At 42.8% G+C, this 57,671-nt stretch carries 44 protein-coding genes, 1 tRNA gene and 2 pseudogenes (2 of these 47 only partly in view); 30 read left to right on the top strand and 17 right to left on the bottom strand.

Annotated features, from left to right (window positions below):
- Nucleotides 1-84 (bottom strand): annotated as a pseudogene (locus tag BDD43_RS29495) (response regulator); its annotated part reaches 198 nt to the left of the window's first position; the annotation flags it as partial.
- A 255-nt stretch (nucleotides 85-339) separates the two neighbouring features.
- On the opposite strand from BDD43_RS29495, the gene BDD43_RS29490 reads away from it, so the two are divergent.
- From BDD43_RS29490 to BDD43_RS29425, 14 genes are all read left to right on the top strand, one after another.
- Complete coding sequence (locus BDD43_RS29490; RefSeq protein ID WP_121201795.1) at nucleotides 340-1,842, top strand: DUF5018 domain-containing protein; 1,503 nt, start codon at nucleotides 340-342, stop codon at nucleotides 1,840-1,842.
- Between the two features lie 9 nt (nucleotides 1,843-1,851).
- Nucleotides 1,852-2,892, top strand: coding sequence for a CsgG/HfaB family protein (locus tag BDD43_RS29485; protein WP_121201794.1), 1,041 nt, complete (start codon nucleotides 1,852-1,854; stop codon nucleotides 2,890-2,892).
- Nucleotides 2,893-2,900: 8 nt separating this feature from the next.
- Nucleotides 2,901-3,461 carry an outer membrane beta-barrel protein gene (locus BDD43_RS29480; RefSeq protein ID WP_121201793.1) on the top strand — a complete coding sequence of 187 codons (561 nt, stop codon included), beginning with the start codon at nucleotides 2,901-2,903 and terminating at the stop codon, nucleotides 3,459-3,461.
- Between the two features lie 96 nt (nucleotides 3,462-3,557).
- Nucleotides 3,558-4,130, top strand: a complete 573-nt coding sequence (locus tag BDD43_RS29475; protein WP_147425767.1) for a hypothetical protein — start codon at nucleotides 3,558-3,560, stop codon at nucleotides 4,128-4,130.
- A gap of 65 nt (nucleotides 4,131-4,195) precedes the next feature.
- Nucleotides 4,196-4,393: a hypothetical protein gene (locus tag BDD43_RS29470; RefSeq protein WP_121201791.1), complete on the top strand. Its 198-nt coding sequence runs from the start codon at nucleotides 4,196-4,198 to the stop codon at nucleotides 4,391-4,393.
- 152 nt (nucleotides 4,394-4,545) lie between these two features.
- A complete protein-coding gene (locus BDD43_RS29465) occupies nucleotides 4,546-5,403 on the top strand; it encodes a hypothetical protein (RefSeq protein ID WP_147425766.1) in 858 nt (285 codons plus the stop codon).
- A gap of 17 nt (nucleotides 5,404-5,420) precedes the next feature.
- Entirely contained in the window at nucleotides 5,421-6,305 is an 885-nt protein-coding gene (locus BDD43_RS29460) for a hypothetical protein (protein ID WP_147425765.1), read from the top strand.
- A gap of 11 nt (nucleotides 6,306-6,316) precedes the next feature.
- Complete coding sequence (locus tag BDD43_RS29455; protein ID WP_121201788.1) at nucleotides 6,317-7,564, top strand: delta-60 repeat domain-containing protein; 1,248 nt, start codon at nucleotides 6,317-6,319, stop codon at nucleotides 7,562-7,564.
- A gap of 834 nt (nucleotides 7,565-8,398) precedes the next feature.
- Nucleotides 8,399-8,737 (top strand): zinc ribbon domain-containing protein YjdM, encoded by a 339-nt coding sequence (locus BDD43_RS29450; RefSeq protein ID WP_121201787.1) that lies wholly within the window; start codon nucleotides 8,399-8,401, stop codon nucleotides 8,735-8,737.
- A 538-nt stretch (nucleotides 8,738-9,275) separates the two neighbouring features.
- Nucleotides 9,276-9,857 carry a Crp/Fnr family transcriptional regulator gene (locus tag BDD43_RS29445; protein ID WP_121201786.1) on the top strand — a complete coding sequence of 194 codons (582 nt, stop codon included), beginning with the start codon at nucleotides 9,276-9,278 and terminating at the stop codon, nucleotides 9,855-9,857.
- A 75-nt stretch (nucleotides 9,858-9,932) separates the two neighbouring features.
- Nucleotides 9,933-10,823, top strand: a complete 891-nt coding sequence (locus BDD43_RS29440; protein ID WP_121201785.1) for an SDR family oxidoreductase — start codon at nucleotides 9,933-9,935, stop codon at nucleotides 10,821-10,823.
- A gap of 300 nt (nucleotides 10,824-11,123) precedes the next feature.
- Nucleotides 11,124-12,344, top strand: a complete 1,221-nt coding sequence (locus BDD43_RS29435) for an alpha/beta hydrolase (RefSeq protein ID WP_121201784.1) — start codon at nucleotides 11,124-11,126, stop codon at nucleotides 12,342-12,344.
- 624 nt (nucleotides 12,345-12,968) lie between these two features.
- Nucleotides 12,969-13,541, top strand: a complete 573-nt coding sequence (locus BDD43_RS29430) for an RNA polymerase sigma-70 factor (protein ID WP_121201783.1) — start codon at nucleotides 12,969-12,971, stop codon at nucleotides 13,539-13,541.
- A gap of 146 nt (nucleotides 13,542-13,687) precedes the next feature.
- Nucleotides 13,688-14,728, top strand: a complete 1,041-nt coding sequence (locus BDD43_RS29425) for a FecR family protein (RefSeq protein ID WP_121201782.1) — start codon at nucleotides 13,688-13,690, stop codon at nucleotides 14,726-14,728.
- 262 nt (nucleotides 14,729-14,990) lie between these two features.
- Here the strand turns inward: BDD43_RS29425 and BDD43_RS29420 are convergent, their stop codons facing one another.
- Nucleotides 14,991-16,118: an ISAs1 family transposase gene (locus BDD43_RS29420; protein ID WP_121196770.1), complete on the bottom strand. Its 1,128-nt coding sequence runs from the start codon at nucleotides 16,116-16,118 to the stop codon at nucleotides 14,991-14,993.
- A gap of 167 nt (nucleotides 16,119-16,285) precedes the next feature.
- Here BDD43_RS29420 and BDD43_RS29415 point away from each other — a divergent pair, with 167 nt between their 5' ends.
- From BDD43_RS29415 to BDD43_RS29390, 8 genes are read left to right on the top strand one after another with little or no spacing between them, the layout of a single operon-like run.
- A complete protein-coding gene (locus BDD43_RS29415) occupies nucleotides 16,286-19,555 on the top strand; it encodes a SusC/RagA family TonB-linked outer membrane protein (protein WP_121202165.1) in 3,270 nt (1,089 codons plus the stop codon).
- 11 nt (nucleotides 19,556-19,566) lie between these two features.
- The gene (locus BDD43_RS30725; protein ID WP_246001830.1) at nucleotides 19,567-20,136 is read left to right on the top strand and encodes a RagB/SusD family nutrient uptake outer membrane protein; all 570 of its coding nucleotides are present in this window, start codon (nucleotides 19,567-19,569) and stop codon (nucleotides 20,134-20,136) included.
- The gene (locus tag BDD43_RS29410; protein WP_246001827.1) at nucleotides 20,084-21,202 is read left to right on the top strand and encodes a RagB/SusD family nutrient uptake outer membrane protein; all 1,119 of its coding nucleotides are present in this window, start codon (nucleotides 20,084-20,086) and stop codon (nucleotides 21,200-21,202) included. The genes BDD43_RS30725 and BDD43_RS29410 overlap by 53 nt, the downstream gene beginning before the upstream one ends.
- A 53-nt stretch (nucleotides 21,203-21,255) precedes the next feature.
- Nucleotides 21,256-23,232 carry a glycoside hydrolase family 127 protein gene (locus BDD43_RS29405; protein ID WP_121201781.1) on the top strand — a complete coding sequence of 659 codons (1,977 nt, stop codon included), beginning with the start codon at nucleotides 21,256-21,258 and terminating at the stop codon, nucleotides 23,230-23,232.
- Nucleotides 23,232-25,070 carry a GDSL-type esterase/lipase family protein gene (locus tag BDD43_RS29400; RefSeq protein WP_121201780.1) on the top strand — a complete coding sequence of 613 codons (1,839 nt, stop codon included), beginning with the start codon at nucleotides 23,232-23,234 and terminating at the stop codon, nucleotides 25,068-25,070. Before BDD43_RS29405 ends, BDD43_RS29400 begins: the two co-directional genes overlap by 1 nt.
- Entirely contained in the window at nucleotides 25,070-25,450 is a 381-nt protein-coding gene (locus BDD43_RS29395; RefSeq protein ID WP_121201779.1) for an SxtJ family membrane protein, read from the top strand. Before BDD43_RS29400 ends, BDD43_RS29395 begins: the two co-directional genes overlap by 1 nt.
- 9 nt (nucleotides 25,451-25,459) lie before the next feature.
- Nucleotides 25,460-25,609, top strand: a complete 150-nt coding sequence (locus BDD43_RS30720; protein ID WP_262707441.1) for a DUF5989 family protein — start codon at nucleotides 25,460-25,462, stop codon at nucleotides 25,607-25,609.
- Nucleotides 25,610-25,616: 7 nt separating this feature from the next.
- Nucleotides 25,617-27,401, top strand: coding sequence for a carbamoyltransferase family protein (locus BDD43_RS29390; RefSeq protein ID WP_121201778.1), 1,785 nt, complete (start codon nucleotides 25,617-25,619; stop codon nucleotides 27,399-27,401).
- 195 nt (nucleotides 27,402-27,596) lie between these two features.
- Here the strand turns inward: BDD43_RS29390 and BDD43_RS29385 are convergent, their stop codons facing one another.
- The 6 genes and pseudogenes from BDD43_RS29385 to BDD43_RS29360 form a co-directional block, all read right to left on the bottom strand.
- Nucleotides 27,597-28,175, bottom strand: a complete 579-nt coding sequence (locus tag BDD43_RS29385) for a Crp/Fnr family transcriptional regulator (protein WP_121201777.1) — start codon at nucleotides 28,173-28,175, stop codon at nucleotides 27,597-27,599.
- Nucleotides 28,176-28,275: 100 nt separating this feature from the next.
- Nucleotides 28,276-28,578, bottom strand: coding sequence for an NIPSNAP family protein (locus BDD43_RS29380; protein ID WP_121201776.1), 303 nt, complete (start codon nucleotides 28,576-28,578; stop codon nucleotides 28,276-28,278).
- A 12-nt stretch (nucleotides 28,579-28,590) separates the two neighbouring features.
- Nucleotides 28,591-28,989, bottom strand: a complete 399-nt coding sequence (locus BDD43_RS29375; RefSeq protein ID WP_121201775.1) for a DUF4267 domain-containing protein — start codon at nucleotides 28,987-28,989, stop codon at nucleotides 28,591-28,593.
- A gap of 248 nt (nucleotides 28,990-29,237) precedes the next feature.
- Nucleotides 29,238-32,441: pseudogene (locus BDD43_RS29370) on the bottom strand (efflux RND transporter permease subunit).
- A gap of 4 nt (nucleotides 32,442-32,445) precedes the next feature.
- Nucleotides 32,446-33,549 (bottom strand): efflux RND transporter periplasmic adaptor subunit, encoded by a 1,104-nt coding sequence (locus BDD43_RS29365; RefSeq protein WP_121201774.1) that lies wholly within the window; start codon nucleotides 33,547-33,549, stop codon nucleotides 32,446-32,448.
- Nucleotides 33,546-34,895, bottom strand: a complete 1,350-nt coding sequence (locus BDD43_RS29360; protein ID WP_121201773.1) for a TolC family protein — start codon at nucleotides 34,893-34,895, stop codon at nucleotides 33,546-33,548. The genes BDD43_RS29365 and BDD43_RS29360 overlap by 4 nt, the downstream gene beginning before the upstream one ends.
- 430 nt (nucleotides 34,896-35,325) lie before the next feature.
- Here BDD43_RS29360 and BDD43_RS29355 point away from each other — a divergent pair, with 430 nt between their 5' ends.
- The 7 genes from BDD43_RS29355 to BDD43_RS29325 all read left to right on the top strand — a co-directional run bounded on the left by BDD43_RS29355 (nucleotide 35,326) and on the right by BDD43_RS29325 (nucleotide 45,712).
- Nucleotides 35,326-36,000, top strand: coding sequence for a glycoside hydrolase family 2 TIM barrel-domain containing protein (locus BDD43_RS29355; protein WP_121201772.1), 675 nt, complete (start codon nucleotides 35,326-35,328; stop codon nucleotides 35,998-36,000).
- Nucleotides 35,997-36,635: a hypothetical protein gene (locus tag BDD43_RS29350; protein WP_121201771.1), complete on the top strand. Its 639-nt coding sequence runs from the start codon at nucleotides 35,997-35,999 to the stop codon at nucleotides 36,633-36,635. Before BDD43_RS29355 ends, BDD43_RS29350 begins: the two co-directional genes overlap by 4 nt.
- Nucleotides 36,632-39,349, top strand: coding sequence for a glycosyltransferase family 2 protein (locus BDD43_RS29345; protein ID WP_121201770.1), 2,718 nt, complete (start codon nucleotides 36,632-36,634; stop codon nucleotides 39,347-39,349). The genes BDD43_RS29350 and BDD43_RS29345 overlap by 4 nt, the downstream gene beginning before the upstream one ends.
- Before the next feature lie 60 nt (nucleotides 39,350-39,409).
- The gene (locus tag BDD43_RS29340; RefSeq protein ID WP_121201769.1) at nucleotides 39,410-40,408 is read left to right on the top strand and encodes a glycoside hydrolase 5 family protein; all 999 of its coding nucleotides are present in this window, start codon (nucleotides 39,410-39,412) and stop codon (nucleotides 40,406-40,408) included.
- A 59-nt stretch (nucleotides 40,409-40,467) separates the two neighbouring features.
- Nucleotides 40,468-43,167: an alpha-L-rhamnosidase gene (locus BDD43_RS29335; RefSeq protein ID WP_211339750.1), complete on the top strand. Its 2,700-nt coding sequence runs from the start codon at nucleotides 40,468-40,470 to the stop codon at nucleotides 43,165-43,167.
- 179 nt (nucleotides 43,168-43,346) lie between these two features.
- Nucleotides 43,347-44,249, top strand: a complete 903-nt coding sequence (locus BDD43_RS29330; RefSeq protein ID WP_121201768.1) for a lysophospholipid acyltransferase family protein — start codon at nucleotides 43,347-43,349, stop codon at nucleotides 44,247-44,249.
- Between the two features lie 176 nt (nucleotides 44,250-44,425).
- The gene (locus BDD43_RS29325) at nucleotides 44,426-45,712 is read left to right on the top strand and encodes a DUF3472 domain-containing protein (protein WP_162847196.1); all 1,287 of its coding nucleotides are present in this window, start codon (nucleotides 44,426-44,428) and stop codon (nucleotides 45,710-45,712) included.
- A gap of 16 nt (nucleotides 45,713-45,728) precedes the next feature.
- On the opposite strand, the gene BDD43_RS29320 is transcribed toward BDD43_RS29325, so the two are convergent.
- On the bottom strand, nucleotides 45,729-48,722 hold the full coding sequence (locus tag BDD43_RS29320; protein WP_246001825.1) for a glycoside hydrolase domain-containing protein: 2,994 nt from the start codon (nucleotides 48,720-48,722) through the stop codon (nucleotides 45,729-45,731).
- 392 nt (nucleotides 48,723-49,114) lie between these two features.
- On the opposite strand from BDD43_RS29320, the gene BDD43_RS29315 reads away from it, so the two are divergent.
- Nucleotides 49,115-49,630, top strand: a complete 516-nt coding sequence (locus BDD43_RS29315) for a DUF4251 domain-containing protein (RefSeq protein WP_121201766.1) — start codon at nucleotides 49,115-49,117, stop codon at nucleotides 49,628-49,630.
- A gap of 70 nt (nucleotides 49,631-49,700) precedes the next feature.
- Here BDD43_RS29315 and BDD43_RS29310 read toward each other — a convergent pair whose 3' ends face one another.
- From BDD43_RS29310 to BDD43_RS29275, 8 genes are all read right to left on the bottom strand, one after another.
- Nucleotides 49,701-50,507, bottom strand: a complete 807-nt coding sequence (locus BDD43_RS29310; RefSeq protein WP_121201765.1) for a DUF4249 family protein — start codon at nucleotides 50,505-50,507, stop codon at nucleotides 49,701-49,703.
- A complete protein-coding gene (locus tag BDD43_RS29305; RefSeq protein WP_121201764.1) occupies nucleotides 50,498-53,299 on the bottom strand; it encodes a TonB-dependent receptor in 2,802 nt (933 codons plus the stop codon). Before BDD43_RS29305 ends, BDD43_RS29310 begins: the two co-directional genes overlap by 10 nt.
- Nucleotides 53,300-53,547: 248 nt before the next feature.
- Nucleotides 53,548-53,958, bottom strand: a complete 411-nt coding sequence (locus BDD43_RS29300) for an SRPBCC family protein (protein ID WP_121201763.1) — start codon at nucleotides 53,956-53,958, stop codon at nucleotides 53,548-53,550.
- 140 nt (nucleotides 53,959-54,098) lie between these two features.
- Nucleotides 54,099-54,299 (bottom strand): hypothetical protein, encoded by a 201-nt coding sequence (locus BDD43_RS29295; RefSeq protein ID WP_121201762.1) that lies wholly within the window; start codon nucleotides 54,297-54,299, stop codon nucleotides 54,099-54,101.
- 29 nt (nucleotides 54,300-54,328) lie between these two features.
- Nucleotides 54,329-54,889, bottom strand: coding sequence for a thermonuclease family protein (locus BDD43_RS29290; protein ID WP_162847195.1), 561 nt, complete (start codon nucleotides 54,887-54,889; stop codon nucleotides 54,329-54,331).
- Between the two features lie 219 nt (nucleotides 54,890-55,108).
- Nucleotides 55,109-55,183, bottom strand: a tRNA-Glu gene (locus BDD43_RS29285).
- A 197-nt stretch (nucleotides 55,184-55,380) separates the two neighbouring features.
- On the bottom strand, nucleotides 55,381-56,721 hold the full coding sequence (locus tag BDD43_RS29280; protein ID WP_121201760.1) for a sensor histidine kinase: 1,341 nt from the start codon (nucleotides 56,719-56,721) through the stop codon (nucleotides 55,381-55,383).
- A protein-coding gene (locus tag BDD43_RS29275) for a sigma-54-dependent transcriptional regulator (RefSeq protein ID WP_121201759.1) crosses the window boundary here: on the bottom strand, nucleotides 56,711-57,671 show its 3' portion. Its footprint extends 398 nt past the window's final position; the window shows 961 of its 1,359 coding nt (coding positions 399-1,359); the start codon falls outside the window, past its right edge — the gene reads right to left on this strand; the stop codon is at nucleotides 56,711-56,713. The genes BDD43_RS29280 and BDD43_RS29275 overlap by 11 nt, the downstream gene beginning before the upstream one ends.

Genomic DNA, 57,671 nt, shown 5'->3' with positions numbered 1-57,671 from the left:
TTTATCTACGCCGTTCATCTTGCCATGGAGATTGATGTCCATGATAATTATATCGGCGACGCCGGGGTGGAGTTTATCCAGAGTTCCCTGGCCTGAGCGATTCGGCTATGAGCTTTTCGTCTTAGACGATCAATATCTTCAAATTTTCCATCAATTCAAATTTCGTTAACTCCTATTTCGTCCGGATACCCTTCCATTCCGTTCGGAGCATGAAAACGCGCGTCAGGAAACCTCTTTTTTTTAGCTTTTGGCTTTGTCTTAATTTTAAAATACCATTGAAATTCATGGTTTAGCTTTTTTCAAATAAAAGGATTTTTTTAATAGATAAATCAAGTGGAAATGAAAAATAAATTTTTACTGTTCGCTGTATTCATACTTGCTGTCGGCATTCTCATCTGGGGCTGTAGCAGCAAATCGAATGATGCACAGCCGACTAAAAGTTCGGCTAAGACGATCACGTCATTCGTTCTGGCAGGGTTCAGTCCGGCAGTCACCGGAGTTGTCGATGAGGTTACGCACCGCATCACTTTGACGATTCCGGCAAGCGTCGATTTAACCGTTTTAACGCCAACAGTCAAGGTAGCCGAAAAAGCAACTGTTTCCCCGGCCAGCGGGGCCGTACAGAACTTTAGCGGCACGGTGACTTATACCGTAACGGCAGAGGACGGAAGTACACAAGCCTATACGGTGAGTGTGCAGGTAGCCCAGGCGATGACCCAAACGATCGACTGTAGCAATGTACCAGCGGTATTGCAGGACCTTGGGGCCGGAGTGGACTATATCATTAAATGTAATATTACCCTCAGCGGTAGCCAGGTGTTGACTATAAAGCCCGGAGTAACGATTCTGTTCGACGGTGCTGCTACCGGTATAACGGTAACCGGCAGATCGGCTTTGAACATGGTCGGTACGGCTGCCAAACCGATCATTCTTCAAGGAAAAACAAATACTCAGGGCTCCTGGACCGGCATTCAGATGGATTCGCCAAACAATCTGAACCAATGGGAATATGTGACCGTTCAGAACGCGGGCGGCGGACAATACCCCGCCGGGCTGCTGATCGCAGATGACGCTTACTTTCTGCACAATACACAGGTATCCATCAAGAACTGCACGTTTAGCAATAACAAAGGTTACGGGATCTGGGATTCGGATAATGGATTTTCTTACACCCGGACAGTTTTCGCTGCTTTCCAGAACAATACGTTCACCGGAAATTCGGATGCCGCGCTCAATATCACCATGGATGCGATCGGCAAACTGGATGCAGCCAGCCACTACGCGGGTAACGGACAGGCCTATATAGAGTTGCACGCCGTGAACGGCCTGAACGCGAATTCGACGGTGCAGAAGCTTGAGCTGCCCTACCTGGTGGTGGGGAGTATCGAACTGCACCAAAAAATGACTATCAGCCCGGGCGTGACCTTCCAGTTCTATACGGATGCTGGCTTTAACCTGGACAACCAGTACCGAGGCAGTGGTACACTGATCGCCAGCGGGACAGCATCCGCGCCGATCCGTTTCGTCGGCTATAAATCGGGTAATGGCATCTGGCTAGGATTATCGCTCGGCAATAATGATCCGGCCAATATCCTGGACTACTGCGTGGTGGATGGCGGAGGCTCGCATATCCCTAATGCCAGTACGGCCTGCATCGGCGATACCAAAGGTGGTATTAACTTTTATCCGTCCTGTAGTTCGTGGGCGACCGCACCCAGGGCTACCAATTGTACGGTGACGAATAGTGGTGGTTATGGGATCATCTATAAAAAGGGGGTGACACCCAATTTCGCGGGCAACAGTTATTCCGGCAACCTGCTGGCCAATCAACAAGGTTTATAATCAAAGCATATGAAACAATTACGGATACTCTTATTCTTCCTGATCACCGCTCCAGCCGCTTTCGCGCAAACCAAAGAGGGGATCTCTTTCGAACAAATCAAAACGCAGTGCGCCTCCATGTCGCTGGATAAACGTGCCCGGGTAAGCGTCACCCGCTTCAATGTGACCACGCGGACCGACGACCAGACCGTGCAACAGAACGCGAATGCCAATAACAGACTTAAAGCTTTATCAACCATATTTGGTGGCGGCGCGCCAGCACAGCGGGCGGATGCGATCCCGCCTATCCTTGGCGACAACCTGGCCGCGCGGCTCACCGATGCATTGCAAAGTATTAGTTGTTTCCGGGTGTTGGAAACCTTGGCCAATAACAAGGACCTGACTAATGAAATTGATGCTTCAGATAGTAAGTACAGCAGTAAGAAAGCACCCAAAGCCGGAAGGCAGCTCGGGCCGCAGATCGTGGCGACGGGGGAAGTGACCGAATACAGCATGCAAAGTAAAGGCGTGAACATCGCCGGGGTTGGCGCGGGCAAAAAGATCGTTAAGATGGGTTTCATTTTAAAACTGATCAATGCGGAAACCCGCGATGTGATCTTCTCCCGGCAGATCCGCGCGCAGTCAAAAGCCTCGGGCAATGTTTCGGTGCTGGGCCTGGTGTCTACCGCCAACAGCGATCCAGCTATAGCCGCCGTGGTTGATGACGGCATCCTACAGGCAGTTGGCTTAATGGTACATGTCCGAGACTCGCTCAACATCACCGTAGATAATGTGCCGGGCAACCAAACTAAAGACCCTAAGGGGGAACGGGAAGTAGAAATATCGCTGGTTGGCGCAAATTTCACCAGCTTCAACGCTGTGGCGGCCATCATTGCCCATTTGCCGGGATACAAGTCGATGGAGAAAGGGCTGTCCTCCGGAACGGGCAATTACACTGTTTCCCACACAGGTGATGCCGACAGCTTTTTAGCGGCCCTGAGCGATAAACTGGGCACGAAATACGAGGTCACGGGCTATACCAATGATAAGATCGAACTTAAAGTCAAATAATTATACACATGAAAAAAAACCTATTTATCCTTTTCGCATTTCTTTTAATGGGCGCTACCCAAGTTCTGGCACAAAAAACGACCAATGCTTACAGCAGCAGCGACAATTTATTAAATGTCGGTATCGGGCTCGGCAGCCCTTTTTTCGGCAGCGGTTATTCGTCCTCATTTCCGGTCAATCCGACAATCTCCTATGAACATGGCGTAACAGATGAGATCAGCATCGGCGGGCAGTTATCCTATGCCAGCTCGAAGTTCAACTATGCCTATTTCGGCTCGGCTTACAGTTTTAAAGAGAACGCGACCTATATCGGTGCCCGCGGCTCCTACCATTTGAACGACATACTCGACCTCGACAGCAAATTCGATGTCTATGGCGGGGCCAGCCTAGGCTATGTGATCGTCAGCGTCAGCGACAATACCGGTTACAGCGGTTCGGCAGCCAGCGCGGTAGGTTTCGGCGCTTTCGCAGGCGGCAAATATTTTTTCAGCCCTAAGGCCGGCGTATATGCCGAACTGGGCTATCAGAGCCTGTCCTTTTTAAATGTAGGACTGGCCTTTAAATTCTAAGACCCGAACCTTTGCCGGCAAGGGCCGCTTCCTTGATTGGAAGTGGCTTTTCGGCGTTTGAACCAAGAATTATTCACTATTAAAAAAAGTAATATTATGGGACATCATGACAAACACATCGCCCACACGGTGGTCGATCTCTACAAGGAAGTAGACCTTTTCGGCAGCAGCGCTAAAGCGCGCGAACTTTCAGACGTTGTTAAACAACATGCCCTGGCTGGCCTAGCCATCGCGATGATCCCCATCCCGGGGGCAGACCTGGCGGGTCTGGCAGTTAACACCTGGACGATGTACGTCCGCATCAACAAGGTCCTGGGGATATCTTTTGCCGAAAACGCCCTGAAATCCATCGCCAGCGGTGTGATCGGCAATATCGTGTCGACCTTACCTGCCCTTGCCCTGGGTTTGGCAGCCGAGGGCCTGTTCAAATTCATTCCTGGCATCGGTACCATTGGCGGCATGGCCATCGGCGCGGCAGTGAATGTCGGCGTGATGTATGCAGCGGGTAAAGTCTACATCAAATCCCTGGAGAAATTACTGAACAACGGCCAACCCCTGACCGAAGATAACATCGCCACGGCAGCGAAGGATACCGCTAAAGAAAAAGGATTCGTCTCGGAGGTGTACAAGGAAGGGAAAGCGTTTGGGAAAGCAAACGCCAAAACTTGAGGCATGGGCCGAAGTTGGCTACGCCTCGGCTATCTGAATTTGGGATTAACTTTTAAATTTTAACGATGAACAAGATACGAAACCTCAATAGATGGATTTGGACTAAATTGCTGCATTCGGGAGGCTATCATCATTTCAGGACTTATAATACCCCGTTTGGCACATTTTGGACATTGCGCTGGGGCTATTGGTCAGCCGGATTTACCCAGTTTTTTTCGATGGGCAAACTTTATATAACAAGGCGAAAACGTTTTAAAATTTAATTGACACGATGAAACATTTATACCGATTGCTTTACGGGCAATTCTTCCAAAATCTAAACGGAATAAAATTATTTGCCGAACGCTGCATCAATCGATATGTGAGCAAGGCGGCGGTAAAAAAGGCCAATATCTTGACAACGTATGTAAAAGTATTGAAAGAAGAGAGGGCAAAACGAAAAGATGAATATGCGGAATGTTCCAGCCTTGACAGGATGGATGACGGCAGTTTCGCATTGAAACGGTCAAAATCGCGCGCCAGAATGATCGTGGTATATGTTGCCATTATTTTTGAAATCTTCCTTAATTATATTTCAACATTAATTTTCATTCAGGGAGAAGGTTTGTTGTATTTTTTGGTACGCTGGGGAATAGCAATCATATTGGCCGTTGCCGCGATGCTTGTTACCGATGCCCTTCTTTTTAACCTTTTACCGAGTGAAAGTGTTCGCATCAAGGGGGGACTTTCAAAGATAGAAGATGATGCGTATTTCGAAAAAACAGAAAAAACCAAAAGATTGATAAGTCTTATCCTCCTTCCAATTTTATTGGTTGCGGTGGAAATTGCCATTTTGGGTGTAGCAAAAAAACGCGCAGAAGATTTGGAAAGCAACGGGATAGACATCCTTTTTTACGGTTTTATTCTTCTTTCGATGTCCTTGCCCATTATTGCGGGATATTTCAAATGGCATTCGGAACAACATGGAAAACTATATAAAAATACCGAGCGGTTTCATGAAGCAAAGAAAATGTATCATGTTCTTAACCTGAGTATTACTGCAACAATGAAAGACATTAAAAACGTTGTTGAAAATAGCTCCCGTAAAGCGTGGGATGTTTTTGTGCGATTTAAGTTATACAAGGAAAATTATAACCGCAAGAATAATATCCCAATAGAGAATATAGAAACGCATTATTGCCGCAACTCCGAAATGTTTTTTGCAGAAGCCTTAAATCGTTTCGGGGACGAGGTGAAGCTTATTTTAAAAGAATTACAGGAAAACCAGAAGTAACCGCATCAATTTAAATCATGGTCAATCAACGTTTAATGATTAGGAAGCTTCAAGGAAGTTCCCTAACCCTAATATCGCACTATCTACCTATCGTTTTAGTTAGCTGTATATTATGCAGCGGATGCAGCCTAAGTGAAAAGAAACGGCGGGTTATTACCGTTTTGCTGGATTATTCTGCAAGCTCTTCTGAAAAAGTATTAGACAATTACATCAACGTGGTTGATAAAGATATATTCGCTTCTATGGGGCCCAATGATTGTTTAACGGTCATGCCGATCGACCAGGCTTCGGTTCGCGAGCCAGTTAAACTGGTTTATGAAGATTTAACGGGTATCAAATTCAACAGGAAAAATGATGGCTTTGCGCATGCACAGGACAGCATTCAGACAAGGATTGCAGCCTATATTAAAAATAAACAACCTGTTATTGAAAGCACCTTGCGCGATCAGCGCATCAAACGAAGGGACTATTTATACTACACCGATATTTTAGGCGCGTTAAGACAGACGGATAACATGCTGGAAGTTACGCCTCAGATTAGCCAATGGGAGGAATGCAAGAATTTTGTGATTGGACGCACGCATTATACATCAGAAAACGTGATCGTTATTCTTAGCGACATGATACAGGACACGCCCGAATGCTCATTTAATTCAAGGGCTGCATTAAATTATCGGCAGGCCGGTAAATATTTACAGGAATTAAAATCATCCAACAAGATGCCCGATTTAAAAAAATGTAAAGTTTTTATTATCGGTGCCACCGGAAGAAATGCCGTACAGATAGATAATATCCGTTCATTCTGGCAAACTTATTTTCAAATGAGCAATGCCGATTTACAAGCCTATGGCTATAACGTTGAGGATAAATTGACAAAATATTTAGCATCAAACGACAATTAATTTAAAACAACATGAAGCACATCATATATTTGAGAAATTATATTTTAATAACAACATTAACTTTTATTTGCTTCGGATGCGGTAAAAAAGACAATCCCGATCCGTCAAACAGTAATAGTAATAACAATCCATCTACTACGCAGCCTCTTGTTATCGATAACAGTTTTTCGTCTATTAGCGGAAGCTGCTTTGCTGCAGCCTTACAGCCCGATGGAAAACTCGTTATTGCAGGCGGCTTTGGTTCGGCAGGCAATTATCCTTATAAGGTTTATCGCCTCAATCAGAATGGCGGAATAGATAATAGTTTTAATATCGATGTTGATAAAACCTGGGTAATCAATAATTTTTCGGCAATGGCTATCTTAAATGATGGCAAAATCATGTTGGGTGGCGATTTTACAATTAACGGTACAAGAAAAATCCTTGTACGCCTTACAGCCACGGGTGCATTAGACAATGGCTTCACCTCGCCGAACTTTAACAAAATCAGTAATATTCTACCGACTATTAGAAAAATTATTGTGGTAGGCTCCGATAGGGTATTAATTGAAGGGCAGTTTAATACGCTTATTACTGCAGGCACGGATTACAATCATTTAATCAAGATTACCTATAATGGCCTGCTTGACCCGTCTTTTCGTTTGAATGTTTTGACCACAAGTTTTCTTAATGATCTTTTGCCGCTTAGTGATGGGAAATTTTATGTTACTGGCACGTTTTATTGGGGTAGCGGTGTAACGGCAAGGCAATATATAGCAAAGCTAAACACGGATGGCAGCGTAGATGCTTCATTTAATTTCAAGGAAACACTTACAGGCAGGCTTGGCCCCGCAATCGGTTCTATCAATACCGTTGCTTTGCAATCGGATGGGAAAATTGTTATAGGCGGCGATTTTATCGGCATAGTAAATTCTGCGATAAGGGATGGGGCTTATAACTATATTCAAGTTGCACGGCTGAATACGGATGGCTCCATCGATTTCAATTTCAGCACATCGGAATTTTACAACTCGGCGATTAACAGTATCGCGATTTTACCTGATAATCGAATATTGGCAGGCAGGGGATTTAATTTAAATGGTTCCGGCGACGGTTATGCCAGATTATATAGCAACAATGGCGTTATTGATAAGACATTTAATCTTGGTTTTCCGAATAGCGGCGTAACACAAGTTATTAAACAAAGTGACGATAAATATATTCTCACCGGCTCCTTTACCGATCCGGCAGGGCGTGCAGTTATCAGAATAACCAAATAGTTTTACGATTAAATAAACCATCCCCTTAATATCTAATGCCAGTAGACCAAGCGATTGCCTGGGCTACTCTATGTTGAGTGGTTACCTTTTCCGTTTTCGTTGCTCACTTTTCTGTCGGATGGTCTATTGCATGGCGATAATTTTTTGCAGTTCTTTTTGCTTTTTTTCGGGAATCATTTTATCCTTTTTCATTTTCGTCTCCAGGTATTACCCACCTTGTATTTCCAAAATCAATCTCCGTCCAAACGGTTTGAATTAATTCAATGGTACGAATAACTGTGAGAAGAAAACCTGAATTGCTAAATGCATCTACCTGAACATTTTGTCTTTTGTTGGTTTAGAGTTTGTAATATTAATTATCCAAAATGTACATTTAAGCGTGGAGTCTATCAGGTTTTGATCGGTAAATTCTCTGCGGACATTCAATTATCCAAAAATATAAGTCTATCAAATTCTTTTTTTTAACACTGATTTATGGATGCGTATAATATTGCAAGTCTCGGAAGAAGCTTTGCAATATTATACGGCAATGGTTAAAGGTTCTCTGGCGGTTACAAAAAGAAAATTCATTTATCGAAATATCTGATTTTATAAAATAGACCAAAAAATTTATAAGTCTAAACTGCTATTAGGCGCAAATCAGACAGGAAATGGTTCGAGATTTGTAAAGTCGCCACCACAGATTAAAAAAAGGCTTTTTTCTAACGAAAAGGCCTTTTTTAGTTAAATCTGGTCCCTTTTCGGGATCAAGCAGAATTAAAATAGCCCGCAGTGCTTATTCAATTTTTTCAGGAATTAAGATTTATTACCTTTGCGCCTCAATAAATTATTACCATGACTGAACTTGCACCATGCCCCATCTGCCAATCGCCTTATACTTATGAACTTGAAGACTTGCTGGTTTGCCCGGAATGCGGGCATGAATGGAAAGCTGCGGAAGAGACGAAAGTTGAGGAAGGTTTTGTTGTAAAAGACAGCAACGGCAATATCCTGGTGGACGGCGATACGGTAGTGACGATCAAAAACCTGCCGGTAAAGGGAACCTCCCAATCCATCAAAGCTGGCACCAAGGTCAAAAATATCCGTTTGGTGGACAGCGATCACAATATCGACTGTAAGATCGAGGGTTTTGGCGCGATGGCGCTCAAATCCGAATTCGTTAAAAAAGCCTGATACCCATTCTGTAAATTGGATCGCTCAACGCTCTGCAATTCAGTACAAAAAGCGGCTTTTACCTATCAGAATCAGCGCGCGTTACAATCTTTTTTGTGTCGTTTTGCCTGTGCCAATGGCGGGCTGCATGACAATCACAAGCTTTAAATATTGTGGGCCTTGTAGTTTCTCATGGTCGGCTATTGTTTAAATATTAGAGGATAAAAGTGAATCCTGAAAACTATAAATCCAAATCCGCTATTAAACGCAAATCAGACAAGAAATAGCTCGAAATTTGTACAGTAGCCACCACGAAATTTCGGTATTACCGAACATTACTGAAGAGAACCCAGCTATTTTTATAGGTGGGTTCTCTTTTTTAGAAGCGTTTCGTTGATTCTACGAAATTTCAGAATAAATTTGGCCTATCTTGATGCTATATAACTATATATAAGTTAATCGCATCGTTATCTATTGGAACATTCAATCTCATCGTTGAGTAATAAAGATTACATTTGAATATCTCAATCGGAAGTTTCATAGTAAAAATATATTGCGAATGTTTGAAGTTTTGTTTTCACATCTTTTGAAAAAAATTTTACTAACCGAAGAGGAAAAGGAAATCATCAACACATTTTTTATCCCTAAAAAACTAAGAAAAAGGCAATACCTGCTTCAGGCAGGAGACGTTTGCAAATACTTATGCTTTGTAGAAAAAGGGTTGCTACGGTCGTATAATGTAGATGACAAAGGCGAAGAACATATGAATATGTTTGCTTGGGAAGGTTGGTGGACTTCGGACATGTATAGCTTTTTTACAGGTGAAAAGGCTATTATTAATATCGATGCATTAGAAGAATCTGAACTTTTAATAATCACACAGCAGGCTTTTGAAGAAATGACCTTGAAAGTTCCCAAGATGGATCGGTACTTTCGTATTCTTTTTCAAAATAGCCTTTTTACTAAAGAGCGCAGACTAATTAGTTCCACCACACACACCGCGGAAGAAAAATACATCAATCTTGTAGAAAGCAACCCGGCACTGGTTAAAAGGGTGCCTCAAAACCTCATCGCTTCCTATCTCGGCCTTGCGCCGGAAACTCTCAGCCGCATCAAGAAAAATATTGCACAGCGTAAGTAATGGCTTGATCTGGATCAAGTGTATTTTCTGATTTAGATCAAGTGCCGTAAGTTTGGTAACCGGTAATTTTGTACTATGTCAAATACAAAAGTTCCCAAAATACTCATCACCGGAGCCACCGGGCAGGTCGGCAGTAAGACTATAGATTTCCTGTTATCCAATACAGATATAGAAATTGTTGCGGCAGTACGCTCACCGGAAAAGGCCGCTCCTTTTACTGAAAAAGGAATAGCAACCGTGATACTTGATTTTGATGATGAAAGCACACACTTACCAGCATTAAAAGGTATTGATCGTATACTAATTGTTACCGGATACACCGTTGATATGCTAAGACAAAGTAAAGCAATATTAGATAGCGCAAAAAGAGCAGGTGTTCAACACGTAGTTCACTTAGGTGCTTGTGGCCGTGACGATACTACCGTTGCCCATTGGGCCTGGCACCAATTGATCGAAAGATATATTGAATGGGCTGGATTCTCTTATACTCATTTACGTCCGGAAACTTTCATGCAAAACATATTAAGTTACGGCGGTAAAAAGGCAATCGAAAATGGTATAATACATGCGTATGTTGAAGGCGCCCGCCTGAGTTGGGTGGATGTTGAAGATGTTGCACAGGTAGCTGCTTTAGCTTTATCACATCCAGAAATCCACGCAGGTAAAATCTATCGTTTAGGCTATGATGCTGTAACATTTAATGAAATGGCCGCTTTAATGACCAGCATTGTTGGCAAACCATTTCGTTATGAACCACTTTCTCCCGATGTGTTTTTACAAAATATGATAAACGCCGGTGCGGAAATGGCCTACATGGGTTGTGTATACGACCACTGGAAACGATATGCAGCAGGAACAATCCCCGGTGCTGACGATACGTTTGATAATTTTCCCGAAATTACAGGGAAACAACCTGTAAAGCTTGCTGATTTTATCAAAAAACATAAAGCAGAATTCGATTATTAATGGTTAACGATAAGAGTTACGATACCCGACGATTGAAGTTAACTCAATAGTAGACCAAAAAACTTATAGGTCTAAATCTGCTATTAAACGCAAATCAGACAGGAAATTGTTCGAGATTTGTACAGTAGCCACCACATTAACAGAAGCCTCTTAGAGATAATCTAATGGGTTTTTTGTTGCCCCTAACTTTCCTGTCCTTTCAAAGTGCGTGCAAATTGTTTGCAAACTTTACAGCAACTGAACCGGGTTAATGATCCAGAAAAACCTTATTATTGAAGTTAATTCACCATTCCAAATCATATGAAATCCAGGTCCCTAAAAAAGCATTTTATATTCGTGTTTTTTATTGTACCTCTACTTTTTTCATTTAAAGCAAATGCTCAAAAGGCAGAACCAATTAAGTCTGATCAGGGGGAAGTGGTAACGATGCATTCCAATATTCTTAACGAAGATCGAAAAATACTGATTTACACACCGAAGGATTCTGCCAATTCAGAGAGAAAATATCCGGTGATCTATATTCTGGATGCTGACAATCATTTCGCCCAAATGGTAGAATATTCGAAATATCTCAGTCGGCAGGATGTGAATGTTATTCCGCCACTGATTGTGGTAGGGATAACAAATACCGACCGCTACCGCGATCTTACTCCATCTCACAGCAATGCTGATTATTCTGGAAAACCAGATACCACTGCTAATTCCCGGTATAAGAACAGCGGAGGAAATGAGCATTTTTTTCAATTTATTCAGAAAGAGCTAATGCCTTATGTCAATTCAAATTACAAAACTCAACCTTACCGCATTTTTGCGGGACACTCACTCGGAGCACTGACAACCATCAACTGCCTGATTAATTATCCGGAAATGTTCGAGGCATACATTGCCGTGAGCCCATCCTTCTGGTGGGATCACAAATTCCTTCTGAAGCTCGCGGATGGTAAATTGAAAGCGGGATCAACTTTATCGAAGACGCTTTTTTTTAGCGATGGCAATGAAGATTCTTCCTCACCTGAATCACCGTTTCATACCGCTGTTTTAGAGTTTGATTCCTTACTCAAAAAGCGAAACATTAAAGGATTAGATTTCGAATATAAGCCCTATCCGAGTGAGAGCCATATGACTGTTCCTATTAAGTCATACTATGACGGACTTCGATTTATCTACAAGCAATGGCAGCTTCCTCCGGTAAGTGATGAAGAGGTCAATGCGGAGATCATTATGAGACATTATAGCGGATTATCGCAAAAGTTTGGGTATCTGATTTTGCCCGACGAAGTATATTTCAACGACTGGGCACAATGGTTAGTAAGAAATCCTGCGACGCTAAACAACGGCATTAAGCTACTGGAAATGAATACAATTAATTACCCGCTTTCTTCAAGAGCTTTTGCGGCTTTGGGCGCTGCTTATGCTATGAAAAGAGAAAAACAAAAAGCTATTGCTTCGTACAAAAAAGCCAACGAGTTGAATCCCACGTCAAATGAAATTAAATTGCGTTTGTTAGAGTTGCAGAAATAATATATTAAGCGGTCTATCAGTTTCAAAAAGTAGTATTATAAATCGGCCACAGTACAATTTGAACCAAATAGTTTTTCAGAACAAACCCGCGATTAAACGTGCATATTCCGGGAGGCTTGACCAGACTATTCTGTGCGCTTTGGAGTACTGAGTTGTATACGCAATTAAGGCAATTAATATGGTCAAAGTTTTCCGGAATCAAACCGTTGATGCGACTATTTTAATGGCCGGAGTTAAAAGGAATAAAAACCAGTTATACCGGCAGAAATGCGTGGCTTATACCTACCGGCCTTCATAGCAGGTGATTGTGGCTGAACCCGAACTTTGTTTGGGTACGCGGACCGTCTTTATCATCGCCAATTTATCTCCAGGCAAAGTTAGCCTCGGATTGTTCACATGGTAAGGCATTCATATCAAGTATTTTTTAATTAGTGTGTAAAACACAATTATTTTTTAATTTCAGTATCGCGATTTAAAAATATGCTTATATTGCCACTGTTATAACCTAAGTAATAGTAGTACTAAAGTAGTCATGTTTGGAGTTGTTGCCTTTAATTCAACTATTATAGTTTGGGGTTACAATAGTTTAGCTATGGCGGTATGTGTTGCTAATTATCGTAAAGAATGAAGAAGTTTTGTGACCTTACGGATGTAGAATTGATCGATCTTTTCGAACAGGATAATATCAGCGCGTTTGAAGAGATCTACAACCGGTACTGGCTTAAACTTTATGCTGCCGCTTATAAACGCCTTAAAGAAAGAGAAACAGCCAAAGAGATTGTGCAGGATTTTTTTACCAGCCTTTGGATTAACCGGCAGCAGGTTAAAATAGTTTCATCGCTGCAGGGGTATTTGTTTACTTCTATTAGGTACCTGGTACTCAACTATAAACGGGCCGAGGCAGTACGTAACTCTTACAGTGAGATTTTGTTAATGGTTAACAATAGTTTTGATAACTCTACCGAAGAAAATTATTACTATAAAGAACTGCTTGAACGTGTTGAGGCCGAGGTTACCCATTTACCACCTAAGTGCCGTAATGTTTTTGAACTAAGTCGTAACCAGTATAAAACCAATAAAGAGATAGCCCTGCTTTTAGGCATTTCTGAAAAAACGGTAGAGAACCACCTTACCAAAGCATTGCGGTTTTTAAAGGTACACCTTAATATCCTTATGTTGTTTTTCCTTTTTAGGTAATCAAATCCCCCACCTAAAAAAATACGCCGGTACGTATTCCATTATTTTTTTCGAAAATATTTTAAACAAGAGTAGGGGACGCGCCTTAGTCAGGTTACATATTATTATATAACCAATATTAACTCTTGTCCAAAACAAGTTCCTGAATGAAAAAAAAATTACCTGCCGAGCTATTGGAAAAATTTTTTGCAGGCAACTGTGATGAGCACGAAAAGGATATGATCCTTTCCTGGTATGAGTCGTTTGAACTTGACCGGGACTATGTTAATGAGCTTTCGGCCCGCGAACAGGAACTTTTTAAATTGCTGATGTGGCAAACTATCAGCAGTAACATTAACGCAGCAGAAAGCGATGGAGTAGTAACAATTACCAGTAATGCAACAAGCCGCTTAAAAACCATATTGTACTGGCTCTCGGGCGTTGCCGCGATTTTGATAGCGGTGTTTTTTATCAAACTAAAACCTCAGCATATCAATAAAACGCTGCAAGCCACAAACACGCAGCAGGTTTTTAGCAATACCACCAAGGCAATTAAAGATATTGTTTTATCAGATGGTAGCCGGGTTTGGGTAAGTCCCGGATCGGCCTTAACTTATACCAAAACATTTGAAAAACACAGCCGCAAGGTTTCACTAACCGGCGAGGCATTTTTTGAGGTAACCAAAGATCATTCACGCCCCTTCTCTATTTCGACAGGTAATGTAATTACCAAAGTATGGGGTACAAGTTTCAGAATCCGTGCTTACGCGGCCGATAAAATTACTCGTGTAGATGTAGTTACCGGTAAAGTTTCGGTATCTGTAGCCGGGCAGCAAACTAAACCAGGTACAAGTAACATGCTTGCCGCCGGCGAAGGGGTTATGCTGTTACCCAACCAGGAAGCCGTTTATGATAAAGCTGCCGATGACCTTAAAAAGAATATGGAGATCAAAGATGCCTCATTGGGAATTTGGAAAAAAGCCAGCCTTTCGTTTAACAATACGCCAATAAGTGAAGTATTTAAAGCGCTAAATAAAAGCTTTAATGTAAACATTAGCTCAAAGGACGAGAGCATTAACACCGATTTTTTGAAAGCCGACTTTACCAACGAAAACCTGCCCGCCATTATGGAGATGCTTAAAAAAACGCTCAATGCAAACTACAGCGTAAATGGTAGCAACTTTGTGATGGAGAGCAATAAACAATAACCAATTATATAGTTCAATAACCAATAAAACCTAAAGCAGCCCACATGGAAAAAACAATTATTAATTAACCCCATCCCAAATTTCCTGAAAAAATTATAGGAGTGCTGGAGACACCCCTATAGTTTTTAAATCCCCGGTATGTAACGCCTGAAAAGGTGAACCGGAAAACCTATGTCTCAATTTTTTCAAAAAGAAACACTTAAATGTATGAAAATTTATTTACAAAACCACTTTGACTGGTGTAAAATTCAGGGCCGACGCATTAGGAATTTGTTTTAGCGATTAATTGTAATGAAAGAAGAAATTTATGGTTCCACCCGGCCATTTTTCTTTTTGCTTTCAGGCTGGCCTTACTGGTTTTGTCGGCTTTTAGGATATTTAGGGCTATCTTTCTGACTACGGCAAGGTTTTGGGCGGTCTGTTTGTTCCGTGTGGTATTGTAATCTTCGCCAAATCCGACATCCAACTGCCAGTGCAATTGGTTCTCAATGCCCCAATGTGCGCGGATGGCTTGGTTAAAATAGGCAGCATCAGCACGGAGGCTGGAGATATAGTAGCGGTCTTGTATGGAGTGGCTGTCACCTATTATCCTTTCCGAGGTTATTTTGATGATGGTCTTTATTCCCTTCCAATTTTCCTTTTCGTCAACCCAGTTAAGTTCATGAATGACTTTGCAGTCTCTGATCTCCGCCCGCCCGTGGCCCTTATCCAGGTGCTGGCTGTAACTGTCTTCTTTAAAGTTGAACTGATTGATTACCTGTTCATAAAGTGTTTCCTGGTTCTGTTTCAAAGCAAGGATATAATCGCCCTGGCTTTCGACAATCTGTTCAGCAATCGCTTTCTGTGTACCCATTGCGTCGATGCTTACTACCGCCCCTTTGATGTTCAATAGCGATAACAATGCTGGGATCGCCGTAATCTCATTGCTCTTGTCATCCACTTTTTGTTGCCCCAGTACCAACTGGTTACGACCCGACCAGGCGCTTACCAAATGCAAGGCCCCCAACCCCTGGTGTTTGCAGGCGCTGTTACAGATGCTCTTTCCATCGATAGCGATCAACTCCTTTTCGCCAGACAGGCCCGACTCCTCAAGACCCCGGCTAAGTTCCGCTGTCCAGGCACGAAAACACTGTTCAAAAAGCGCCGAATCGATCAGCATAAAAACCCGGTTGATCGTGTCATGACTGGGTATGCCGTTTTCAAGAGGCAGCAACTGCTTTAAAAAATCTTCTTTCTCCTTCCCGAATTCTTCCATCTCGTACCAGCTTTCTGCACCACATAGAACGGCCAATACCGACAAAATGATAACTTCCAGTAAATTGTGTTTCTTATTATTACCTGTACGAGGATCAGGTATCCATCTAAAATGATTGTGAAGTGAAGTCGTCATATGCTTTTACAAAGAAAAAACGCTAACCCGACTCTAATCCTCCCGAAACCACAAAAGTTATACCTACGTTTCCAACACTTTGTTCATAACCATATCAACTTTTAACTATTCTTATGCGTCAGCCCTGGTGTAAAATTATGAGGATCACTTTTAGTCAAATTATAATCATGCTTGTGTTTACAGGCATTTCCTTTGCAAATACCAGCAAAGGGCAGGGCCTGCTTGATAAGCGGGTTGATTATAATATTCAAAATACAAGTCTTACCAACGCTATACAACAGTTGGAAAAAGTAACCAACCTGAAGTTTGTATACCGTAAAAACCTTGTAGAAAATGAATTTGGCCTTTCTATAGACGCCAAACAGGAAAAGCTGGGCGCCGTGCTTAGCAAGCTATTAACGCCAAGAGGCATTACGTTTGATATTATTGGCGATCAGATAGTTTTGGCAAAGGCTGTAACCGCCGCAAAACAACCCGATGCAGCGAATACCGATGAGCCCGAAAATGCATCACTGGCAGTTACCAAAACTATAACAGGTAAAGTAACTGACGATCATGACCAGCCTTTGCCCGGTGTTAGCGTAAGCATAAAGGGTACCACCATGGGTACCCAAACCGATGCTAACGGTAAATACACCTTGAATATTCCGGATAACGAAATCGAAAAAGCTATCCTTATATTTTCTTTTATAGGTTTTAACTCGCAGGAAATACCTGCCGGTGGTCGTAGTGTAATCAACGTGCGCCTGGTGGCATCGCAAAGTTCGCTTAATGAGGTTATTGTTATTGGTTACGGTAGCCAGCGTAAAGGCGACGTTACCAGTTCGGTAGCTACCGTTAAGGCCGAAAATTTTGTAAAAGGCCCGGTGTTAGATGCCGGCCAGTTATTACAGGGTAAGGTGGCCGGTCTTTCGGTATCTGCCCCAAGCGGCGATCCTACATCAGGCTCGGTAATCCTGTTAAGGGGTAACACCACATTATTGGGTGCCAACTCTGATCCTTTGGTATTGGTTGATGGCGTACCCGGAAGTTTAAAAACGGTTGTGCCAGAAGATATTGAAACCATTGATGTGCTGAAGGATGGATCGGCAGCGGCCATTTACGGTGTGCGCGGTACCAATGGCGTAATCATCGTTACCACCAAACGCGCCAGCAGCAATTTTACCAACGCGGTTGATTACAGCGGTTACGTAAGTACCCAAACCCTTGCCCGTGAACCTAAATTGTTTACCGCGGCCGACTACCGCGCCCAGATAGCGGCTGGTACCAGGGATAAATCATACGATTTAGGTAGCTCAACAGATTGGCTTAAAGCGATTTCAAACAACCTGCCGATAACTACCGTTCACACACTTACTTTAAGAGGTGGTAACAGCAAAACCAATTATTTGGCTTCGGTTAATTACCGCTCATTGAATGGGATTTTCCAGAAATCAGATAACCGTACCTTCTCTGGCCGGGTTGATATCAACCATTATATGTTTGATGATAAATTGAAAATCAACTTTGGTTTATTACAACAGGATAACGCCTTTACCCAAACGCAGGATGGTGGGAGTTTTAATGGCTACACCTATCGCCAGGCCATACTGCAAAACCCAACCGCGCCTATTAAAAATGCCGATGGTACTTATTTTGAGCAACCAAGCATTTTTAATTACCAAAACCCGGTATCGATGATTTATAACAGCGACGGCAAAACATCAAACACAACATCAAAATATAACTCAACCATTACCCTTACGCCATTTGATGGCCTTAAGCTATCGGCACTGGGTTCATACACGCGCTTTAACCAAACAGCAGGCTATTCAGAAAATAAGCAGAACATCTCTAATATCCGTGATCACTTGAATGGTTACCCAGGTGTTGGTTCAACACAATCTATAGACCGGTTGCTGGAGTTAACTGCCGAATACAAAAAAACAATGGGAGATCATAGCTTTTCAGTTTTGGGCGGCTATAGCTATCAGGATAATGATACGTTTTCGTTTTTTGAGCAAAACCATGATTTTCCAACCGATATATTCAGCTATAACAACATCGGCTTAGGCCGCGCCGCTGCCAATGGGTTGGGTGTTGAAAGCAGTTCAAGATCAGAAACTAATCTCATTAGCTTTTTTGGCCGTGCTACCTATAATTATAAAGATAGGTATCTGTTACTGGCCAGCGTACGCCGTGAAGCTGCCAGCCAGCTTTATGGAGCAAAAGAACCCTGGGGCACCTTCCCGGCTATACAGGTGGGCTGGCGGATCACCAAAGAATCGTTTATGAAGGGGCAGCATGTTTTTGATGATTTAAAGCTGCGTGCAGGCTATGGCGTTACCGGTAACCAGCCGGCACAAGGCTTTTTGGGTGTAGGTTTGTTGGGCTATGGTAACTACGTGTTATCAAACGGCCAATGGGTACAAACACTAGGGCCATCGCAAAATCCAAACCCAAACCTGCGTTGGGAAGAAAAACATGAAACCGACCTGGGCTTGGACTATAGCTTGCTTAAAGGGATGATTACCGGCTCGGTTGATCTTTATAACCGTAAAATAGAAGGTTTGTTATATGATTATGCGGTGCCAAGTCCGCCAAATCTATACCCATCTACCAGGGCAAATGTGGGTACCATGCAAAATAAAGGTATCGAGTTTTTATTGAACATAACCCCTATACGCAAAGCAGATTTTCAATGGACAACCAGCTTCAATTTTTCAACCAATTCCAACAAGCTCATCAGCTTATCAAACGAAACCTATCAAACAACTAGTAATTACTTTACAACAGGTGGCACCGGCGAGCCTATTCAAACCTTTACCAATATTGTTACCGTAGGTAAAAATATTGGCGATTTTTATGGCTTTAAAGTTACCGGTGTGTCGGCAGACGGACAATGGATCTATGAAGATCGGAACGGCAACTCAGTAGCTTATAAAGATTTTACCCACTCATTTGAAGATAAAAAGGTATTAGGTAATGGTTTGCCGAAATACTACGCCGGCTGGAACAACAGTATCCGTTATAAAGATTGGGATTTTGGTGTAACCATGCGCGGTGCTTTTGGCTACCAGATTCTTAATTTTCAGCGGATGTACTATGAAAACACCTCTGTACAATATTATAACCGCCTAAAATCTGCCAATGATAAGGTGTTTGGTACTGCGGTGCTTAATAAAACCATGCCGCTTGAGTTTAATAGCTATTATATTGAAAATGGCGATTTCTGGAAAATTGACAACATCAACCTGGGCTATACCTTCAACAGTTTAAAATCAAAGTATATCCACGCGCCACGCGTTTATGTATCTACGCTTAACACATTTGTAATAACCGGTTACAAAGGGATTGACCCTGAGGTGAGCCGCAGCGGATTGGATCCCGGTAATGATAACCGTGACAAGTATCCAACCACCAGGACATTTACATTGGGCTTAAGCGCAAACTTTTAATCATTAAAACCATGAAAAAGATACATTATATATTAAGCAGCGCAGTAGTTTTAACCGCTGTTGCTATTACATTTTCCTGCACCAAATTAAAAGATAAGGATTACTCCACTATTGTAGCCAGCAACTTTACGCCGGGTTCCGAAGATCTGGCCTCGTTACTTGGCGCAGGGTATACGTATTGGCGCCCGTTGGAGCTTGGGCGTAGTGCCAACTCTGTTTTCAGAACAAACGAAATCTCGGCCGATGAGCTGGTAATTCCCGAACGCCCTAATGGTTGGGTAGATGGTGGCATTTATCGCCGGGTTCATGAACATAAATGGACATCTGATGAGGATAACTGCTACCAGATATGGAACAACGCCTATGCTGGTATTACTACTTGCAACCGGGTTATTTACCAGATAGAGAATGGCCTTATCCCTATTACAACAGGTAAAGATGCCGCCCTGGCCGAATTGAAGGTTTTGCGTGCATCGTTTTATTACCCCCTTTGTGATTTTTTTGGCAGCGTGCCCATTATCACTAAGTTTGATTTACCTGCCGGGTATTTGCCAACACAGAGGCCGGCTGGAGGTTTATAATTTTATCGTATCAGAAATTACTACCAATTTGCCGCTGTTAAGCAAGGCCAATGATCAAACAACCTATGGTAAGTTTAACCAATGGGCTGCGCATGCATTGTTAGCTAAAGTTTACCTTAATGCAGGTGTTTATACAGGTACTGCCGCATGGGATAAATGTATCACCGAGTGCGACGCCATTATTAACTCGGGCGTTGGTTTTGGTTTGGAAGCTAGCCAGAGCTCGGTTTTCGCTACCGAAAATCAAAATTCAAAGGAGATCATTTTCGCTATTCCTTTTGACGAAAAGTTTACTGCCGATGGTGCCAACGCTTTTGCTTTACACATGGAAAGCCTTGAGCCAGAGAACCAGGCCACCTATAACTTTCAATACTCGCCCTGGGGTGGTATTTGCGCAATACCGCAATTTATCAACACGTTTGATTCCGACGATAGCAGGCTAAAAAACAACTGGATACAGGGGCAGCAATACACCCTGGCCGGTGTGCCTATCAATGGCTCATTGGGGGCTTATACCGGTAAACCGCTCAACTACATTAATGTAGTGCCCGGTGTTGATTCAACCGAAGAGGTACACGGTTTCAGGCTTGGTAAATTTGAGTACAAGCAAGGTGCTTTGTTAGGCCTAAGTAATGATTTTCCGCTGTTTAGGTATGCCGATGTATTGATGATGAAGGCCGAGAGTATGTTACGATCTGGCGATGCCAATGGCGCGGCCCTGTTAGTTACCCAGGTTAGGCAGCGTAACTTTACGGCCAACCCTGCAAAAGCTACCGTTACCGGTGTCGATTTGCAAAAAGGCAGTACCTATGATTACGGGCTGAGAAACCACCTTAATACCACGCACGAGGGTGGAGCCGATATTCAATACGGCAGGTTTTTAGATGAACTGGCTTGGGAGTTTAATACCGAAGGCCGCCGCAGGCAGGATTTGATCCGCTTTGGGGTTTATACCCAAAAATCATGGCTGTCGCACTCGCCAAACGGCAATTACCGCACTTTGCTGCCGTTACCAAGGCAAGAAGTTGTTAAAAATACCAACCTTAAACAAAATACCGGTTATTAATAAATTGAATGCACAGGGCCTAAAATGCCCTGTGCTGTTTTAATATTGAAAAGATGAAGAGAATATTAATTGTTTTATCGTTTTACTGTGGTGTGGCTTATGCGCAAAACAAGGATTATCCTATAAAACCGGTATCGTTTACCAATGTAAAGCTCGACGACCATTTTTGGTCGCCACGCATTGAAACTAACCGTACCGTTACCATACCGGCATCATTTGCCCGTTGCGAAAACACCGGCCGGGTAAAAAACTTTGAAATGGCCGCCGCCAGGAGTGGTAGCTTTTGCACCAAGTTCCCTTTTGATGATACCGATATTTATAAAACTATTGAGGGCGCATCCTATTCCATGGCCGTTTATCCCGATGCCAGGCTAAACGCTTATGTCGATTCGCTGATCACCATTGTGGGTAAAGCCCAGGAACCAGATGGTTATTTATATACCGCCCGCACCATTGATCCCTTGCATCCGCACCCATGGTCGGGGCCGGAGCGTTGGGTTAAAGAGAACGAGCTTAGCCATGAGCTATACAATTCGGGCCATATGTTTGAGGCTGCTGCGGCGCATTACCTGGCCACCAATAAGCGTAATTTTTTAGATATAGCTTTGCGCAATGCTGATTTGTTGGTTAAAACCTTTGGGCCGGGTAAAAGACATGTTGCGCCCGGGCACGAAATTGTAGAAATGGGCCTGGTACGCCTGTACCGTATTACCGGGAAAACGGAATACCTAAACCTGGCTAAGTTTTTCATTGACGAACGCGGCCACCGTGCCTATGATAAAACCAGTGCCGACGAATGGAAAAACGGGATGTACTGGCAGGATAACCTGCCGGTTGTTGACCAGAACGATGCCGAAGGTCATGCTGTACGCGCCATGTACCTATACTCGGGCATGGCCGATGTAGCCGCCTTAACTGGCGATAAGGAGTACCTTACCGCTATTGATAAGATATGGAACAACATGGTGAGCAAGAAAATTTATGTTCAGGGCGGAATTGGGGCCGTACCGGGAGGTGAGCGTTTTGGGGCTGATTATGAACTGCCCAACACCACGGCTTACAACGAAACCTGTGCAGCCATTGGCGATGTATACTGGAACCAGCGCATGTTTTTGCTGCATGGCGAGGCTAAATATATTGATGTACTTGAAAAAGTGTTATACAACGGCCTCATTTCGGGTGTTGGGCTTGATGGGCAATCGTTTTTTTACACCAATGCCATGCAGGTAACCAATGGTTTTACGCACCCGGCTTTAGAGGCCGCCCGTTCGGGCTGGTTTGAATGTTCATGCTGCCCAACCAATATGGCGCGCTTCCTGCCATCGTTATCAGGCTATATTTATGCCCAAAAAGATAACAACGTTTTTGTAAACCTGTTTATAGCAGGCACGGCGTCGCTTGAAGTTGGAGGCAAAAAAGTAAACATAGTACAACGTAACAATTACCCCTGGAATGGTGCGCTTGCATTTGTTGTCTCGCCACAGGCACCCGCTACTTTTACCATGCGTGTAAGGCTACCGGGTTGGGCAAGGGCCCAGGCTATTCCATCAAATCTGTATTCGTTTCAAAACAAAGCCGCCGCTCACATCAGCATAAAATTAAACGGCCAGCCAATAAGCTATAAAATTGAAAATGGTTATGCAATAATAAACAGGCAATGGAAAAAAGGTGATAACATTCAAATGGATTTGCCCATGCAGGTAAAAAAAGTAATTGCCAATACAGCATTAGCAGATGATAAAGGCAAAACAGCTTTACAGCGTGGCCCAATTATGTATTGTGCCGAGTGGGCAGATAATAAAGCTGGTGTAAGCACCATCGAGATTCCGGCGAATGCTACTTTTAAACCTGTAACCGAAGCCGGCCTGTTAAACGGCGTAACGGTTTTAAAAGGAGAGGTGTTGAGTAAAGGCGTTAATGGCGCGGCCGCTAAAAAGGTTGAGCTTACCGCTATCCCTTATTACTCATGGGCCAATAGGGGTAAAGGCGAAATGACGGTTTGGTTCCCCGAAGTAAACAGCAGTAAATAATGCAGAACGGGAAGATCTCTGGTAAAAAACTAAAATGGTTCAGGGCGGTTGCTTTCGGCCTTCCCCTTGTTATTTTAGTTTTTGCCGAGCTTTTTTTACGCCTGTTTAATTACGGGCATAATACCAGCTTGTTTATCCGCTACCCCGATAGTCCCGATTATTGGGTGATCAATAAATACGCATCCGAGCGGTATTTTACCGATACGGCTAATGCAACAAAAGGCAGTATCGAGCCCTTCAAAGTAATAAAAGCTAAAAACACCTTCCGGATTTTTGTTTTGGGCGAATCAACCACCGCCGGTTATCCTTACCTGCATAATGGTTCATTTCACCGCTGGTTGCAATACCGGCTTATGCATACTTACCCTGGGCTACAGTTTGAAGTTATTAATGTTTCGCTAACGGCTGTGAACTCTTATACCGTGCTTGATTTTGGCAAGCAGGTGGTGCAATACCAGCCCGACGCGGTGTTGGTATACACAGGACACAACGAGTATTACGGGGCTTTAGGAATAGGGTCAACCAGCCATATAGCCAATAACCGCTTGCTGGTAAAAACAGTGCTTGCGTTAAAAACACTACGTTTAGTACAGCTGATTAATAACACGATGCGTAGTTTTAAGCCGGCATCCGCGGATGTTGATCAGCGTAATAACCTGATGGAACGTATGGCCAGCCAACAGGAAATAGGCTATCAATCTAACGCGTACAAAGCCGGTATTGATCAGTTTAAAAACAATATGGATGAGCTGTGCAATTTTATGCAGCAGCAAAAGGTGCCCGTTTTTTTAAGCACGCTGGTTAGCAATCAAAAAGATTTGAAACCATTTATTAGCGAACCTAGTAAATTGGCAGTTTCTGCCGATAACCAGTTCGCACAGGCAACGGCATCTTATCTTGCTGGAAATTATGCAGCCGCCAAACAACATTATATTAAGGCCAAAGAGCTTGATTTGTTGCGTTTTAGGGCGCCCGAGGCCATGAACCAGACTATCATCGGCCTTGCCGAAAAATACAATAATGTTCATTTGGTTAACGCGCTTGAGGTTTTTGAACAATATTCGCCTCACGGCATTTTAGGAAGCGAAACTTTGCTGGAGCATGTGCACCCTAATTTATACGGATATGCCTTGCTTTCTGAAGCTTTTTACCAGTCGATCAAAGAATCGCGCCTGATAAAAGCACATGCAGAAAAGGAAATGGGCCTTGCCGAACTAATTAACAAAATGCCGGTAACCAAAGTTGATTCGCTTTACGGTGCATATACCATAATGATGCTGCAAGCAGGCTGGCCGTTCAATAAACCTATACCTGCCGGGTTTAAACGCGGCAACAGTATTGATGAGCAACTTGCAGGGGCATTATCGGTAAACCGCATAAGCTGGCTGGATGCCATGAGCCAGCTTTTTAAATACAGCATGCAGGTAAATGATAAAAAAACAGCCCTCAAGGTGGTAGAGGCAATAATGCTCGAAAAGCCTAAAAAAACCATCTACCTTATTTATGCCGGTCGTTTAAGTTTTGAATTAGGCGATACTGCCAATTCGGTTTATTATTTTAAAAAGGCCTATGAACTGGAGCCATCATTCACCAATATTCAAAATATTTACCTGGTATATTTAAAAAGTGATATGCCTGCCAATGCCATACCCTATATTGATATGGCTTTACAGCAAAACCCGGCATACGCGGGGCTTAGCAATATGCGGGCTATGGTTTTAGATATCATCAGGCTAAAAAAGGCAACATCGCAAACCCCGGATAAGGCGGCCTACGACAGAATAGCAGCAAACTACCATGCTATAGGTGCCGATGAAGCCGCGTTAAAATATAACTAATGGAACAAAAAGTTCTAAATAGAAAATTTGGACTAATAACAGGTATAGCTTGCCTCTTTATCTCCATATATCGAGAGCTGGTGCACCATCGTTTTTCATTGGTGCTTGCTGCTGTAGGGGTGTTGCTTGTGCTTGTTGCTTTGATAGTGCCAACAATATTAAAGCCATTAAGAGTATGTTGGACTAAATTGGGTGATGCTTTGGGGTTGATTAATACAACAATTATTTTGTTAGTGGTGTTTTATTTAGTGATATGCCCCATCGGACTTATTATGCGGTTGCTTGGCAAACAAGCGCTGGAGTTAAAACTAAAACCCAATGGTTCTTATTGGAGGCCCACAAAGCCGGCTCCAAACAGCTCCCTGGAGCAGCAATTTTAAATAGATGATATGGAAATTATAGGCGAGTTTTTGATGTTTCTATGGTCGGGAAAAAGGCTTTGGCTTTGGCCTTTGTTTATTTTTTTATTTATCCTGAGTCTCTTTTTGTTTTTAGCCCAGGGATCGGCGTTGGCTCCTTTCATCTACAGTTTATTTTAAGCCGGGTATGTACACGCTTGGCATCTCGGCATATTTTCATGACAGCGCAGCCTGCCTTTTAAAAGATGATTATATTGTAGCTGCCGTACAGGAAGAACGTTTTACCCGCAAAAAAAACGATGAAAGCTTCCCGCTAAATTCCATTTTGTATTGCCTCAGCGAAGCTAAAATCACACTTAACCAGGTAGCTTATATTGTTTTTTACGAAAAGCCATTCCTCAAATTTGAAAGATTGTTAGATACTTACCTAACCTTTGCCCCGGTAGGTTTCGTTTCCTTTGTGAAAGCCATGCCTGTATGGTTAAAGGATAAACTGTTTTTAAAGAAAAGCCTGATCAAACAATTTAAAAGCATCGATGGTAACTGGAATCCTAAAACAAATAAACTGCTATTTACCACGCACCACCAGTCGCACGCGGCCTCGGCCTTTTATCCATCACCATTTAACAAAGCCATAGTACTAACAGCAGATGGCGTAGGAGAATGGACAACCACCTCGGTAGCAATTGGCATTGGTAACCGGATTGAACCGATAAAGGAAATCAATTTTCCGCATTCCATAGGTTTGCTTTATTCGGCATTTACGTATTACCTCGGTTTCAAAGTAAATTGCGATGAGTATAAAGTAATGGGCCTGGCACCCTACGGCGAACCACTGTATACCGACCTGATTTTCAGGTATCTGGTAGATTTGAAAGATGATGGTTCCTTTCGCCTCTGCATGCAATACTTTAACTATTGCTCTGGCCTTACCATGACATCGTCCCGGTTTAACCAACTGTTTGGCCAACCGCCAAGGCAAGCCGGAGCAGAGATCAGCCAGTTTTATATGGACATGGCCAGCTCCATCCAGGCCGCTACCGAAAAGATCATGCTCATGCTAACATCTGCTTTGCACCGGGAATACCAAATTGATGATTTGTGCATGGCCGGCGGCGTGGCACTAAACTGCGTGGTGAACGGAAAAATATTAAAACAATCTGGTTTTAAACGAATCTGGATTCAGCCCGCTGCGGGAGATGCCGGCGGGGCATTGGGAGCCGCCTACGCGGTTTATTATGGATATTCGGCAGATGCCCGAAAGGATACCGGGAGAGGTGATAAAATGCAGAATGCCCTATTGGGGCCGTCTTTTTCTAACGATGAAATCAGGGAATTTTTGATAGAAAATGGTTTCAGCTTTGAAGAGCTATCGACAGAAAAACTGAACGAAAAAGTAGCAGCTTGTTTGGCCGATGGAAAAGTAGTAGGTTACTTTAGGGGGCGTATGGAATTTGGTCCGCGTGCCCTGGGAGCCCGTAGTATCCTGGCCGATCCGAGAAATGCAGCCATGCAAAGCGTTTTAAACCAGAAGATTAAATTCCGGGAATCTTTTCGCCCTTTTGCCCCTGCGGTGTTAGAAGAGCACGCCGCAAAATATTTTGAGTGGCCGGGTTCGAGTCCATATATGTTGTTTGTAACTACTGTTAAACAACGGTTTTGGCTTTCAAGCAACGGAGAAGAACATACACTTAAGGGTTTTGATAAAATAAAAATCCATCGATCAGTTATTCCCGCTGTAACCCATATTGATTATACCTCTCGCTTGCAAACCGTTAATTCACATGGAAATACAGGGTTTTACAACCTGCTACAGGCTTTTTACAAGTTAACAGGTTGCCCGTGCCTCATTAATACCTCCTTCAACCGTATGGACGAGCCGATAGTAAATACCCCCAGGCAAGCTATTGCCTGTTTTATGCAAACAGGTATGGACATTTTAGTGCTGGAAGATTTTTTGTTGAGAAAATAAGCGATACAGTTTAGAGGAAATGATTGCAGGCCGTTTGTGTGTGCAAACTCCTTCAATAACCTTTAAAATTTCTAAACATATTCTAATGAAGGTATATTTTCCAAATGTCTGGTTACTAAAATCTTTTTTTTATTAAATTGATAAAGCAAAATTATCATGAAATAAAGCCCGCAAAGATGGACCGGGGTTAACCAATCAGAACTGGGTAAAAATTCTTTTGCGGATACGGCTGAGTGATTGCGGTTTTACCCCAACAAATGAGGCAATATGGTACTGGGATATTCTTTGTTGCAAATCTGCATGGTTTTTTAAAAACCGCTCGTAACGTAGTTCAGGTGTTTCGGCATATAATGAGCTGATATCCTGAAGTAATTTTACAAACACCGCTTCAATGGCAACCCTGCCAAAACGTTCTCCGCCGCGAACGTTTGCATAAAATAGTTGCAGGTCAGCATGCGAAATAACAAAAACGATACTGTCTTCTAAAGCCTGAATGTTTTTTGAAGATGGAACCTGCGGAAGAAAACTTTCGTAGTTGCATACAAATTCTTTCTCCTGTGAAAAGTCGTATATTTTTTCCTCCCCATCCTTATTAATGTAGAACCGCATCAATCCCTTTGCCACAAATCCTACTTGCTTACAAATCCGTCCTTCTTCCAGGAAATAGTCGCCCTTTTTATAAATCTTTTCCTTAAACAAAGCTTTCACGGTATCAATTTCTACAGGGCTTAGCGCAATCACTTTTTGTATGCTGGTCAATAAGCTGGTTATCATATCAAAATTTGAATTGGATCAAAACCAAAAATACACAACATGCGAATACGTTGTGTATTAAATCCTAAAAGGAGGGTGAGGGCAAGCAGTAAAATCTGGGTTAGCTTGCAGACCTCAATATTAAAGTTTCTACATTAATGATTTTGTTTCTATCGAAACCTGCTGTATCACTGGCATATTCGGGGCTTTTCATATAACGTTCGGTCATTCCGTTCACGTCAGCATTGTCCGGAAAAGAAACAAGGGCAACCACCTGCTTGGCTATACCGGGTGTATTGCCTATCCAAACGCCTTTAACCTCGAAGCCAAATTTAGGAAGGTTTAACCTGTGCTTTGACCAATGTTCCTTAAAATAGTGTTCTGCTATTTCTCTGTTAGCAAGGGTATAAATTAATTGTTCCATGGCGTCGGTTTTTTATTTTGAAGGTTCTGTTAGTTGAGGTTTAGCTGTCAATAACAGTATGCCAACCACCGAACAAATGATGGTAGCTACAATATGCGGTAGAGCCTGCTGCACACTGGTATAACTTTTTTCGAGTACAGTAACCATGTCGGAAACCGGGATAATAGTTGCCACTACAAGCATCACGCCAAGGGAGCGGCGTTCCTTCATCAGCACCAAGGCACAAAGTAATATCCCGGAAAATATATCCCTGATACCCTTGATGTGATGAAAAGAATAATCCCCGCTGGCGTTAAAACGAATACCGAACGCGGCTGTTGCTACTTCGGGAGAGAAAAAAAAGCGGGCTCCAAGGAAAATCATTCCTAAGCCCAGTAAAAATGCGATTGCATAAGAGATTTTTGTTGTCATGATATTTTGTTTTTAAATGTTGATACAAAACTATCCTTGTAGCAACCGGCATTCATGCACCTGGGTTAACAAATCATTTTTTCGGGATTTTTTTTTCTGATACTGCTTCAGGATTGCAGCTTTACTCGCTTTAACTGATCATATCAGGCAGTTTATCAAAATATACGGTGTTTAAAACATAATATTTTTAGTCTTCCGGCAAACAGTCTTAATTTTAGTTTTATAAGGTTAGATAATTTTACAGGTAACTAAATTTTAGTTTTACGCATCATTTTAAAGTACAGCAAAGGCACCACAATTAGCGTGAGAAAGGTGGAGGTAATGGTGCCGCCCATGAGCGATATTGCCAACCCCTGGAATATCGGATCAAATAAAATGATAACTGCACCTAAAGCTACGGCACCGGCGGTTAATAAAATAGGCGTTGTACGCACCGCTCCGGCTTCAATGATGGCTTGCTTCAATGGGATACCTTCGTCTAGCCTGATATTGATAAAGTCGATCAGTAAGATAGAATTACGCACCATTACCCCGGCAAGTGCGATAAACCCGATCATGGAGGTGGCTGTAAAATAGGCGTGCAGCATCCAGTGGCCCAATACAATCCCAATCAATGATAACGGTATGGCGGCAAGCATTACCAGTGGCACCGTAAAATTTTGGAACCAACCCACAATGAGGATGTAGATCATGATGATTACGACGGCGAAGGCGATGCCCAGGTCGCGGAATACCTCAAAAGTAATTTGCCATTCTCCATCCCATTTCAAGCTGTAATTGTCTTCCAGTTCTGGCTGGTGGGTATATTCCTCTTTTAGTGAGAATCCTTTAGGAACCTTAATTGTGCTTAAATGATCCGAAACATCAGCGATCGCATACGAAGGGCTTTCCAGGTTACCAGCCATGTCGCCCAGCACATACACTACTTCTTTCTGATTTTTACGGTAGATGCTTTTCGGCTTAATTTGCCGGGTTACGGTAACCAGGTCTTTTACTGGCACTGCATTCCCTTGCATCCCAATCACTTTGAGATTCAGTACATCATCTATACTGCTTTTATCAGCGTCGCTCAGTTGCAACTTTATCGCCGTTTGATTATAAGCGGCAGGCTGCGCAATATTACCCACCAGCATACCTGATAACGCTGAGTTAACTGTGGCTGCTATTTGCGCGGTAGCGATACCATAACGCATCGCTTTTTCCTTGTTCACTTCAATATGGTATTCGGGCTGGTCATCTTCCACCATCCAATCCACGTCCACCACATTAGAAGTTTTGTTCATCAGCTCTTTTACCTGGCGGGCAACTTTAATCTGCTCGTTGTAGTTAGGGCCATAAATTTCGGCCACTAAGGTTGATAAAACCGGAGGCCCGGGCGGCACTTCCACAACCTTAACATTGGCATTATATTTTGCCGCAATTGCTTGTATTGGGCCGCGCATTTCTTTGGCTATACCATGGCTTTCCATGCTCCGGTCTTTTTTATCTACCAGGTTAACCTGTATATCCGCCATATTGTTGCCCCTTCTCAAGTCGTAATGTCTAACCAAACCGTTAAAACTAATAGGCGCTGATGTACCGATATAGGTTTCGTAATTCCTGACAAGTGATTGCCCGGACACATACGAGCCAATGTCTTTTGCTACCGCTTGTGTTTTTTCAAGCGTGGTTCCTTCGGGCATATCGATCACCACCTGGAACTCATTTTTGTTGTCAAAAGGCAGCATTTTTACAGCCACTGCTTTGGTATAAAACATGGATAAAGAAGCGAATAGTATCGCTACAATGCTGAGAATAAACGTCCAGCGTTTCCAGCGGGTTTCCAGTAAAGGCTGGATAGATGAGTGGTATATTTTATAAATGCGGGTTGCTTCCAGCAATTTTGGTTGAGTTTCTTCGTGAGCGGTACAATGGTTTTCTTTTTCACGCAGGAAGATATAGCCCAGGTACGGCGTTAGCGTTAGCGCAACTACCAGCGATAAAATCATGGCGATGGAGGCACCAATTGGCATCGGGCTCATATAAGGCCCCATCATGCCGGATACAAAGGCCATTGGCAATACCGCCGCAATTACCGTAAACGTGGCCAGTATAGTTGGATTGCCCACTTCATTGATGGCATAGATAGCGGCTTGTAAGGGCGGTAGTTTTTTCATCTTAAAATGCCGGTGCATATTCTCGGCAATAATGATGGAATCATCCACAACGATACCAGTAATAAACACTAGCGCGAAAAGTGTGATACGGTTAAGCGTGTAATGCATAAAGTAATAAGCAAACAGTGTAAGGGCGAAGGTGACCGGCACAGATAAAAACACCACCAGCCCGCCACGCCAGCCCATGGCTAACATCACAAATACTGTTACCACCACGATGGCGATAAACAGGTGAAGCAGCAGCTCACCAACCTTGTCCGAAGCGCTTTCGCCGTAATTGCGGGTAACGGTTAAGTGAACGTCGTTAGGCAAAAGGCTTCCTTTAAGATGTTCCACTTTACCCAAAATCTGCTCAGACAATTTCATCGCGTCCGCGCCTTTCTTCTTAGCCACAGAAAGTGTAATGGCCGGATAGTTGGATTTGAAATTACGAGCGTTAACCGCATTTGCTTTTCCATAACCAAATAGCACGTATTGGTTGGGCATTTCTGCGCCCTCCACTACTTTCGCAATTTGTTTAAGGTATACCGGCTGCTGCTGATTGATGCCTACCACCAGATTACCTACATCATCCGAAGATGTAAGAAAGTTTCCCGTTTCCACGGAAAATGCGGTGTCTTTTTGAAGCAGCGTACCGCCTGCCAATTGCATATTACTGCCCTAAATCTGTTTGCTGAGTGATAAAAAATCCACATGGCTTTCGGCCATTTTATTTTTATCAAGCAATACTTTTACCTCCCGGTTACGGCCGCCAATTATGTTAACATCCGATACATCGTTGATCTTTTTAATTTCGTTAGCCAGTTCCTGGCCCATTTGTTTCAGTTGGTAATCGTTGTATTTATCGCTCCAAAGGGTTAAGCCCAATACAGGCACATCATCAATGGCCCTGGTTTTGATTAATGGTAATGTAACACCCTGAGGCATTTTATCCATGTTTTTCATTAGCTCGCTATACAGCTTTACAAGCGAACGCTCCACATCTTCACCCACGTTAAACTGTACAATTACCATCGCCTGCCCCTGCATAGAGGTGGAGTATACGTATTCAACACCTTTGATATTAGAGATCATTTTCTCGATTGGTGCCGAAACCTTGGTCTCCACATCTTTAGGTGAAGCACCCGGATAACCGATAAAAATGTCGGCCATGGGCATCTGTATCTGAGGTTCTTCCTCCCGGGGAATCAAAAACGTACTGTACCCGCCTATGAGCAAAAAGGCGATCATTAACAGTATCGTTAATTTCGACTGTATAAAAGCCTTGGCTATATTTCCTGCAAATCCTTCTTTCATGTCCTTATTTTAATTTAACCGGCACACCGTTGTACAACCTACCTTCGGCAGTCACAATAAATTGTTCGTTCGCAGCCAAACCGCTTAACACTTCTACCTGACTGCCCTGGGTTTTACCCAGCCTTACCCAGCGCAGCAAAGCTGTGTGGTTACTGCCTATAGTATACAAACCGGTTAACTCATCTTTATATTCAATTGCTGATACCGGAACCATAACCTGATCAGCGGATTTAGTTTTTATTGCTTGCGTTACCGTAATGGCAACATTTGCATACATGCCAGCAAACAGGCCCTGCTTTTCATTGTCGGGGATGTGTATTTTGATCTGGTATTGCCCGCCGCTTTGTGCTGAAGATGGATCGATCTGGACTATTTTACCATTGATGGTTTTATGTATCGCATCAATAGTTATGGTTACGGGCAAACCTTCGTTTATTAAACTGATCTCGCTTTCGGGCACTAATGCGCTTACCTGGTAGCTTCCGCTTTGTTCAATGGTTAATAGTGGCATACCGGGGTTAGCCATACTGCCGGCATCCATCATCTTCTGGGTAATTGTTCCGGCAAAAGGAGCCGTAAGGTTAGTATAGCCGAGCATAGCGTTTACCTCATTGCGCTGTTGTTTGGCGGCCTCAAGGCCTGATTTGGCAGCCTGGTATTGCAGCGTAACATTATCCAGTTCTTTGGCCGAGGCACTCTGCTGTTTATATAATGCGGTAAAACGGTCATAGTCCTTTTGCGCGTTTTTAAAAGCGGCATCCGCCTGTGCTATCATTGCTTCGGCTTGGGCGCGTTTTGCCAGCATATCATCATTACTAATAGTTGCCAGTAACTGCCCTTTACTAACCCGGTCGCCAACATTAACATTAACTTTTGTGATATAGTCCATTACCCTGGTGCTGATGTTGGCAGTTTGATTGGCTTCTACCCGTCCGCTTACTGCTAACCCTTGTTTGGAAACAGCGGCTGGCTGGCTTACCGTAACCCATATGGCGGTATCGGCACCGGTTTGCATTTCTTTTTTATTGGATGAACAGGAACTGATGATCAATAAACCGATAACGATAAATATTGGTAAAGCCCTGTTAGATAGAATAGCTAATCTCATTTCTGATCGTTTAATTTGGTGGTAGTTGCGGTTAATAATTGGATATAGGCACGGGTTAGGTTGGTGCTGAACTGCGCCTGCACAAGTGCGAACTTTAATTGCGATAACTGGGTTCCTGCTGCTAATACATCTGTGGTATTAACCAGCCCTTGCTGATAGCGGTTTTGCAGGATACGTAATGCTTCGGCTGCCTGATCAATAGCCAGCTGGTCTTTACCCATTTCAAAAGTCGCATCAGACAGGTCGCGGTAAGCTTTTTCCAGTTCCATCTGGCTCTCATCTTTTTGTTGAGCTAACTCAATAATCAGCTTATCTCTTTCCAGTTTCTGTGTAGTTATCGTATGCTTTGTATTATTCCCATTAAACAAATTCCATGATAACTTAACGCCAACCAGGTAAGCATTGGCACCCAAACCGGTTAAGCGGCTGTCATTGTATTGGTAATTGCCAAAAGCGTTTAATTTGGGCAGGTAGCTCATTTGGCTTGATTTGATCATCAGGCCCGATGCTTCAATAGCCTTTTGCATGGCTATAAAGTCCGACCGGTTAGCAAATATCTTTAACGTAGTATCAGCATTTATTGAGGCCGTTTCACGGATCGTGTAAATGATCCCCGCAGGTTGGCCCATTAACAAATTCAGATTATCTGATGCGTTACGGATGCCGCTTTGCGCTTTGGCAAGGCTGCTTTCAACCGAGGTAACGTATACCTGTGCATTCAACAAGTCTGATCTCTGTATCAGGCCCTGCTTGAAATGATCGTCGGTAAACTTATATACATACTTTGCGGTTTGGTTGGCCTCGGTTACAACCTTCAATGCATCGTAAGCCATCTGCAATCCCAGGTACGCTTTCGTGGTTTCAAAAATTATGTACTCCTGGGTACGCTGTGTTTTATACCGGTAAACTTCGGTCTGTTTTTCAGCGCTCTTACGCATATATAACATATCCATGTTAAGTAAGGGCTGCTTAACTTCAAGCTGCGCCATATAGTCGGGCGTTGCACCCGGATGATTTAATAGGGCAGGATTAAAATCATTTTGGGTGATGATGCCCTGTTGCAGTTTAAACCCAAAAGCGTTGAGTGGGTTGTTGGTGCTCATTGCGGTATAAGACAGATCTGCCTGTGGCAGAAAAATTGCTTCGGTTTGCTGGTAGTTGGCTACAGTAATGTTTCCATCAATTTTGGCCAGTTTTACGGTTTTATTATTGGCTAAAGCCGTTGCTATCGCTTCGCTTAGGTTTAAGCTTTTTGTATTTTCCTGTGCATGTGCTGCCGAAAGTGCACCAATGCTTGCAATCACCGCCAATACAACTAGTTTTAAAACATGCTTAGTATTGTCCATTTAACTTTTTATTTGAAACAAAATTAGCTTCAATTGAAAAGTTAAATGGTAACATTTGTTACGTACGCTTTACGTAATGCCGGACGGTGGTATCAAATCAACAAAAGTTTTCAAATAATTTAGCAAGCCGTTTTGGTAAAAAATCTGAGAGGTTAATTTTGACTTTCTAACAAGGCGTAACGGAGTATTTTTAAGAAAATTTTCTATAGGAATTTCACAAAAAGCTAAACTATAGATTTAAAATTTTGCTTCATTATTCCTACACTTTGCTTTTTTGTAAAAGTAGCACATTGCGTTATCAAAACCCTTTCAAAAAAACAGTGTTGAGAGCACTTACTATAGATTAATTGCTATATTGTTGCCGTAAATTCTTATCATAAAAGACCCCCATCGGTAAAACCTATCAATTTGTTTATAAATAAAGTAGTGCATGAAAATTAAAACGACCGCGTGTTTGTTGGTCGTGCTCTTTTTGTTGGCAGGGTGTTTTGATCGTGATTCGGTTAACCATGTTCATAAAATATATATCAAAAAAATTAACGGCAAATATATTTTATACCGGTATGGCAAACCCTTTATTATTAAAGGCGCCGCAGGAAGCACTAACCTTGATGTGCTTAGCGCTTGCGGTGGAAACACTATCAGGATATGGGATACAGTGGGTATTGATACGGTATTGCAACAAGCCAATAAAAACCATTTGGCGGTAGTGATAGGTTTACCCATGCCCGATAGTAAATTTATGGCTTATTATAACAACCCAGCCAATGTTGCCGCGCAATTTGCGGCATTTAAAAAGTTAGTTGATAAATATAAAAGCAATCCTGCCGTATTGATGTGGTGCGTAGGCAACGAGTTGGTATTTCCATCCGGCAGGTCGTATAATGGTTTTTATAACGCCTTCAATAATATTGTAACAATGATTCATCAAACCGATCCTGATCATCCTATCACCACAACCATCATTAATTTTCAGAAAAAAAATATATTCAACATCAAGTTACGGACGGATATCGACATTATCTCGTTCAATATGTTTGGCCGTTTGAATTACCTGCGCGATGACCTGCGCAATTTTTCGTGGTTTTGGAAAGGACCTACATGATTACCGAATGGGGCATTGACGGCCCTTGGGAGGGCACACGGCAAACCGCCTGGAGCGCCTACATTGAACCTACCAGCACAAAGAAAGCAGAGCAATACACCGCAAAGTACAAAGCGCAAATGCCGGTTGATGATCCGCGGTTTTTGGGCTCTTTTATTTTTTACTGGGGCCAAAAGCAAGAAACGACACAAACCTGGTTTAGCCTTTTTGATGAAAATGGTTTTAAAACCGGTGCAGTTGCATCGGCACAGTATCTCTGGACAGGTAACTGGCCCGCTAATGAAGCTCCCCAAATTAAATATATGCTGGTGGATGCTAAAGGCGCGAACGATAATATATTGTATGAACCAAACCAAAAAGCTAATGCCGAGGTTTTTATGTTGAAGCCAGGCCACAATATTATCAAAATACAATGGCAGATATTCCAGGAAGACTGGTATAAAAAAGACAATATCAACAATACGAATAAGCCCATAGAAATAGCGGGGCTTATAACACAAAAGAATGAATTAAAAGCCACTTTTATAACCCCGGCAAAAGCAGGCCCTTACCGGATATTTGCAAACCTGTATGATAATTACGGCAACATGGCTACTTGTAATACTCCCTTTTATGTAGTGGCTAACAATCAATGAAAAGAGTTGAACCTGTAAAGCCGCCTTCAAAAAGGGAGTTGTTTACTTTACGGCTCATGATTGTATTGGGCTTAGCCGCTATGTTTTTCTTTTTGAGGGGCCTGCTCAATCCCAATATTGTTGGTTTTACCCCTTTATACTGGATGTTGCTGGTTTCTATTTTTTTTATATGCCTTAAAGTTTTACACGAGTGGATACATTATTTTTGTATTACTCTGCCCGAAACTCCGCCGCAGCAAAAATTATATACGGTTGATGTTTTTACCACATTTTGCGCTGGCGAACCTTATGACATGATTGTTGAAACGTTAACCGCTATGCAGGCTATTACATACCCGCATACCACCTATTTGTGTGATGAGGCTAACGATCCATATTTAAAAGAACTCTGCGAAAAGCTTCACATTAATCATGTCACCCGTATCCAAAAAATAGATGCCAAAGCCGGTAACATCAACAATGCCCTAAAATACGCATCGGGTGAGATTTGCGTTATTTTGGATCCCGACCATGTGCCTTTCCCCGATTTTTTAGACCGCATCATCCCGCATTTTAATAACACGGAAATTGGCTTTGTACAAATTGTGCAGGCCTACCGAAATCACAACCAAGGGCTCATAGCTAAGGGTGCGGCGCAGCAAACCTTCCAGTTTTACGGCCCCATAATGATGACCATGAACAAGTATGGTACCGTGCTTGCCATAGGCGCTAATTGCACATTCCGCCGCACGGCGCTCGATTCAATAGGCGGACATGCGGCGGGCCTGGCCGAAGATATGCACACCGCAATGCAATTGCATGCAAAGGGTTGGAAATCCGTCTACGTTCCGGCCGTGCTAGCCCGGGGACTGGTACCCGCCACTTTATCGGCATACTACGCGCAACAACTAAAATGGTCACGTGGGGTGTTTGAGCTTTTTGTAACCGCTTACCCAAAACTATTTAAAAAGTTTACCTGGCAACAAAAACTGCATTACGGGGTAATCCCGCTGCATTACCTTTCTGGCGTTATATTTTTATTGAATTTTTTAATTCCAGTTATATCGCTAACCTTTGATATTGACCCTTTAACCCTCGACCTGAGCCGGTTTGCAATAATCGGTTTGCCCCTCGCTATAGCTGTTATCCTGATCAGGCATTTTGTGCAATGGTGGGTGATGGAAGACGATGAGCGTGGCTTTCACATTGTTGGCGGCTTATTAATGATAGGCACATGGTGGATATTTATGATCGGGTTATTTTACACCATCCTACGAAAAAAAGTCCCTTACAATCCAACACCAAAAGATGGTAATGAAGAAGATAGCTGGCGGTTAAACATCCCTAACATCGCCGTAATCGGCGTATCTATAGCTGCTATTATATACGGCTTGTATAATGACTGGAGCCCTTATACATTAATAATGGCCGGTTTTGCTATGATGAACTGTTTTATCGTGCTGTTTTCCATCATAGCAAGCAGACAGTTCCGTTTCAGGAAACTAAAGGAGCGCAATGATCTGTTATATCGTACCATGAGCTACGTAACTTCCTTTAAAAAGCAGTTTTGGAAATTAAGGAGGCGTATTTATGCTGGTGTACGAAGCACTGCTTTACTCATCACCGTATTTACCCTGTGTGTTATATTCTATTTCGTTAGATCTGGATTTGCGGTACAAGTAGGCAACACACAAAATATCTATACCAAAAACATCTTCCTTACAGGGATATTTGACCCCCAGGGTACAGATGGCTTAACGTCGGTTAAAATGGTTAAACAATATGAGCGCAAAGCCGGCCGGCCTTTTAATATCGTCTCATTTTATTTGTCGTGGGGAGATGAGCCGCGTTGCGAGATACCCCTTAGATTACTCGATTCGGTATACCGTATTGGTGCTATCCCGATGCTCACCTGGGAGCCTTGGCAAAGTCTTTTCGCTCAAACAAAAAATTTTAAAGATAGTACTGAAAAAAAAGTATTTGTCCGAATAAACAGCGGCAGGTACGACGGTTATCTAAGCCGCTTTGCAAGTCAGGTCAAAGCGCTTCGCCGCCCTGTTTATATACGTTTTGCGCATGAGGCAGATAATCCATTTTACCCCTGGTCGGAGAGGGGGGGTAACACGCCGCGCCAATTTGTAAGCGCATGGCGCTATGTACATGATTATTTTAAGCGGCACGGGGCAAACAATGTGATCTGGGTTTGGAACCCCTGGAAAGCCAAGGCTGTTAGCACTTACTTTCCGGGCACCGATTATGTAGACTGGATAGGCGTTGATGTTTTAAATTATGGCCCTCAAAATAACGATGGTAAATGGTACTCAATGGCGCAGTTGTATTATCCATTTCATAACAACCCAGTATTTAAAAGCGGGTTGCCTGTTATGCTTGCCGAAATGGGGTCGCTCAGCTCTGCCGGCAGGCAAAGCGAATGGTTAAACGGCGCATTTACCTCTATACCAGCTAACTTTCCTGAAATTAAGGCCGTAGTATTGTTTAATACTGCTGTCGACAAAAACATCGTCGGCAGTAATTCAGCCAAACCTTATAACTGGCAGGTGAGCGATTGGAACAGCCTTTCTATTAAGCTTAGCCATCTGGTGGGCAAAGATCAAACCGCGCAGTATCCGGGCATGAGTACATTGATAGTTGATCAAATATTGCCGAAACCCATACGTTTAACCGATAAAACAACATTCAATCTCTGTAGGGGCGTTAATTACACAAAAGGGTAAGATTGGAGTAAAAACTACCATGCCTTTACAAAAGGAGAATTGATAAATGACCTGACGGAAATGAAGCAATTCGGCTTTAACACCATTAAATATTATGGCCCATGTATTTATGACCATAATATTTTAAAAGCAGCCCATGAACAAGGATTAAAAGTTAACTACAGCTTTTGGATACCTGATGACCTGGCCTTTCTGTCGAACAAAGATGCGATGGACAACCTTAGCGCAAAGGTGATCCGCACGGTTAATAATTTACATAACAATCATGATATATTGGCCTGGGAGTTGGGAAATACACCCTTGCAAACGTTAAGCTTATATTATTACAAGCCTGATTTACTGTATAAACAGGATGAATACATCCGGTGGCTACAAACGCTGGTATCGGCCATCAAAAAAGCCGACCCGGCGAGGGCGGTTTGTCTTGATGTTCGTGTAGATAATAGCCTGGTTAGTACTACTGAAAAGCTGCACCAGTTGATACCCCAAATTGACTTTTTTGGCTTAGTAGCCGATCAAGTATCGGCCGGGGCCGAACAAATTGGCGAGCTGAAAGTACCCTACTTTTATAGCTATATTGATGCTTTAAACTATCTAAAATTTCCGGAAAGCAACACTGGGGCTTTTATAACCAATTGGCAGGATGAGGAAACATATAGCTTTGTAACCTTCAATGGCTTAAAAGACAAATGGGGCCGAAATAAATTTGAATTGCGCCAATTAGCAAACCGCTGGCAGCGTTTAACGCTGCCGCGTGCATTGCCACCTGTTAGAATTTTGGTACCCGCAGTTACCACCGTTGCAAATACTGCTTTAACCTACCACGCAATTATCAACCATAATGGCCTTTGGGGCCTGGCAGGAGCAACAGAAGGGCTGGAGTTTAAATGGGTGCTGGTAAAAGTTGATGCCTTTGATAATGCACTCTCGATGAAATTTTTGGGTACAGGCCCGCAGGTAACCGTTAGCATGCCAGAAAACCCAATAGCTAACAGGCTATATTTGTATGTTAGCCGTGGCAACGATGTGCAGATCATCAAATCGAAATTAGGCCTTTAGATGATAAAAATTTATTAGTTTTAACGCACATCTGTTTGATAACCTGCAATGCCGAAACCATGAGCAAACCGCTAATTTCATTAAAACACCTGCTTTTATTGTCCATTCAGTGTATTGCGGCAATGTTTAGCGTTCAATTGGGTAAAGCCAATGCTTTATCTCATCCGCAGGTTGGCAGTTTGAAATGCGAATACCTGATATGCCCTATAGGGATTGATGCACCCAAGCCACGGCTAATCTGGATACTGCATGATGAAAGCTTTGGAGCTCTGCAAACTGCTTATCAGGTATATGTTGGTACCGACTCGCTTGCGGTAGATGCAGGCAAAGGAGATGTTTGGCAAACAGCTAAGATAAATTTGGAAACCAACCTGGTAACTTATAATGGCAAGCCGCTTAAGCCGTTTACCAAATACTTTTGGAAGGTAAAAGTGTGGGATAAGGATAAGCTTGTAACATCGGGCGTTTCAAATTTTGAAACCGGGATGATGAACCAGGGCAACTGGAAAGGCACCTGGATAAGCGATGGGCACAACGTTATTCAAAAAGCTGCACCCTATTTCCGGAACAACTTTCAAATCTATAAAAAAATCAAATCCGCACGCGCATATATAGCCGTTGCCGGGCTTTACGAACTTTATCTTAATGGTAAAAAAATAGGAAACCACCGCATGGACCCTATGTACACCCGTTTTGACAGGCGGACGTTATATGTTACGCACGATGTAACTGCGCAACTGCAAAGCGGAAGCAACGCCGTTGGCGTTCTATTGGGTAATGGCTGGTATAATCACCAGTCAACAGCAGTATGGTATTTTCACCAGGCGCCGTGGCGCAACAGGCCCACTTTTTGCATGGATCTGCGGATTACTTACACCGATGGTTCCACGCAAACCATTTCGTCGGACACTACGTGGCGAACATCATTGAGCCCCGTAACATTCAATAGTATTTACACTGCCGAACATTACGATGCGCGCCTTGAGCAACCGGGGTGGAATACGGCCTCGTTTGTTCCTGCCGTTAATAATCCGTGGAAAGGAACGGTTGTACGTGCAGCGCCATCACAAAACATTGTGTCGCAGGCCATGCCCCCTATTCGCGCTGTTGAAACTATACCGGCAAAAAGTATCACAAAAATTAATGCGCAAACTTATTTATTCAATATCGGCAGGAATATTTCGGGCGTAAGTAAACTCACCGTTAAAGGCGAAAGAGGAACCGTTATACGGTTGATGCATGCCGAACGATTGGATAAGAGCGGCAAGATAGACCAATCGAACATCATAGAACATTACCGCCCGACAGACGATCAGGATCCTTTTCAAACGGATATTTTTATTCTTTCCGGCAACGGCGAAGAAAGCTTTATGCCGAAGTTTAATTACAAGGGCTTTCAATATGTAGAGGTAACGGCCGATAAACCTATCGAACTATCGCAGGAAAGTTTAACAGCCTATTTTACGCATAGCGATGTAACGCCTGTTGGCGAGGTTGAAACATCAAATGCCTTGGTTAACAAAATATGGCAGGCAACCAATAACTCTTACCTGTCTAACTTTCAGGGCTACCCCACAGATTGCCCTCAACGGGAAAAGAACGGTTGGACAGGCGATGGGCACATTGCCAGCGAAACCGGGTTATACAGCTTTGATGGTATCACTATTTATGAAAAATGGATGGCCGACCACCGCGATGAGCAGCAACCTAACGGTGTATTACCCGCCATTATACCAACTAGCGGCTGGGGTTACGACTGGGCTAACGGACCCGACTGGACAAGCACCATTGCCATTATCCCCTGGAACCTGTACCAGTTTTATGGCGACACCAAACCATTGACCGATAATTACGACAACATTAAGCGCTATGTTGACCATGTTGACAATTTATATCCAACGGGTATAACCAATTGGGGACTGGGAGACTGGGTTCCGGTAAAATCAATAACACCGATGGAGTTTATAACTTCAACCTACTACTTTGTTGATGCCAATATTCTGGCTAAATCTGCCGGTATTTTGAATCGCAAGGCTGATGAAGCAAAATATACCGCATTGGCTCTCAAAATAAAAAATGCCATCAATGCAAAATACCTCGACGTGAATACAGGTATTTACGATAAGGGTTATCAAACCGAACAAGCCGTGCCTTTGTTTTGGGGACTGGTACCCGAAGGATTAAAAACTAAAGTTGCCGCCAACCTGGCGCAACGTGTAAAAGAAGACAATTTTCACCTGGATGTTGGCATATTAGGAGCCAAAGCGCTTTTAGGTGCTTTGAGCGATAATGGCTATGCCGATGTTGCCTATACCATAGCTTCGCAGGAAACTTACCCTTCGTGGGGATGGTGGATGGTGAATGGCGCAACCACGCTTTACGAAAACTGGAACATACAGGCCACCCATGATATCTCGCTTAACCACATTATGTTTGGCGAAATTGGTGCATGGCTGTACAAAGGCATTGGTGGTATAAAAATAGACCCGGCACATCCCGGTTTTAAAAATATAGTACTTCAGCCACATTTTGTAAAAGGATTGCAGCAATACCAATCATCGCATAACGGCCCTTATGGTAAAATAATTTCGAGCTGGAAACGCGAAGGGGATGTTGTTATTTATACCACCACTATACCAGCCAACTCAACAGCTCTATTAACGTTGCCTGTAGGCGATAAAAAAGCCTACCTGAACGGGAAATTATCGGGTAACCACATTAATTTGGTTTCGGGCACATACCAGTTCACAATAAAATAATTATTGAAGTCCTGGTTAGCTCTTAACGTGGCACCTATGTAAGTAGTTGGCAAACAGGTAATGAGGGCATATGGTACCTGTAACCGCCCTACTATCACGCAAAAGCAATTTGTGCGAAAAAATTAGGGCCATTTTTCCGGATTTTTAATTTTTGTAGCGTTAATCTACCACTTGCCGCTATGAAAAAAGCGCTTTTTATATTGCTGTTGGGCTTGCTTTATATTATCTCGCTATTGCCATTCGGAGTGCTATATCTCATAGCCGACTTTTTATATGCGATGCTTTATTACATAACCCGCTATCGCCGCAAAATTATTGATCAAAACCTGCTCAATGCCTTTCCTGAAAAAAACGACGAGGAACGAAAAATAATTAGAAAGAAATACTACCATTACCTGGCCGATTTAGTGGTAGAAACGGTTAAGCTGCTCAGCATATCCGACAAGCAAATTATGAAACGGGTTGATGTAACAAACGCCAACGTGGTTAGCGAAGCTTTTAACAGCGGCAAAAGTGTGTTGGGCGTATTGGGCCATTACGGCAACTGGGAAATGGGCGCACTTAGGTTTAGCCAGTTGTTTAATGAGCCACGTATTATTGTTTACAAGGCTCTGTCAAACAACTATTTCGATCATCTTTTATATCGGATGCGCTCCCGGTTTGGTGCCACTTTGGTAAACATGAAAAATGTGGCACGTAAACTTATTGAATATAAAAATGAGCGCACGGTAACCGTTTTGGTGGCCGACCAAACTCCGGCCAAACCGGAAGTAAACTATTTTACCAATTTTTTAAACCAGCCCACAGCCGTGTTTTTAGGGGTTGAAAAATTAGCAAGGCTTACCAATAGCATGGTTGTTTTTTGCGACATCAGGCGGATAAAAAGGGGATACTATCGTTGTACTTTCGTTCCGCTGTTTGCGGATCCAAAAGTTACCGAACCTTACGAAATTACAAATTCCCATGTTAAATACCTGGAAGAAGTTATAAGGCAGCAGCCTGAGTACTGGCTATGGTCGCACAGAAGGTGGAAGTTTAAACCCGAAGATTTTGGTTTGCGAAACCACTACAGCATCGGTTAAAACCAAAGCGTAGCTAATGTAATTTATATCGCTTTTATATATAATATCCACGTCCCTTTTAAGGCTAGGTAACGCAATGTAATGATTAAATGCGGACTTGCTTTAATTTGATTTTGTGCCATATTTGCGGTTATATTTAACGTTTTGAATACGCGATGCAAATTAAAAACAACCATATGAAAAGGCTTTTCATTTTAGCTGTATGCTCAATATTTACTATGGCAATAGTGCCAACCGCATTTTGCAGCGCGCCGCCGGTTGTTATTATACCCCTTGGCGGGAATGCCTGGGTTAAACCACCGGCCCTAATTACCGACGATGGTTTAACCAATTGGACGGGCGGTCAGGATATAACGAGCATATACTTTAGCATATCTGAGGGGCAAACTTTAAGTTTTTTTTTGAGGCTGCGTGTACCGCAAGGTAAAAGCACAATTAAAATATCGGTAGGTAATTCCAACTTTACAAAACAAATTAACAATACCGGCTTTGATACGGTTGCCATTGGCAATGTTAAAATTACAGAATCTGGTTATGTTAAAGTTGATTTGCAGGGCATCAGCAAAACGGGTTCGGTTTTTGCCGATGTGTCGGATTTAATTGTGAAAGGAATTAACCCGGCTAACGATGTTGTTTTTGTTAAACAAGGTAGTTCGTTCCATTTTGGCAGGAGGGGGCCGTCGGTACATTTGCGGTATGCTATCCCGGCTGAGGTGAAAAGTAATGTTAAATGGTTTTATAGCGAAATAACCGTACCTGTTGGGCAGGATGTTGTAGGCTCGTATTTTATGGCCGATGGCTTTGGCGAGGGTTATTTTGGGATGCAGGTAAATAGCGAAACCGAAAGGCGGGTATTGTTTTCGGTATGGAGCCCGTTTGATACGCAAGACCCAAAGAGCATTCCGGATAGCCTGAAGATCAAATTGAATAAAAAAGGAGACACCGTGCATGCGCAGGAGTTTGGCAGCGAAGGCTCGGGAGGGCAAAGCTATATGCACTATGGTTGGCAAGCCGGTAAAACATATGGGTTTTTAATTAACGCCCAACCCAATGCGGTAAAAGGTACAACAACGTTTACTGCCTGGTTTAAAGATGTTGCCGCCAATAAATGGTTTTTGGTAGCCAGTTTTAGCAGGCCAAAAACAGTTAAATATTTAACCAGCCTGTACTCGTTTTTAGAGAATTTTGAACCCGATAACGGCAACCAAACCCGCATGGCGCTATACGGCAACCAATGGATTGCCGATAGCCAAAACAAATGGCTGGAAATAACCAGTGTAACCTATACTGGCGATGCTACGGCGAAAGCCAATTACCGTAAAGACTACGCCGGAGGATTGTACGGCGGCAAATTCTACTTAAAAAATGGCGGCTTTTTTAACAATTTTATACCCTTAAACAAAACATTTAACAGGCCGCCAACAGCGGCCAAGCCCGATATTGATTTAACAGCTTTGCCGTAAAATTAACTTCAAAAAATCAATTAATTATCAGTAGCCAGCCTTTGCCTTTTGTTACCGGTATTTCATCTGTAACAGTAAAGGTTTTCGCTGGTTGATAGTTTTTTATTTCGGGTGCAGTAATAGTTGCTTTGGTTTGATCTATGCCTAAGGCTTTCCAGTCGATGTTTAGTTTAATGTTAACATCACCTGTTGCCCAGCTTGCAATGGCTATCATAGCCTTGCCATCTTTTTTGTAAACGGTTGCCAATACTTTATCATTGTTGGTTTTTACCGGATTGGCATCAACCCAGTAACCTATCATTTTGCTGCCTTGCATGCCAAAATTATCCCATGCTTTCCATATTGGGCGTGGGTCGGCATTGTCGCTCCAGGGCATCCGGTTGGTCATACCGTAAACCATACCGCGCCAGGCGTTGCCACCGTCTTGCAGCATTTCGCCCATGAGGCCGAATGGTATGCCCGATACTTCAGTTAAAAAGAAATCGGGACCGTTTTTTTCGTAATCAAAGTATTCGCCAAACCACAAACGATTAAGGTAGGGGAAGTGTTCCATATACAAATTGGCACTGTTGTTAAAGCCATCGCTCTTGTTGTATTGGTTGGCCGAATGCAGGTCGATAATACCCGGCTGCCCATTTTGCGTGAGTACGCGTTTAACACGTTTCATGGTAATGCGGTCAAAAGCTACATCGTCCAGGTAAATACCGTCGATGCCTACGTTTTGGGTGAGCCAGTTCATGCCCTCAACATAGTAATTATGCCAGCGGCTCATGCCGCTGTTTACAATGGCGGCATCCTTAATTTCGGGCACGTACCAGGCAGCAATATAATCGTCGCTCAAATGCTCCTGTAGCCAGGAGTAACCGCCGCCTTTACCGGCCGAATATATTTCATGCCCTAAGCTACGCATCGGGAAGGTTTCGTAAGCACTGTTGGATAGTTCGCGAACGGTGTTGTATATTTTAACTTTTAACCCCAGGCGGTGGGCCGAATCGATATAACTCTTCATGGCATCGTGTGCAATAAAGGGGTAATTAATGTAAGGGTTTATAGGCGTAGCATGGTGAATATTAACCACGGTTGCACCTGTTGCCTTAATGGTATCGAGGTTGTTGTATTTGTGATAAAAACGTGTTGCCCACTGGAAATCGGTATTAATGGTATGGAACGGGGTAATCAACAACGTAAAGTTGTAATACAGCACATCGCCCTTTTTCATGCTGCGTGGGCCGGTGTAAGTTTCGGAGAGCATGGTTCTGCCTTTTACGGTAACTATCATTCCTCCTTTACCACCATTACCCCATGATGTTGGCAGTACCAATGGTTTTTGCAGATAAAAGTTGGTGTTGAGTGGGCGCACGTAATTTTCATCCCGTAAGGAGTATTGCAACCCGGCGTTTACTTCGCCAATCCAGGCACCATCCTGGTTTTTGGTGGCTACATCCCATTTCCATTTTACAGTATCGGGGCGTAAGCCACCTTTTTGCCCCAGGCCCATCAAGTATTTTGATGATGCCTTATCGAAAGGGATATGAAATTTAGTATCATCCAGATTAACATCTTCCAGGGCGGTTAGCTTAACAACGTAATTCATATAACCATCAAATTCAATGGATCCGCTTACATCCATTTTCAGCAGGTCGGAAGTGTTAGTGGCTTGCCATTTTACAGTGCCGGGGGCTTTTTGAGTAAAAGTTACGCCCGCGCTTTTCATGGCTATATCTTTATGCGTAGCCGAGTTAACAATATGGAAATGGATATTTTCGCCCAGTATATTTTTGGCGGTATCGTTCAGCCCGGTCATTTCCTGGTTAAAAAAAGTTTGTATCTTATCCGGGAAACCACTGTTGGCCAGTATCACCCTACGGCCAAGCAGACTGATTGTTTTATCATTTACCAACAGCGGTGTGTAAGGTTTTATCACATCGTTTTTTTGTGCCAGCGTTGAGTTTAACCAGGTTAAGCGGGTTTGCTTTTGAGGCTCATTAACCCCGCCATTTACCGCCGTTTGGTTTTTAACCGTTAGGCTGACCTTAACCACGGTTGCAGCCTCATCATCCGCCTTTACGGTAACTGTGCCGTTGTAAATGCCAGCCGCAGTTTGCACAGGGATATTTACCAAACACCACAAAGCTTGCACATTGCCTTTGCTTACGTTAACGGTGTTGCTTAAAACGGAACCATCATATTGAGTGCCATCGGTATTCAAACAGCTCATTACCGAGGCCGGAATGTTACGGCCGGCAGCGTCTTTTAAATCGCTGAAAAGTAGTTTAATGTTATGAATATCTTTAGTTACCGGGTATAAAGCCAACTGATAGCTATAGTTTTCTCCTTTCAAAGCATCGCCTGTAAACTTTAAAGTAGCGCCTTTTTGAATCCAGCGCTGCGGCAGGTAGTGCTGCATTTTGGTGGGGTGCTCCCTGTCCTCAGTGAAAACAAGGTAATCCTTGCCGGGATTTGAACCGGTCAGAGTTTGAACTTCTTTACCTGTAGCAATAACCTCCATTGGGTAAAAGCTGTTCATGGCGTTTACAGATTCAAGGTACAACAAAGTGGCTTTATTGGCTTTAATGGTTTTGCTCAACCAATCGGCAGAAGCCGTGTTTTGTATTGTGCTATAAATTGCCTTTGGATAATTTGAACGTGCAGTAACCTTGTAAGGCATATAGTAAATGTAATATTTGCCCAGCCCGCTTGTTGGTTCAAAATAAACCGTTCCGCTTTCGCGGGATATGTTATCTATTTTAACATTTAATATCCGCTTGTTGCTTTTGGCATCAACAACAATAACAGCTTTGTTAGCTGGGTCGTCGTGGCGGCGCCAGTCTATTAGTACCTTACTTACCGCGCCAGGCGCAACTACATTAACAACTGCGCGGTGGTTACCCAACGAATCGGCGTTCCAACTGTTATTACCGTTGATGTATTTAACCGGTTGGGCAAATGCACTGGCACATAAAATAAAAAAGGCGCAAACGGTTAAAAGTGGTTTCAATAAACTATTCATGTTGATGATAAAAGTAGTTTGGTGCCTGCTTTTGGCAGGTTAATTAATGCACCCAAACTTAAACATTTGCAGTTAATAGTTAAGCACTAAGGCGAACACATGCACCCGATTATTAACACAATATGTTTACGTAATTAAATTATTACACTTGTAAACCAGTTAATTAAAAACATTGATTGGGCTACTGGTTTGTGCTGTTTAGCTATTTGACTTCTGCACGACTTCGGGAGTTGGCACTCCCGAATAATAATATAGGCTAACGAGTTCTTTCGATCTACAGCATACTTGTTTAAAGCGAGGATATCGGCATTAAACTTAGCCTTATATTATTTTAGATTACGCCGTAAAACAATAATAAAAACGTATCGTTATATTTACATAAACCTTTGAATATGAAAGCATTTATTGTAAAGTGGGCCAGTCCCGCATTTTTTGTTGTTCTATCGGTTTTTGTGTGGAATTTAGGTTTTGCACAAAGCACAAAAAAAGAAAAACAGGCTAAAGCAGAAGCCGAAATGAAAAGCATAATTGATGCTCAGAATTATGTTTTTAAGGCTCAATACGTGCAACCTATGCGTGGCGGCAACAAATATATAACGCCCGATTATGATTTGCGAATCAGCAAAGATTCGGTAATATCATACCTGCCCTATTTTGGCCGCGCCTATGTTGCGCCATTTGACCCTCAGGATGCCGGAATGATGTTTACCGCTACCGAGTTTGATTATAAGGTGGTAGAAAATAAAAACGGATGGGATGTTTCTATCAAGCCGGTTAATACAAAAGATGTGCGATATATGCGGTTGAGCGTTTCTAAAGATGGTTATGCAACCTTGCAGATTACCAGCAATAACCGCGATGCCATATCATACCAGGGCTATATTGAGGTAAAAAAGCATAAGGTTTAAGCTGATATTTTCAATAAAAAAAGGGGTGCAAAAATTAATTTGCGCCCCTTTTTTATTGCATTTAAAGCCCCTAATATTGGGTTAAGGTTAATTTAATCGTATCGGCCTGCATGGCCGAAAAGATGCCAAAGCCATTGGTAATATTAGTTGGCGGGTTGGTTAAGTTTTGTGACGTGCTGCTGGCATTGCTGTTTAAAATATCCAGATACTCTTTGTTTACACGGAACAAAATTGCCCGGTAAACACCTATGTAATTAAAAGTGCGGTAATAAACATCGTAACCGGCGGCTTGCTTGGCATTTAGGGTAAAATTAAGTGCGCTGTTTCTGTCGGGATGAATGTTAAAGGCGTTAGCGTCGTCATTTTTAAACACCAACACGTGATATAACGAATCCGGATTGTCCCATTTAAAAGTAATAGCAACCGCATCAGTGGCGCCTGGCCCGCTTAACGACGAGAGCGGCAAATTAATTAAAGTGCGCGTTGCCGTGTAATTTAAAGGCTTGGCAGGCATAACCGAACTTGCCGAAATTAGCAAACCGTTATAAGTAAACTGCAAAGTATAGGTTTTACCTGCAGCCAAAAAACTCTGGTTGCTGTACGTATAAGTTCCGGCTGCACTTTCGGTTAAGCTAACCGTGCTGGTACCATTTGATAAGGTTAGTTTTAAGCCTGTTATAGCGGGGCCGTAATTTGCAGTATCCGAAATATCTTTTTGCTGATAAACTTTAATGCTGATGGGTTGCCCCGGAATTAGATAACCAATAACCACAGGTTCGGCAGCTACATTGCTTGTTTCGGTTTTTTTGCACGACGAGAATGCAAAAGCACTGATAGCGATAATTAACAACAGGTATTGTTTATATTTTATTTCCATTTTAAGCTAAGGGTTATGTTGGGTGTAAAACCTAAATATTTTACCGTTGTGGTAATTACCTGGTTGTTTTGTATGTAATACTCGTTGTACCAGGTGTTAACATGGTTGTATACATTGAAAAGCGAAAGGCCGATGCTGCCGGTTTTTGCGCCGTCGAACTTTAGAATATCATAAGTTGCCGACATATCTAAACGGTGATAAGCCGGTAAGCGTTCGCCATTTTTGCCGCTTATGGTTAGGTAAGTGGTTTTATTGCCGTCGAGCGTGTTAACGGTATAGCTGCCTAATGGAGCGGTGTAAGGGTGCCCCGTGCTGGCTATAAATACTGCCGAAAAACTCCAGCGTTGCAGGTGATACATGTTGATGGATTTAAACTCGTGCGTAATATCCTGGTTTGACGAGAAATAATCGCTGCCAAAGGCATCAAACTTGCTTTTTGCCTGGCCCAAAGTATAGCTTACCCAGCCCGTGTATGAACCCGCCTTTTTTTGTAGTAAAAACTCTATGCCTTCGGCGTAGCCTACACCGTTGTAAAAGTTTTCGGTAATGGTGGAGCTTGTGCCTGTGCTGGCGCTAAAAGGTCCGCCGCCGCCGCTGGTTCCGCCTTGCTGCCGTATGGAGTATTGAGTTAAGCCGTTTAGGTTTTTGTAATAGCCTTCAACATCAAATAAAAAGTCTTTAGTTTCATAATTAAAACCAAAAATGTAATGCTCTGCCCTGCTTACAGGGATATTTGATTTGTTGGCCAATACCCAAAAATTACGGTCGCCGCCAACAATATCTTCCCTTACAACCTGGTTGGTAAACTGGTAAAAGCGACCAACAGCAGCCTTTAAATTAAACCTGCCGGTTAATTGGTAAGTTGTTGATAGCCTTGGCTCGGCATAAACCTGGCCCGTTGGGCTGAAATAAGTTTCCCTAACGCCGGGTTGCACATGTAGCTTGTTGGTTGGGTCCAGTTCCAGTTCGGCATAACCGCCTGCAATTGTTCCGCGGTTATCCTGGCTTATCAGTTTACTGGTATCATTTTGTGTATATGAATATTGGATGTGCAACAACGAACCATAGCCGCCGTAAAGCAATTTAGCTTTTGGTGTTACCTGCAATTCCCAGTCAGACTTGGCACTAAAATCGCGCAGCAAGTTGTGTTCAAGCATGCCGTTGTTAAAGCTTTTAGTAATGCCGCTATCTACGGACGTGCCCTGTGTACCACGGTTGCGATCGCTAAAAAACTCAGAGTAACTAATTACTGTATTGGCAAAAAACCTGTGGTTTATGGTACTCGTCCACTTTAAGCTGCCGCCGGTATTGCCCGATCGTGAATAGTCGTTAATGGTAATATCGCTGCCTCCATTGGCCACGCTAAAAGCTGGTATGCTCATTTCGCGGCTATTGTTTAGGTTATCGGCACCGTTGTATATGCTTAGTGCAAAACTGTTTTGCTTTGACGGCGTGTACACGTATTTGGCGTTTAAATCGTAAAAGTTTGATGCTGGTGTAACCTGGTTGGCAAAGCCACCCCTCCCGCCGCCACCCGGCCTGCCACCGCCACCACCCGGGGGCGAACTATTGGCAGTAGAAGTATTGAATTGCCCAAAAAGCTTATCGTACAACGGCCCCTGGTACGACCGCCTGGCAGCCACTAGCAGCGACGATGTACTGCCGATTGGCATTTCGGCATAAATATTGGTACTTAATAAGCTTAAATCGCCACCAATATTGGCTTCGTTTTTGTTACCGTCTTTACCTGTAATTACGGTAACGCTTGATAACCGGCCACCGTATTTTGCAGAGAAACCGCCTTTATAAAGTTCAACATCGCGAACGGCGTTACTGTTAAAGGCGCTAAAAAAACCGTAAAGGTGATCAACCTGATAGACGGTGAAGCCATCAAACATTACCAGGTTTTGATCGGGCGTTCCGCCACGTACATATGCACCCGACGACGATTCGTTAGTTGCACTAACCCCCGGCATTAGCTGGAATGCCCGCATCACATCGCGCTCGCCTATGTTGGGCAATTTATCTAAGGCTGATGGTGCCAGTTGTAAAACGCTTATCCGTTTACTATCGGTATTTAATACACCTGTTTTTTTGCCGTTAATATCAACCTCGTTAAGCGCATTCATGGATGGGAATAGCGACAGGGTTAAGGCGCTATCAATGTTTTTGCTGTTTAGCCTAAAGGTATCGGGCTGGTAGCCTACAAATGATACCTCGAGGGCTACCGTATCCGATGGTACCTTGAGCAGGGTAAAGTTACCGCTAATATTGGTTAAGGTGTTGATGTTTGTATTGCGCACCTTTACCGTTGCGCCCGGTAACGATTCGCCGGTATTTTGATCGGTAACGCGGCCCACTATCGAAAAATCAAAGTGTTTTGGAGGGCCGCTTGGTGCCTCAAGTATGATGGGCTTAATGAGCGCCATATCTTTACGAAACTGTTTAAGCTTTTTTAAATGGGGCAAATCATCGGGCTTTTGTAAAATGTAAATGGTGCCATCGTTTTCTACCCAATATTGCAGGGCGTTTTCGCGGCAAACAAATTTGAGCACATTTTGCAGGCTCTCGTTAAAAAACCTGTTATTAACATCCATGGCATGTATGGGCTCTCTCTCAAAAAATATAGGTAGTTTATATTTCATGGAAAGGGTATCCAGCATCTCGTCAAGGGAGCAGGTATAAAAGTGACTGATAACGGTTTTTTTAAGTATCTGTTTGGTGTACTGCGCCCGCGCAGAATAACCAAAAAATACAGTAAAAATAAACAGGGCAGGGAAAAGTTTTTTCATCAATTGAGCTACAGGTTGAGTGTTTTAAACAGCCTTACTACTTGTAATAATAAGCTGATGTAAAACTACCGCCCAAGATGAAATTTAGATGAAATTTTAGTTAGATATGCCGTTTTTGGCCTGTTTTAGCGCTTTTTTAACTTATTTTAACATATGCGGGTTGGTTTTAAAACTGCAAAAATCTTTTATTTTAAGTATACTATTTTTGTGGGTTTAAAATAGTATACACTTGGTACGCCGCAAATTTTTTAACTGTTAAGCTCGGCGTGTTTTTTAAAGTTATTTAAAATAGCCTGCCAACCATTTTGCTGCATTTCGGCAGGGTTTTCGGTTTCGGCCTCAAACGTTTCGGTTATTTGGGTGCCGTTGCCTAATGGCTCAAAACGGATGTGTACTTTTCGTCCATCGGCCAAAACATATTCAATTAGTTTATGCGCTATTACATTGGTGTAAATGCCTTCAAAATCAAAGCTAAAACTACCGTTTTTAGCAGCCATTGTGGTTTTAAACTTGCCACCTTTTTGTAAGTCGTTATCGGCATAGGGCGTATGCCAATCGTCCGATGCATGGCACCAGTTTATAATATGTTCGGGTTTGGTCCAAAAGTCCCAAACTTTTTCTACAGGTGCGCTAACTATAGTTTCCACTGTTATTTGCATAAATGTATTATTTAGAGGTTGGGTAATTTTGGTAAAATAAATAAGGTAATTTAAAACAATAATTTCAGCGTAGGTAAGGTAACATATAGGGCAAATTACTTATAAAATAATGGCAAAATCTGTGGTAACTAAACCATATTTTAAGGTTTTAAATTTGCCTTTAGCATAACACGGCCCTTTTTAGTTAGTGTGCAAGCCGGCGATCTTTCATTTTCTTCCCCCTTTGCTATTTCTATTAAATTATACAATTTTAAGTTTTGCAGGGCATCCTTACTTAAATTTATTGCCATACCCTTATCAGCTATTGTTTGCAGCGCAGCAACTACTTCGTCGTGTTTCATGTTTTAATTTTATAGTAAATAAAATGGTGTTATTTTTTTAAATAACGGTACAAAACTACAACAATTAAAAGGCCCGTTAGCAAACCCCAAAAATACCTTTTACGAAACATTTTTAGTAACCAGCTTTTTTTGGAGGAAGGATGCAAATCAGGTTCAATTACACTGTCGTTAGGTTTGTGCCACATGCCGGCACTGTTGTTTTGTGCATCTATCTGGGCCTGTTTGTATTCGTCGGGCTTGTCAAACTTAAATTTGAGATAGGCAACCGCAAAGCCATCTAAAAGCATTTGTTTGTCAATATCAACGCCATTTAACACGGCGTACCTTAACATGCGCGAATACCTGTCGTGGTTTTTTGAAAGATGATCGGGCAAGAGTTCAATTTCCTTACCTTCAATTAATTGTTGAAGGTGCTGTTTTGCCTCCTGCCCGTACAGGTCCGAAATTTCGGGCGCGTTTATCCCAACCATTCTAACCCGCTCTCCCGACTCTATAACAAACGTGTCGCCATCAATAACACGCGTAACAGTTGTTTTTTGCCCAAATAGTACAGTTGGGATAAGCAGTAAAACGAGTATGATATTTTTCAATGGGTGTAAGGCTATGTGCGGCCTGGCAATTATAAATATATTACCCGGAAAAACAAATTGGCTCCAGCATATTTGCATTTGCTTATAGTTGCAATTTTAACTGTAAGCAAAATTGTTACGTCGGCAGGTTTTAAAAAATCATTGTTGACGTACCACTCAGCCGCAATTTACAAGGCAAAAAAAAAGGGGAAAAGTTGTCTTTTTACAACTTTTCCCCTCTGGTAGCCCGTAGGGGAATCGAACCCCTGTTTCCAGAATGAAAATCTGGCGTCCTAACCCCTAGACGAACGGGCCATTTTGTATGTTAAAAAAATGTGAATTTTGCAGCTCATTTTTTTTAACGGTGCAAATATAGTGATATTTTGCGTATTGTAACAAACAAAGCACAGCATAACATTTAACGCGCTGATTTACTTTGTAATACATTCGCTTTTAGGGCGTTTATTTAAGTTACACGGTTGTTTTTTACAGTACAAAGGGTTTAAACCAACCTAAAAAAGCAAGATAAATACTGAACCTTCGCCTTGTACCGATTGTACTTGTATGTTGCCCTTATGCAGTATCATTATTTGTTTGCATAGGCTAAGGCCTATGCCGCTACCGGTTTTGCGTGTGCTAAAAAACGGAATGAATATTTTTTCTATCAATTCGGGCGGCATGCCCAGGCCGTTATCAGCTATTTTAAGTACTGCTTTACCGTTTGGTCGAATCTCGGCAGATAGTGTGATGCAGGGTTCTGGCTTGTCTTTTACTGCCTCAATTGCGTTTACCAGTAGGTTAATAAGCACTTGTTCAATCAGGTTAATGTCAACCTCTATCATCATTTGCGGGTCGCGCAGCACAATGTCGAGCTCTATATTCTTCTGGTCCAGGGTGGGTAACATCAAGCTGTTGAGGTTCTCAAAAAGGTCGCGTACAAGGGTTTTGGTTAAATCCAGCCGGGTTATTTTGTTTAGGCTGCGGTAGCTCTCGGTAAATTTGAGCAGGCCCTCACTGCGTCGTTTTATGGTATCTATGCCCAGTTCAAGGTCGTCAAGATCGCCGCTTTTATTATCTTGACTGGCATAGCTGTGCAACCGATTTTTCAATGTATCGGCTAATGAAGATATGGGCGCAACCGAATTCATGATCTCGTGCGTCATCACGTTTAGCAATTTTTGCCATGCTTTCGACTCGGTTTCGTCCAGCGCTTCGCTCACATTTTGGAAAGCCATCAAACGGTACATTTTCTCGTCGCTGCGCATTAAGCTTACGGTGAGCAGTATTTTTATCACCTGTTTATCGCGAGTGATTGATACTACTTTGCTATCGCCAGGCTTCATTGCCATAGCCTCGTTATACAAAGCTTCATCGCGCTTTTGCAGCGAATGAATGGTTTTGAGATAAGGGATGCCAAATATTTTTTTGAAGGATTCGTTTAGCCATCCTATTTCGCCGGTTTCCAGTTCGTATGATACTATACCGGTATCCACCAGTTCTAAAACTTTTTGCAGGTACTGGTATTGTGTTTCGCGTTCGCGGCTTATCACTTTAAAAGTTGTATTAATGTCGTTAAAGCCTTTGCGTAAAGGTTTTAATTCCTGTGGTGCCCGGCCTACGTCAAAATGCCTGGAAAAATCGCGGTATTGTACGGATTGTACAAACTGTTCTACCTCGTCCTGTGCTTTTTTTTGGAAACGTAAAAAGTCAATAAGTTCGGCAATAATTAGGGGTACACAAATAATGAGATAGGCAAACCATGCCTTTACCACCAATATACAGGCTACTAAAAGGGTTAAAAAAAGTATCAGCACACGCAATAGTATGCGCCATTCGTAACGTTTAAATATCATACTTGCTCAGTCTGCGGTAAAGTGCCGTGCGGGTTATGCCAAGCTCTTTGGCGGCGCGTGTAATGTTTCCGCTATGTTTTTCTATCACACGCAAAATAGTTTGTTTTTCTACCATGCTCAAGGGCATATCGTCCATGGGTTCGGCAATTTCGGTTACCGATTCTATCGACGAAAATATCAGGTCGGCGGCTCTTAACATGGCATCATCGGCCATTATTACAGCCCTCTCAATAGTGTACTGCAACTCGCGCACGTTACCGGGATAATTATATTGAAGCAGCTTTTGCACCGCGCTTTCATCAAAACTTACCGTGGGTTTTAAGTACTTGGTGGCATACACTTTAGCAAAGTGCCGGGCCAGTATCATTACATCGCTGCTGCGTTTGCGCAGCGGGGGCATAGTTATTTCAACGGTATTGATGCGGTAAATCAAATCCTTACGGAAACGGCTTTCGTTAGCCAGTTCGCTGAGGGGCAGGTTGGTTGCGCACACCAGGCGGATATCAATATCGGTGGCTTTGTTGTTACCCAGCCTGGTAACTTGGCGGTTTTGCAATACGGTAAGCAATTTAGCTTGTTGGTGCAATGATATGTTACCTATTTCGTCCAAAAATAAAGTGCCGCCGTTAGCATCTTCAAAACGGCCTATGCGTTCTTCGCGAGCATCGGTAAAGGCACCCTTTTTGTGTCCAAAAAGTTCGCTCTCAAACAACGAATCCGTTAGCGCGCCTACGTCAACCTTAATGAATGGCTTGGCCGCGCGCATTGATCGTTCGTGTATGGCTTTGGCAATTAAATCTTTACCGGTTCCGTTTTCGCCCAGTATCAATATATTGGCATCTGTGGGTGCAACTTTGTTAACCTTTAAAAATATATCCTCCATCACCGCTGATTCGCCCAGTATCAATGTGCCCGATGATGTTTGTTTGGATGTTGCGGGTTTGGCGGAT

This window comes from Mucilaginibacter gracilis (assembly GCF_003633615.1).
Lineage (GTDB): Bacteria > Bacteroidota > Bacteroidia > Sphingobacteriales > Sphingobacteriaceae > Mucilaginibacter > Mucilaginibacter gracilis.
Note: the sequence above shows the minus strand (reverse complement) of the source record. Positions and strands in the feature narration are given on the sequence as shown.

Bases quoted from the DNA above. Each gene is read 5' to 3' on its own strand.
- BDD43_RS29280 (WP_121201760.1), bottom strand. From the start codon at position 56,721: ATGATATTTAAACGTTACGAATGGCGCATACTATTGCGTGTGCTGATA.
- BDD43_RS29480 (WP_121201793.1), top strand. From the start codon at position 2,901: ATGAAAAAAAACCTATTTATCCTTTTCGCATTTCTTTTAATGGGCGCT.
- BDD43_RS29360 (WP_121201773.1), bottom strand. From the start codon at position 34,895: ATGGACAATACTAAGCATGTTTTAAAACTAGTTGTATTGGCGGTGATT.
- BDD43_RS29395 (WP_121201779.1), top strand. From the start codon at position 25,070: ATGGAACAAAAAGTTCTAAATAGAAAATTTGGACTAATAACAGGTATA.
- BDD43_RS29385 (WP_121201777.1), bottom strand. From the start codon at position 28,175: ATGATAACCAGCTTATTGACCAGCATACAAAAAGTGATTGCGCTAAGC.
- BDD43_RS29490 (WP_121201795.1), top strand. From the start codon at position 340: ATGAAAAATAAATTTTTACTGTTCGCTGTATTCATACTTGCTGTCGGC.
- BDD43_RS29335 (WP_211339750.1), top strand. From the start codon at position 40,468: ATGAGCAAACCGCTAATTTCATTAAAACACCTGCTTTTATTGTCCATT.
- BDD43_RS29445 (WP_121201786.1), top strand. From the start codon at position 9,276: ATGTTTGAAGTTTTGTTTTCACATCTTTTGAAAAAAATTTTACTAACC.
- BDD43_RS29375 (WP_121201775.1), bottom strand. From the start codon at position 28,989: ATGACAACAAAAATCTCTTATGCAATCGCATTTTTACTGGGCTTAGGA.
- BDD43_RS29330 (WP_121201768.1), top strand. From the start codon at position 43,347: ATGAAAAAAGCGCTTTTTATATTGCTGTTGGGCTTGCTTTATATTATC.
- BDD43_RS30725 (WP_246001830.1), top strand. From the start codon at position 19,567: ATGAAAAAGATACATTATATATTAAGCAGCGCAGTAGTTTTAACCGCT.
- BDD43_RS29380 (WP_121201776.1), bottom strand. From the start codon at position 28,578: ATGGAACAATTAATTTATACCCTTGCTAACAGAGAAATAGCAGAACAC.
- BDD43_RS29420 (WP_121196770.1), bottom strand. From the start codon at position 16,118: ATGACGACTTCACTTCACAATCATTTTAGATGGATACCTGATCCTCGT.
- BDD43_RS29300 (WP_121201763.1), bottom strand. From the start codon at position 53,958: ATGCAAATAACAGTGGAAACTATAGTTAGCGCACCTGTAGAAAAAGTT.
- BDD43_RS29345 (WP_121201770.1), top strand. From the start codon at position 36,632: ATGAAAAGAGTTGAACCTGTAAAGCCGCCTTCAAAAAGGGAGTTGTTT.
- BDD43_RS29365 (WP_121201774.1), bottom strand. From the start codon at position 33,549: ATGAGATTAGCTATTCTATCTAACAGGGCTTTACCAATATTTATCGTT.
- BDD43_RS29435 (WP_121201784.1), top strand. From the start codon at position 11,124: ATGAAATCCAGGTCCCTAAAAAAGCATTTTATATTCGTGTTTTTTATT.
- BDD43_RS29475 (WP_147425767.1), top strand. From the start codon at position 3,558: ATGGGACATCATGACAAACACATCGCCCACACGGTGGTCGATCTCTAC.
- BDD43_RS29440 (WP_121201785.1), top strand. From the start codon at position 9,933: ATGTCAAATACAAAAGTTCCCAAAATACTCATCACCGGAGCCACCGGG.
- BDD43_RS29305 (WP_121201764.1), bottom strand. From the start codon at position 53,299: ATGAAAAAACTTTTCCCTGCCCTGTTTATTTTTACTGTATTTTTTGGT.
- BDD43_RS29450 (WP_121201787.1), top strand. From the start codon at position 8,399: ATGACTGAACTTGCACCATGCCCCATCTGCCAATCGCCTTATACTTAT.
- BDD43_RS29390 (WP_121201778.1), top strand. From the start codon at position 25,617: ATGTACACGCTTGGCATCTCGGCATATTTTCATGACAGCGCAGCCTGC.
- BDD43_RS29470 (WP_121201791.1), top strand. From the start codon at position 4,196: ATGAACAAGATACGAAACCTCAATAGATGGATTTGGACTAAATTGCTG.
- BDD43_RS29340 (WP_121201769.1), top strand. From the start codon at position 39,410: ATGAAGCAATTCGGCTTTAACACCATTAAATATTATGGCCCATGTATT.
- BDD43_RS29460 (WP_147425765.1), top strand. From the start codon at position 5,421: ATGGTCAATCAACGTTTAATGATTAGGAAGCTTCAAGGAAGTTCCCTA.
- BDD43_RS29425 (WP_121201782.1), top strand. From the start codon at position 13,688: ATGAAAAAAAAATTACCTGCCGAGCTATTGGAAAAATTTTTTGCAGGC.
- BDD43_RS29415 (WP_121202165.1), top strand. From the start codon at position 16,286: ATGCTTGTGTTTACAGGCATTTCCTTTGCAAATACCAGCAAAGGGCAG.
- BDD43_RS29350 (WP_121201771.1), top strand. From the start codon at position 35,997: ATGATTACCGAATGGGGCATTGACGGCCCTTGGGAGGGCACACGGCAA.
- BDD43_RS29315 (WP_121201766.1), top strand. From the start codon at position 49,115: ATGAAAGCATTTATTGTAAAGTGGGCCAGTCCCGCATTTTTTGTTGTT.
- BDD43_RS30720 (WP_262707441.1), top strand. From the start codon at position 25,460: ATGGAAATTATAGGCGAGTTTTTGATGTTTCTATGGTCGGGAAAAAGG.
- BDD43_RS29325 (WP_162847196.1), top strand. From the start codon at position 44,426: ATGAAAAGGCTTTTCATTTTAGCTGTATGCTCAATATTTACTATGGCA.
- BDD43_RS29355 (WP_121201772.1), top strand. From the start codon at position 35,326: ATGAAAATTAAAACGACCGCGTGTTTGTTGGTCGTGCTCTTTTTGTTG.
- BDD43_RS29310 (WP_121201765.1), bottom strand. From the start codon at position 50,507: ATGGAAATAAAATATAAACAATACCTGTTGTTAATTATCGCTATCAGT.
- BDD43_RS29320 (WP_246001825.1), bottom strand. From the start codon at position 48,722: ATGAATAGTTTATTGAAACCACTTTTAACCGTTTGCGCCTTTTTTATT.
- BDD43_RS29485 (WP_121201794.1), top strand. From the start codon at position 1,852: ATGAAACAATTACGGATACTCTTATTCTTCCTGATCACCGCTCCAGCC.
- BDD43_RS29455 (WP_121201788.1), top strand. From the start codon at position 6,317: ATGAAGCACATCATATATTTGAGAAATTATATTTTAATAACAACATTA.
- BDD43_RS29430 (WP_121201783.1), top strand. From the start codon at position 12,969: ATGAAGAAGTTTTGTGACCTTACGGATGTAGAATTGATCGATCTTTTC.
- BDD43_RS29295 (WP_121201762.1), bottom strand. From the start codon at position 54,299: ATGAAACACGACGAAGTAGTTGCTGCGCTGCAAACAATAGCTGATAAG.
- BDD43_RS29400 (WP_121201780.1), top strand. From the start codon at position 23,232: ATGCAGAACGGGAAGATCTCTGGTAAAAAACTAAAATGGTTCAGGGCG.
- BDD43_RS29405 (WP_121201781.1), top strand. From the start codon at position 21,256: ATGAAGAGAATATTAATTGTTTTATCGTTTTACTGTGGTGTGGCTTAT.